Below are 46,858 nucleotides of genomic sequence, written 5' to 3'. Positions count from 1 at the left end.
GAGCATTTCGAAATCATTGCAAGTGCTTTTAACCCCATGTTTTATTGAGTGTTCTATTTTTATGCACCATTATGATTCATTAATAATCACATTTACACTTAACCCTATAATATTGAAGCAAAAATATTAATTTAATATTTCTGCTTCTTTTTTTAATCACTATTTCGCTTTTGAAGGTTTTATATTCACACTTAAAATTTTAATAGGATTTTTTGGCACATCTTGATGCATACCAAATCTACCAGTAGGCACTTTTGCAATTTTATCGACAACATCCATTCCTTTAGTTACCTGACCAAACACAGCATAACCAGGATTCATTGGCGCTTTATTTAGAAAATCATTATCCGCAATATTGATAAAAAATTGGCTTGTTGCTGAATCAGGCTGGTTTGTACGTGCCATGGCTAAAGTGCCACGGTTATTCTTTAAGCCATTATAAGACTCGTTCTTGATTGGAGGTCGATTCGCTTTTTCTTTCATCGATACATCTAATCCTCCACCTTGGATCATGAACCCTGGAATAACCCGATGGAAGATTGTGCCGTTATAAAAATTAGCTTTCGCATAAGTTTCAAAGTTCTTTACTGAAATCGGAGCTTTATCATTAAACAACTCGATTTCGATATCTCCTACTGATGTTTTGATTTGCATATGCGTATTTGCTGCCAAAGACAAAGTACTCATCGCCGCAACAGAAGCACCTAACATCATTTTTTTTAACATACGCTATCCTCTTATTGATGCTTTATCTTATCTATTATTCACAAATCAATCGCCAGAAAAGATTCAATTTTTTGTTAAGCATCAAAGTATTTTTATTCGATTACTGTATATAAAGAAAAAATCCTGAGTTTCGTTTGAATCTCAGGATTTGAAAGTAAGCATCTATTAACTATTTTTATCCCAAAATCTTCTAAACTCTTTACTCATTTCAATCAACAATTTTTTAGAACGCCCTGATACTAGCGTTAGATTAATAAATCCGTGTGTTTGATCTTCAAAATCTTGATACAACACTTTAGTGCCATTTTGACGTAATTTGTGGGCGTAAATTTTGCCTTCATCATGCAATACATCATGTCCCGCTGTAACAACATAGGCTGGTGCCAATTTTTTTAGATTACCGTATGTTGGGGAGATTAGTGGATTATCCAAAGCAACTTTATGTCTTGTCGCGTAGTATTCTGTCACATAGTCAATATCGCTGTTGGTTAATACTAAACCATCTTTATACGCAAAGAATGATGGATGACGACTTTTGAAATCTACCGCAGGATATATTAAAAATTGAGCTTGAGGCGCATAACTGGCATTTAATGCACGTTGAGCAACGACAGCACTAATATTACCGCCAGCACTATCTCCTGCTACAGCAATACGGTTTTTTAAGATTTTAAAGTGACGGCGATTTTGATATACCCATGCCAATGCATCTTCACATGATTGAATCAATGATTGTGGAGAAACTTCTGGTGCTAAAGGATAATCAATACTGATTACTTGTGCTTTTGCATAATTCGCAATGATTCGGCACGCTTCATCATGTGTATTCACACTTCCGACAACAAACCCACCACCATGATAAAATACAATCATTGGTAGTTTTTTATTCGGAGCAGGATGATAATGTCTGGCAAATACAGTACCACTTTGTAAAGGAAGACGAATATCTTCTACATATTGAACATGAGATGATTTATGTGTGATGGATTGGATTTGATTTTCAAATTCTTTTCTTGATTTATCAATATCAGCGCCAATAAAGCCTGATTTTCCTTGTTTCAACTGTGCAGCCATCAAGCATTTTGTAAAACTATCGAGTTGAGGATAGTCATAGGGATAGCCAAGTAACTTCACTAGAGATTCTTGAACGATCTTTGGGAGTCGATCTAATGCACGTCCTGCAGAACCCTGACCATTTTCAAGTAATTGTTGTATTTTTTGATTCACGATTCCGATCCTTTTAAAAATCCGTATTCTTCATATTTTCTACACGATCAGCCATTTCATGACTATTTTGTTAACTAAGTCTACTGATCAATATACAAACTTCAATCCCATTTACGCTAATCTGACTATAGCAGTCTTGTCATTGACTATTTAATCCAACATCAGGAATTTTTTGGTTGTCCTGATTCAACATATAAAGGTGAAAGCTATGGCAATAAAAGTAATGATAATGTCATTGGCCACAGCAGTTCTTGCAGTCGGTTGTGTGGCCTTCCCTGACGATGGCCCTTATTATAATGGTAATTATGACCATCGTTATGATCGTGATTATGATCGCAACTATGACCGTCAACGTTGGGAGAGAGAACGCGCACAACGTTTACATCAACAGCGCCTTGAACAAGAAAAGCGCAAACGTGAATATGAACGTCAACGCCAACAACGTGAATTAGCAGATCGACGTAATAAAGAACGTGCTGAGCATGATCGTCGTAAACAGATTGAACAACGTCAAAAGGAAATTCTAAAACAACGTCAAGCTGAACGTAATCGTTGGAATCAAGATAATCGTAAAAAAGCGATTGAAGAACAACGTAAGCGCTTAGAACAGGATCGCAAGAAGCGAGAACAGGAACGTCAACATGATCGCCGAGATCGTTAAGCTTTCTTGGACTCAAGACAATTGATTTAAAGTTACCTCACAAACCTAACATTCACATTTGAATGTTAGGTTTTTTTAAGTGCTGTGATTCTAAAAATAGACAGTAAAGGCATCCTATTTACTCTCTATTCTCTGCTTTTTCATAAAATTTAATCCATTATAAGCAGTTTAAATGAATTAAATTTCATTGCATTTTACTCAACAACTTGAGGGGCTTCTGCACCTTCAGCTGGGACAGCTTGAATCGGTTCAACAGACTCTACACTTGGGTCAGCTTGTACAGCCACACCATTTTGGGTATCCATTTCAGTAGTTGCCACTTGCGCTATTGAAGCATCTGTTTGTGTGGTCGGTTGAGTCGCTTGAGCAGTTTCAGCAGATTGGTTTGAAGTACAACCTACAGTAGCAAAACCAATAGCTGCAAATGCCAGGGAAATGAGACCTAATTTTTTCATTGTTTAATTCCTTACTTGAAACATTCAAAGTCAGAGTTAACTTTGAAGGCTTATCATTCCTGACTTTTTTATTTCATGCGTCAGTTCTTGGTTCAAGTTTCGATGACTTCAGGTTGAACTTATGAAAAAAGTGTAAAGAAAATGCAATTCAACTTTTATAGTTGAATATATGTCCTAAGCCATTTATTTAATTTATTTTTTAGTGAATATGTGGTGCGATATAAACCCTTTTTGAAGGTGACTGAATCACAGTGTGGCTACACGGTATATCGGTTGCTTAACATTGTTACTCAGATCTCGACAAGCAAAAAAAAACTCATCCAAGGAGGTTGGATGAGCTATTAAAAAGCAAAAACAAAATAAATAGAAACTACAGCGTTAGTATCTGGTTAAAGATAATACAGTTTTGATTCTTTAAAAGGAAAGACTTGTTTTATCTGAATCTATATTTTTTATATATAAAATATACACTAAATCATATTTTTATAATCTTTCTTCAGCTCATCTCCTCTTCTTATTCTAGACTTTAGATTTCTCTAAATGGATCGAAAAATTTTCATTCCTTGTTGTAAAGATGAATTTAGTAGAAATAAACATCGTTTAAGCTTGAATTATTTATAGTCGCCCACATTACCTTTGTATTGATGAATTACACACGCATGGCAGTTCAGATTAACGCAGTTAACACTGATGCCAAAGGACTGTACATGTTTAAAAACCCATTTAAGCGGAGATCTTCCATGGCAAATGAGCAAAACGAACAAACTCAGGACGTTCAAACGGAACAAACTGAACAGCAAGTTGAAAATCAACAAGCTGAAGTTGAAGTTTCTGTAGAAGACCTTCAAGCGCAAATCGCAACGCTGACTGAAAACTTAAAATATGAAAAAGCAGTTGCTGCAAATGCGAAGTATGAAGCAGAAAAAACCAAAGAACGTTTAGAGCGTGAAGCGGATACTGCGAAAAAATTTGCTTTAGAGAAATTTGCAAAAGAATTATTGGATTCAGTTGACAACCTTGAACGTGCAATTGCTGCTGCAGGTGATGAAAAAACTCCTTTATCAGAAGGTGTAGAACTCACACTGAAGTCATTATTAGCAACATTAGAAAAATTTGGTGTTGTGGCAGTTGACACTGAAAATGGTTTTAATGCTGATTTGCATCAAGCAGTAGGTATTGCTCCAGATGCAAAAGCGGGTGAGATTGGTACGGTACTTCAAAAAGGTTACACCCTTTCTGGCCGTTTACTTCGTCCTGCAATGGTCATGGTAGGCCAATAAGTCAAGAAATACGGGAGTTTGTAAAAATTTTTTAAGTTTTTAACTTGAAAAATAATGAATGGCTCTCATATCGGATAACAAGTGAAAGATCACAACAAAATTTTCGAGGAACACATCAATGGCTAAAATTATTGGTATTGACTTAGGTACTACAAACTCATGTGTTGCAGTACTTGAAGGCGATAAAGTTAAAGTAATCGACAACGCTGAAGGCGCTCGTACAACTCCGTCTATTATTGCGTATAAAGATGGCGAGATCCTTGTTGGTCAATCAGCTAAACGTCAAGCTGTAACAAACCCGAAAAATACATTATTCGCGATCAAACGTTTGATCGGTCGTCGTTACGAAGATCAAGCAGTTCAAAAAGATATTGGTCTTGTACCTTACAAAATCATCAAAGCTGACAATGGCGATGCTTGGGTTGATGTAAACGACAAGAAACTAGCACCACAACAAATCTCTGCAGAAGTTCTTAAGAAAATGAAGAAAACTGCGGAAGATTACTTAGGTGAAACAGTTACTGAAGCGGTAGTTACTGTTCCTGCATACTTCAACGATGCTCAACGTCAAGCAACGAAAGATGCTGGTAAAATTGCTGGTTTAGATGTTAAACGTATCATCAACGAACCAACAGCTGCAGCGCTTGCGTTCGGTATGGACAAGAAAGAAGGCGACCGTAAAATCGCGGTTTACGACTTAGGTGGTGGTACTTTCGACGTATCAATCATTGAAATCGCTGACCTTGATGGCGACCAACAAATCGAAGTGTTGTCTACTAATGGTGACACATTCCTTGGTGGTGAAGACTTTGATAACGCGTTAATCGATTACTTGGTTGAAGAGTTTAAGAAAGAACAAAATGTGAATCTGAAAAATGATCCACTTGCGTTACAACGTTTGAAAGAAGCTGCTGAGAAAGCGAAGATTGAATTGTCTTCTTCTAATGCAACTGAAATTAACCTTCCATATATCACGGCTGATGCGACTGGTCCTAAACACTTAGTGATCAACGTAACACGTGCGAAATTAGAAGGTCTTGTTGCTGACTTAGTTGCTCGTACAATCGAGCCATGTAAGATTGCACTTAAAGATGCAGGTCTATCAACTTCTGATATCTCTGACGTGATCTTGGTTGGTGGTCAGTCTCGTATGCCACTTGTACAACAAAAAGTACAAGAGTTCTTCGGTAAAGAGCCACGTAAAGACGTGAACCCTGACGAAGCTGTGGCAATGGGTGCTGCGATCCAAGGTGCTGTACTTTCAGGTGATAAGAACGACGTTCTATTACTTGACGTAACACCGTTGACACTTGGTATTGAAACAATGGGTGGCGTGTTAACTCCAATCATCGAGAAAAACACAACAATCCCTGCGAAAAAATCACAAGTGTTCTCTACAGCTGCTGATAACCAGCCTGCAGTAGACATTTCGGTTTACCAAGGTGAACGTAAAATGGCTCAACAAAACAAATTGTTGGGTAACTTCCAATTGGGCGATATCCCACCTGCTCCACGTGGCGTGCCGCAAATTGAAGTATCGTTCGACATCAACGCTGATGGTATCTTGAAAGTATCTGCGAAAGACAAGAGCACTGGTAAAGAGCAATCAATTCAAATTAAAGCAAACTCAGGTTTGAGCGATGCTGAAATTGAAGCGATGATCAAAGATGCTGAAGCGAATGCTGAAGAAGATCGTAAGTTTGAAGAACTTGCTAAAGCACGTAACGAAGCTGATGCATTAGTTTCTTCTGCTCAAAAAGCAGTAAAAGACCTTGGTGAACAAGTGACTGCTGATGAAAAAACTGCGGTTGAAACTGCTGTTTCAGAACTTGAAGCTGCAACCAAAGAAAATGATGTTGACGCGATCAAAGCGAAAACTGAAGCACTTCAAAACATCATCATGCCGATCACTCAACGTGCTTATGAAGCTGCGCAGGGTGCTCAAGGTGGTGCGCAAGGTTTTGATCCAAATGCATTCCAAGGTGATGCTGCTGGTCAACAACAAAAAGCGGACGACGGTGTTGTAGATGCTGAGTTCACTGAAGTTAAAGATGACAAAAAATAATTTGTCACTTTAAATAAAAGACCGCGCGAAAGCGCGGTTTTTTAATTTTGGTTATTAAACTTTTGCAGAATTATTCCATTACTTATTGCTGAGGATATGAATTGAAATTCAGGGGAATTCTGCTTTGCTTCATGAATTTTTTGTTTAGAACTAAATAAATTAAAAAATGTTTTTCCAAAATTATATGTCCCTGAAAGATTAAATCCACCAAGAACTAAATCACCTGCAGCTAAACCAACTTCTAAAAGTTCTGACTTATTATGCCGAATATCACTAATTAAAGATTTCATAGAGTAATATCTAAACCTACATGAAAAGGCGTGCTCATAATCTCGAATCGCTCTTTCAAATTCTTCCAGCTCATAACATTTTGCTAAATCTCTACGTGCTAAATTCTCATGAGAACTAATCTTTTCAAATAATTTATATTTAGCAAAATGTAATCTATCTAATTCATCCAAATAATCTTCTCTAAATTTTCTTAATGTATCAATCGGAACATACGTACTTGGATAAGGTAAACATTTTGAAATTTCAACTCGAATAGAATCCTGTTCAATTAAACTTTCAGATTCAATACTATTAAATCCCTCAGCAACATTATTATAAATTATCCAATCTGCATCTTTATTTTGTCTTCTTACACTTTGACATGCTAATAATGATTCTAATGCCATTCTTTGCATTTCTGATGAATGCATTGACTGTGGGGGTGCATTAGAATAAAACTCAATGACACCATTACTTCTAAATTCTTCAATTACATCATTAGTAAAATGAAACATTGGAATTTGTGTGACTATTATATTATCCCAATAAAGCCCATAAAACATTAAATCTGCATGTGTTAAATCTTTAGCAACAAGTCCATTTTCATTCGAAACACCACCCATTCCTGAAATTATTAAACCTTTAGTAATTCTTTTCTTTTTAAATTGAATTATGTCACTCATTATAAAACTCAAAAAATTATTAATATTTTCAATATTTAATCACATAAATAAAATTATATAACTCAATATTTTATAAAAAAAGCCCAATTTTCATTGGGCTTTTTTTATTTAGAAATTATTCATTAATCTTCGAATGAACTTTCTAACTCTTCAAGTTCCATCATCAGTTCAAGCATTTTTTCTTCTGCTTGTGCTAATTTTCCTTTAAGCTCAGTTTGTTCATTCATCAATTTTAAAAGATCATCTTTCCGAGATGCATCATAAAGTGATGCATCCCCTAAAGCATCCTCAATTTGAACTAAACGTGGTTGCATCTTTGCAATCTCAGCTTCCAATTTTTCGATATTTTTACGAATTGGGCGGCTCATTTCACGGCGACGCGCAGCTTCTTTACGCTGTGCTTCTTTATCTACTTTAGAAACTACAGGCTTATCGATCACTTGAGATTTCACTGGCTCAGGTGCTTGCTGCCCTTGCTTCATCAACTCTGCACGTGCTTGACGTAACCAGTCTGCATAAGCGACCAGATCACCTTCAAACTCACGACATTTACCGTTATGCACTAGGAGTAATTCATCACAGACACTTGCAATCAATTGACGTTCATGTGACACCAGCACCACTGCCCCTTCAAAATCTTGTAGTGCCATAGTTAATGCATGACGCATATCCAAGTCTAAATGGTTGGTCGGTTCATCTAGAATTAAAACATTTGGACGCTGCCAGACAATCAAAGCCAATGCTAAACGTGCACGCTCCCCCCCAGAAAAGCTTTCACACGGTGTATCCATACGCTCACCAGAGAAGCCAAAACTTCCTAAGAATGCGCGTAAAGTCGCTTCACTGATCTTCTTATCTGCGATACGAGATAACTGCAACATTGGACTCGCATTACCATCTAATGCATCCATTTGATGTTGGGCGAAATAACCAATATTAAGTAATTCGGATGCTTTACGTTGACCTTGGATTAAAGGTAAATCACCCACCAAAGACTTAATTAATGTGGACTTACCTGCACCATTCATACCCAGCAGACCGATACGGCTGGTTGGCGTGATTTGTAGCTTCACATTGGTCACAATCAGTTTGTCGCCATAACCAATATCAGCACTATCCAGTTGTAACAACGGAGAACTCATTTTGGTCGGTTCACGGAAGCTAAAGGTAAAAGGCGTATCGACATGCGCAGCAGAAAGCTCTTGCATTCGTTCGAGCTGTTTAATACGGCTTTGTGCCTGTTTTGCTTTGGTTGCCTTAGCTTTAAAACGATCAATATATTTTTGCAGATGTGCACGTAGCTCGAGCTGTTTCTCATAGGCTTGTTGTTGCTGAGCTAAACGTTCACTTCGGGTACGTTCAAATGTTGAATAGTTGCCGGTATAAAGCGTTAGTTCTTGGTTTTCGATATGCAAAATATGGTCGGTAATGGCATCCAAGAAATCACGGTCATGCGAAATCAGTACCAATGTGCCTTCATATGCTTTTAACCAGTCTTCTAACCATAAAATAGCATCTAAATCTAAATGATTCGTCGGTTCATCAAGTAAGAGTAAATCTGAACGACTCATCAAAGTACGCGCAAGATTTAAACGCATACGCCATCCACCAGAGAAACTTTTTACGCTAAGTTCTGACTGAAGTTCAAAGAAGCCTAAACCAGCCATCAGTTGTGATGCTTTAGACGGCGCTGAATAGCCACTAATTTCATCAAAACGACCATATAAATTTGCCAAATCTTGATCAGACAATCCGTCAGGATGCTCAAGTTTGTGTTGGATATCCCAATACTCTTCATCACCTGATAGAACGAAATCAATCGCTTTCATATCCAGCGCTTTAATCTCTTGCGCCATATGCGCCACTGTCCAAACCGATGGTCGTGTCAATGAGCCACCATCTGATTCCATGCCCCCAAGTAATGCTGAAAACAACGTCGATTTTCCTGCACCATTGACACCTGTTAAACCAATCTTCCAACCAGGGTGAAGTTGCATAGACGCTTTTTCAAATAAAATGCGACCGCCGCGGCGAATGGTAAGTTGGTCTAACTGAATCATAGATATTCAAACAAATAAGTATTGGATGGCGCATTTTAATGGATTTCAACCAGAACAACCAAAAATTAATCCATCTTTCATCTTCATTTCATTCTTGACATAAAAAAGCCATCACTTGGGATGGCTTTTTAATCATGCAAAACTTAATGATTTAGTCAGTAAAAGTTACTTTAGCAATGGCCTTTTTACCTGCTTGAACAATCACTGTTTTGTTTTCGTTAATTGAGAATGATGCATCCACCACTTCCCAATCAACTTTTACGGCTCCACGTGAAACAGCATCTTTTGCTTGCGCTGCATTTTTGGTTAAACCTGCTGCACGAACAATAGAAGCAATAAACATTTCACCACCGAATTCACCACGTGAAATCGTCACTTCTGGCGTTCCTTCAGGAAGCTCACCCTCTGTGATGATATTCCCTGCACCTTTATGTGCATTCGCAGCAGCTTCGCTTCCATGGAAACGCTCCACTAACTCGAGCGCTAAGATACGTTTAATTTCTTGAGGGTTACGACCTTCGGCCATTTCTTTCAATAAGCCTTCGATCTCTTCCATTGACTTGAAGCTCAGCAGTTCGAAATATCGCTCAATTAAGCTGTCTGGCATTGAAAGTACTTTTTGGTACATCGCACCAGGTGCATCAAATACACCAATGTAGTTACCTAAAGATTTAGACATTTTGTTGACGCCATCTAAACCTTCAAGAATTGGTACAGTGATACACACTTGTGGCTCTTGATTATAACGACCTTGTAAAGTGCGCCCCATCAGTAAGTTAAAGGTCTGATCAGTACCACCTAACTCAACATCTGCCTCGAGCGCGATAGAGTCATAACCTTGCACCAATGGATATAAAAACTCGTGAATCGCAATCGGCTGTTGGTTGTTATAGCGTTTAGTAAAGTCATCACGTTCAAGCATACGTGCAACCGTTTGCTGTGAAGCCAATTGAATCAGATCAGCAGCAGTTTTTTGAGCAAACCATTCTGAGTTAAACACCACCTTAGTTTTATTTGGATCAAGAATTTTGAACACTTGTTCCTGATAGGTTTTCGCGTTTTCTAAGACTTGCTCACGTGACAATGGTGGACGAGTTGCACTTTTACCTGTTGGGTCACCAATCATCGCAGTGTAATCACCAATCAAGAAGAATACTTCATGACCTAAGTCTTGGAACACTTTAAGCTTGTTAATTAATACCGTATGACCTAAGTGTAAGTCTGGTGCTGTAGGATCAAAACCCGCCTTAATTTTCAAAGGACGATTCAATTTTAATTTCTTCAGAAGATCTTCTTCTGAAATAATTTCATGTGTGCCTCGTTGAATGAGGGCAAGTTGTTCTTCAGCAGGCAGGAAATTTGACATCACAAAACCCAAATACATCTGTTGTTCAATTTGTGCGATATACTAACACTTTTTCAGCACAATGCAGGCTTAAGAATAATCATGACCACAATCTACATTGGTGTAATGACTGGCACGAGTATGGACGGCGTCGATTTTGTAGCCGCTTCTTTTGATCCATTACAGATCCATGCAACGCTGACATTAGCCTTTGATCCAGATTTACGTGATGAACTGATGGCACTTACTTTGCCAGACGATAATGAAATTGACCGCATGGGTAAAGCTGATGTCGCTTTAGCACAGATGATCGGTCATGGAATCAATCAACTTATACAAGAAAATAATCTCGATAGAACTCAAATAAAAGCTATTGGATCTCATGGTCAAACGATTCGTCATCGTCCCGAACATGGATTTACCCTGCAAATTGGTGATCCCAATATTATTACTGAAATCACTCAAATTCCTGTGGTATCAGATTTTAGACGCCGTGATATGGCTGCTGGTGGTCAAGGTGCACCTCTAGTGCCAGCATTCCATCAAGCCTTATTTCAGCATCCGACGATACACCGTGTGATCTTAAATCTCGGTGGAATTGCCAATGTCAGTATGTTACCTGCGGGTGATCCTAAAGGCGTATATGGCTTCGATACTGGACCAGCCAATATTTTGATGGATGCTTGGTGTGAACGTTACACAGGTCAGCCTTATGATGAAAATGGCAATTGGGCTGCTTATGGTACGCCTATTCGTGCTTTGCTTGATCGTTTGCAATCACATGACTTTTTCTCGAAAGAACCGCCAAAAAGTACTGGTCGTGAAGACTTTAATTTGGAATGGTTGGATGAACAAATTGCGGATTGGCGTAGCGATGTTGAATACGATGAACTTGAAGATACGCCTGAAAATATTCAAGCAACGCTGATGAAACTCACGACACGTGCCATTAAGAAAGCCATTTATCGCTCCCCTATGGACACAGGTGAAGTTTATGTCTGTGGGGGTGGTGCATACAACTCACAATTATTAGAACAATTACGTTGGCGTTTACGTAAACATGAGTGGAGTGTTCAAACCACAGCAGATTTGGGATTAGCACCGACTTGGGTGGAGGCAACCGCTTTTGCGTGGTTGGCTATGCGATTTGTAAACCAACTTGCTGGTAATTTACCTGAAGTGACAGGAGCTCAAGGAGATCGAGTTTTAGGAACGATCACTGCGGTTTAAATGAAGAATCGATGTATCCACTATCCTGAGTTGATACATCGATTTACTTAAACAGGTGCAAAATTCAATTTTGAAAGTGGCAAGTTTACAGCAAAAATTCGATGTCTACATTCAGTAAAGCCATTTTCCCTTAAACGCTGAAGATGCATATTTAGATAATCCTCTGCATCTGCTTGGCTTTCAAATAAGTAAATTCCACCTGCTTCTTTGGACGCTTCATTTTCAGTCCAAATTTTCCAAATCAAGCCTTTCTCATTTGCTATTGAATCCGCGAGTGTTTTGAAACTTTCAAACATTTCATGACCCCAAGGTCCATCATAGGGAAAATCAATTTGTAGAATAATTGCCATTCAACTTTTCCTTATATACGCGCATCTTTGATTAAGTCATCAATAGCTTGTGTTAATTTTTCCAATGCCACATGACCAGAGCCTATGATTTTGACATTGTCTCCATGACGTATCACAAAACTTGGGAACCCTTTTATGCCCCAACTTCGGTTAAGCTTGAACTCTTCATAGGTCGCTGTTTGGGTCTCAGGTAATTCAAACAACGTTGAGAATACGTCAAAATCTAGCTCAAATGTTTCACATATACTTCGATAATATTCAAGCTCGTTCGGATCTTCACCATCCACGTAAAATTTATATTGGATTGCTGAAAAAAATGCCAAAAGTTTTTCATCATGATGATCATGGTCTTGCCAAAGTTGTCGAGCAACTTAAATAGCACGTGCTGAAGGCTCGGTATCATAATTAAAATGTGCTCTTTCTAACAATTTTTCAGTGAAAGGCTGTTGAGTCAGTCTCTGTATATTTTTCCATTCTGTGCGTAAAAAATTCTTGAAAGTATCGGTCCAAGCATCACCTCCACCAGGTCTTAAACCACCGCTAATCACTTGAAAGCCAACACCATGCTGGATTGCATATTCAAGCGCTTGTTTAATGACATTTGAACTTCCCCAACACCATGAGCACATTGGGTCACCCACATAAATCAGGCTGAGGTCAGATGCTACATTGACCACTGCATTTTGGCCTTTTTCCAATTCGGCTACTGAACAAGTACCGGTTTCTAAATCACAATTCATTGTCATTGCTATGTCCTCAATTTCCTAAATCAGATCATTTGCTACATCTGATCGATTGACTTAACTTAGCGGTTCTATAATGATGTGAATAGACAATAAAAATGAAAGGTGGTGTTCGATTTTATGAACAGCTTACCCTACTCAATCGATGACCTATATTGGTTCGTACTGATTGCAGATGCTGGAAGTTTATCCGCGGCAGCAAGACGTTATGATATTGCTAAATCCACGTTATCCAATCGACTTTCAAGACTTGAAAAATCCTTAAATATTAGATTATTAAATCGAAATACTAATTCAAGCTCACTAACTGATGCTGGTAAGATTTTCTTAAAAGAAATCTCCCCCCTATTTCATCAAATTGAATCGCTGACGAACGATCTCACACAATTAGAAATACAACCCAAAGGTCGAATTCGAATAGCTGCTTCGGGAACTTTTGGAAAATTGGTGGTATTGCCTTTAATCTCTCAATTTTTAATTGAATACCCACACATTGATATTGAAATTGATTTGAATGACAGCAAAGTTGATTTAATTTCTGGAGGATATGACTTAGCCATCAGACTTGGTGATTTAGCAGACTCTACACTCCATGCTCAAAAGGTTGGACAAGTTCGAAGAATTTTATGTGCCAGTCCGACCTATCAAATGCATTGTGGCATTCCTGAACACCCAGAGCAACTGTGTGATCATCATTTTATCTCGCATAACCGCGAGCTGTCCAAAATCACACTTTTCAAAAACGGTACGATAAAAAAATTTAAAATTTATACCCATTTGATGGTGACACCATCCGAACATGCACTTGCTGCTGTAGAAGCACATTTAGGTATTGCCGCCGTTGCAGAAATCCAAGTGGCCCATCAATTAGTCAACTCAACGTTAATTCATATTTTACCTGAATGGTCTCTAATCCCTGAAGATGTCCACTTGGTTACTCCGAGCTTAAGCTATCGGACCTTAGCTTTGAGACTTTGCTTAACGTTCTTACAAAAACAAATCCCAATACAAATACACCGTTTAATCAACCCATAATATTGTCAGACAATGAACGACCTTCTTTCACCTAGAACTGACCCGTTCAGCCCTAGTTCTATCATCCAAATTTGATAAAGATATGTAAAGGAAAGAGGGTATTGATTATGGAAAAACAACAACGAATCACTGAGTTTCAAAAAGGTAATCTTATTTTTGATGTAATAGACAGCGGTCCAATCGATGGCAGTCCAATTGTGCTATTACATGGTTTTCCTGAAACATCAAAAATTTGGCAGCATAGTGCCGAAATACTAAACCAACATGGTTTTCGCACCTATGCGTTAAACCAACGTGGATATAGCTTAAGGGCTCAACCGAAAAAACGCGCAGATTATGCCATTCAACATTTAGCAGATGATGTAAATGTTCTACTCGACTTAATTGGAGAGCCTTCATATATCGTAGGACACGACTGGGGCGCAGTCGTTGCTTGGGAAGTTGCTCTACGTTATCCTAATAAAATTAAACATTTGACCGCGATCTCCGTCCCTCACAAAGCAGCATTTATGCGGGCTTTTTACAGCAGTACACAACTTTTTAAATCCTATTATATGGGACTATTTCAGCTTCCATGGATACCTGAGTTGCTCTTTAATAAAACACCTCAAATTGGCGAGGCTTTATTAAAAAATTCTGGAATGACAGTTGAACAATTAAATGACTTTAAACAAGAAATGATTATAGAAAAACGGCTCAGCCCATCACTCAATTGGTATCGAGGTTTACCTTTTAGCTCTAATAAAACGCTATTCAATAAAGTCAAAGTTCCCACTTTATTTATTTGGGGCAAAGATGACGTTGCAATTGATGCTAAAGGTGTTCAGTTCAATCAAAATTATGTTGAAGGTCCATATACGGAAATTCATTTAGAGGCGAATCATTGGATTCCAGTTCAAAATTATCATGAGCTGACTGATTTAATTCTGAATGAACAGCAAAAATTATCATAAAAAAAGCCCGCTTAGCGGGCTTTTTTTGCTGCATATTAAATTGAGAATGAAGATCCACAACCACATGTCGTTGTCGCATTAGGATTTTGCACGATAAAGCGTGATCCTTCCAAACCTTCAACATAATCCACAACTGAACCAACGAGATATTGATAACTCAGTGAGTCAACAAGCATCTTCACATCACCATTCACAAATTCAGCATCGTCTTCATTTTGAGATTCAGCAAAATTGAATCCGTAAGAAAAACCAGAGCAACCACCACCTGTCACATATACACGTAACATCAAATCTTGATTTCCTTCGCTCTCACGAAGTTGACGAACTTTATTCGCAGCATTGTCAGTCAGCTCAAGTGCTTGGGCAGTCATGATGGATTCCTCAAAAAATTAAATAGGCTTTGAAATTAAAAGACCATATATCAAGTATAACATACTCAATATATGGTCATAACTCGAACTTTAAAGTTTATTCAGAGTAAATTTATCGGATTTAAATGTAACGTCCTATGAACTTATTTGTAGTTCTCATCCTGCAAGCTACATTCGAAGTTTGTCGGTTCATTCTTACAACGGAACTGCCAAAGTAGTTTCATCATTTGTTTGTTGTAAACACCTTGTTTAGTAAGTGCAATACGAGATTCACGCATTAATTTTTGATAACCAGGTTTATCTCCAGCTGGAACATTCATCCAATATTTAGCCGGAATATCCGCTTTCATTTTGCCTAAAATTTGATTCGCACGTGGTAATTGTGTTTTCACCCAATCACGCGATTTCTGTCCGAAACCTTCAGGGAATTTATCATGACGAATGATGATATTACCGGTCACTTGAAGAATTGGATAATTCACAATTGCACCTTTCGTTCCTAGCCCTTTATGAAGTTCTAAAGGACGGAATACCGCTGCTGGTGCACCAATAATATCAACTTGGCCATTATTGAATTTACTCCCAAAATTAGTGACATCAGAACTCACTGCTTGCGCACCAATTTGCTGTACCATAATTTTTTGTGCCTGATCATAATCAAGTACGGCGATCTTTTTACCAGCAGCTTTAGCAACCGTATTAATACTACGATCACGCACCATTAAATAAGCATCACCAACAGGAATCACACCTGCAACTTCATAGTTGCCATTTTTCATATGCTTTGCAAAGGTTGGACTTGCTAAACCTTGCATAACTTTGACAGCTAAATTGAGATTAGTAATCGCACCAATGGCATCTAAAGAGCCAGTGAAATTATTAAACTGACGACCGCGCATCCCTGTGATACTGACACCGTCACATTTACCTGCTTTGAAATCTTCAGCAATTACGCCTTCATTTTGTCCGACTTTAAGCTCAATATCAGCTCCCCACTGCTTAGCAGCAAGTTGATAATCTTTCATTAACGCATAGACATCGCCGTTTTTCCCGACGAGATCAAACACGCAGACGACTTGCTTTGCTTGTGAAGCCGTTGCAGCAGTCATTAAACCTGCTGATAATAATAATGTTTTGGTTAAATTCATTTTATTGTTTCCTATTCCTTCTTTCTTATAGTCTCGAATATCCCATATCGAACACCTTAAACTTCAGTGTCAGTGTGTTGAACTAAAATGAGATTACACGATCCAATTGTGTAGATACTGATCCTGAGATGCTGTATGTATATGGTTTTTAGATACAGATCATTTAAATACTACTTATTGTGATTAAAGCATACTTTTTTCTTATAAATGTGCATTGGCGAAAATGACATAAAATGAATAAAAAAAATCCTAGACCAGGTCTAGGATTTTTTCTTTAGAAATCAGAATTATTCACCACCAAGTGAACATTCGAAGTTGGATTTATCGACAGAGCAACGTGCTTTCTTAAGAACAGACATCATCTCTTTGTCATAAATACCTTGTTTAGTGAGATCCATACGACCATCACGAAGTAGTTTTTGATATTTCAGCTTTTCTTCAGCTGAGAATTGCATTTTGTACTTAGCAGGAATTTCACCCTCTAAACGCTTGATCATTGCGTAGCTTTTCGGCAAGTTTTTAACAAACCAATCACGTGATTTTTGACCAAACCCTTCAGGGAATTTTTCAGGCTTCATCACAAAGTTTGCTGTAATGTGTACCACAGGGAAATCAAACATTGCCCCTGTACTACCTAAACCTTTATAAATTTCAAGAGGCTTATAGGCATATGCTGGTGCACCCACCATATCCACCTGACCATTATTGAACTTCGCAACAAAGTTTGAAACATCAGATCCGACTGCTTGAGCACCGACACGTTGCACCATAATTTTTTGTGCGGGGTCATAGCTTAATACTGCGAATTTCTTACCTGCAGCTTTTTCGATTGAATCAATTTTTTTATCACGCACGAAAATATATGCTGCCCCTAGTGGTGCAATACCAGCAACTTCATATTTTTTCCCACCGAGATTTGTGACCATCTTTGCAGCATTACGTTTGTCTAAAGCAAAAGTAATCGCACGTTGTGCAATTGCATTTGATGGTGCGCCACCTAAAGAGTCAATCGAACCCACAAACTTGTTATATTGACGAGCACGCATCGCTGTTAAGAAAACAGCATCACACTTACCTGCTTTAAAATCATTATCGGCTACAGCCTCATCTTGACGTGGAATCAGATTGATATCTGCCCCCCAACCCTTTGCTGCCAATGCCCATTCCTGAGCCATTTGGAACGATTCACCAGACTTACCGAGTAAATCAAATACACACACATCAACCTTTGCTTGAGCAGTTGAAACCATACCCATGGTTGAAGCCGCCAATAAAGCCAGAGTTGTTTTTTTCATTCTTAGTTCCTTTTAAGCATTTAAATGGATTCTTTTCCATGACAAAAATTTTAATCACTCTCTATTTAAAAAAATAGAGCTATTGCTCTATTTTTTATTATCTAATTATAAATTATTGAATTTTATACTTTTAATTATTTATTAATTTCGTAAACGCTTATTTAATTATCTTTATATTTCATATAATAAATAAAATATGTGACTTAAAGCACATCATTTTATTGAAATTAATTCCAAAAAAACGACTTAAGATTTAAGATTGATACAAAAAAAAGCACTCCTAAGAGTGCTTTTTTTAACTTATAGCATTAAGCATCAATATCTGCATTCAATGCATTCTCTTCAATAAATGCACGACGTGGTTCAACATCATCACCCATGAGACAAGAGAACATGCGATCTGCTTCAATTGCATCATCAATCGTCACTTGAAGCATATTACGATTTTCAGGATCCATCGTGGTCTCCCAAAGCTGCTCTGCATTCATCTCGCCCAAGCCTTTATAGCGTTGGATCATCATGCCACGGCGTGAATCTGCCAATACTTGTTGCCATACTTGATGGAAGTTAGCAACATTGACTTTACGCTCACCTTTTTGCAAATAAGCCCCGTCTTCAAGTAACGTAAACCAACTCTTTGAGTTTTGAAGTAAACGTTTATATTCACCTGAACCCAATAAACCAGCATCTAATAAATAGTGATGAGGAAGGTTGTGTACATACACTGTTAAACGTGGCCAATAATGTGTTTCACGTGAACCATCTGCGAGTTCTTTTTCGAATGCTTCGAGCGTGAATTCAGGTCTTAAGCTTGGCTGTTGTGTTTCAATTGCTTGACGCAATTGCTCAGCCCAAGACGTCACATAAGCTTCATCTTGATTTTGATCTAATTTAAAAGCATCTAAACCAAGTAAAGCATCCAATAAAGTTGCAGGATAACGAATCGTTAATCGCTGTAAGCTTTTTTGTGATGTCTGATAATCAGCAATGACTTTTGCAAGCGCTTCACCACGAATTGCAGGTGCGTCAGCACTGATATGTAATGCCAACTCATCAATTGCATTCGAAATTAAATATGTTTCAAGCGCATCATTATCTTTAATATACTGCTCTTGCTTACCTTTCTTTAATTTATAAAGTGGTGGCTGAGCAATATAAATATGACCACGTTCCACTAATTCCGGCATTTGACGGAAGAAGAACGTTAATAACAGCGTACGAATATGTGAACCATCCACGTCCGCATCGGTCATAATAATAATTTTGTGGTAACGTAATTTGTCTGGATTATATTCTTCACGACCGATACCACAACCTAATGCTGTAATCAGTGTTCCAACTTCAGCAGAAGAAATCATCTTGTCAAATCGAGCACGTTCCACATTTAGGATTTTACCTTTAAGTGGTAAAATCGCTTGCATTTTACGATTACGACCTTGTTTCGCTGAACCACCTGCTGAATCACCCTCGACAAGATATAGTTCAGATAAAGCTGGGTCTTTTTCTTGGCAATCCGCCAATTTACCAGGAAGACCTGCTATATCAAGCGCACTCTTACGGCGAGTCATTTCACGTGCTTTACGCGCCGCATCGCGTGCACGTGCGGCATCAATAATTTTACCCGCAATTGATTTAGCTGCAGCTGGATTTTCAAGAAGATACTCTGAAAAAGCTTTATTCATTGCTTGTTCAACAGCAGGTTTTACCTCGCTCGATACCAATTTTTCTTTGGTTTGAGAAGAGAATTTTGGATCAGGAACTTTCACTGAAACAATTGCTGTTAAACCTTCACGTGCATCATCACCAGAAACTGCAACCTTCTCTTTTTTGAGTAAGTTTTCGTTTTCCATGTAGTTATTAAGGCCACGAGTTAAAGCAGCTCGGAAACCAGCTAAGTGAGTACCACCATCTTTTTGAGGAATGTTATTGGTAAAGCAACGTACGTTTTCTTGGTACGTATCATTCCATTGCAATGCAACTTCAACACCAATGCCATTATCAGCTTGCGTGGTAAAGTGAAAAATATCGTTAAGATGCGTTTTTCCTTCGTTAATGTATTTAACGAATTCTGATAAACCACCCTCATAATCAAATACATGTTCTAAACCAACACGTTCGTCACGTAGAACAATTCGGACGCCCGCATTTAAAAATGACAGTTCACGTAAACGACGAGCTAAAATATCGACATTGAAAATGGTCTGACTGAATGTTTCAGCACTTGGATAAAAACGTACACGAGTACCTGAACGATCTGTATCGCCCACCACCTTTAAAGGGTATTGAGGGTCACCATGGCGGTATTCTTGTTCATGAATTTTACCAGCACGATGAATTGTGAGTTCCAGTTTACTAGACAAAGCGTTTACAACTGAAACACCTACACCGTGTAAGCCACCAGAAACCTTATAGCTGTTGTCATCAAACTTACCACCCGCATGAAGAATCGTTAAGATGACTTCAGCAGCAGATACACCTTCTTCAGGGTGAATATCTGTGGGAATACCACGACCGTTATCTGCGACAGAAACAGATTCGTCTTCGTGAATGGTAACCAGAATTTCATCACAGTGACCAGCAAGGGCTTCATCAATCGAGTTGTCCACCACTTCAAACACCATATGGTGTAAACCAGTACCATCATCCGTATCACCAATATACATGCCTGGACGCTTACGTACTGCATCTAAACCACGTAATACCTTGATGCTAGAGGAATCATAAGCCTTTTCAATGGTTTGTTCTGTTTGAGAAGCAGCTTGATCTTCTGAACTCATGGTTACTCCCTAGTGAAAAAAAGGTCTATCCAAAGATGGAGAAAACTTCAAAAAATTATTGCACAACAACTTGAACAGAACCGTTTTCAACATTGAATAATTGATAGGAAATAGACAAATCATGTAAATGCTTTTGTACAGATTCATGGTCTAAAGTGGTAATGAAAACTTGACTACCAAGTTGGCTCAATCGCTCAATTAAACGTTGTTGTGCGGTTATATCTAATTCTGCTGTCACATCATCTAATAATACCACAGTTTCCTTATTAGACGCATGCAACATTGCGATCTGTGACAATTTTAAAGCCATGATTAATAATTTTTTTTGCCCCCGTGACAGTACGGCATCTGCATCTCCTGTTGGGGTTTTTAACTTTAAATCTGCACGGTGTGGACCATATTCTGTATAGCGTCTTTCGCAGTCTTTTTGATGATACAAAATCAAGTCTTCAGCCAAGCCATGTTCCACATGAAAGCCTGCTGCATACTCCATATGGATCTCGATATCTGGTAATAGTGTTTTAAGATCTTGCTGAAAAAATATCTGCCACTGTTCAACAATAGCCTGACGTTGTAAATGTAATATTTCACCGTACTCACTAAGCATTTTGTTCCATGCTTCTAAATCTTGCACCGTCAGATTACGTTTTGATTTTAATAAGCTATTTCGTTGTTTTAATGCTCTAGAATAAAATTGCCATGCATAGTAAAAATCTGGTTCCACGTGAAACATTAACCAATCAAGCAATTGTCGTCTTGGTTTAGCTCCGTGATCAATAATATCTGTACTCAGAGGGTCAATAAGCTGTAATGGTAAAATTTTGGCTAGCTGTCCTTGCGTGGCAATACTATCCCCATTCACTTTAATATTTTGCTCACCTGTAATGAGCTTTTGCATACCAATCTTTTCAGTAGCAGACTGTGCAAATACAATCGCATCCTGCATTTGATTTTGAATGTAATGTTTAGGAATATGTGTACGAAAAGATCGACCAGTGGCCAATAAGTGAATTGCTTCTAATATAGACGTTTTTCCTGAACCATTTTGTCCATAAAAAACATTAAACGGTTGCAACTCTTGGAGTGCAACCGCTTTTAAATTTCTCACACGCTGGATATTTAAACGCGTAATGAACATGACCAGATTAAACTAAATCAAAAACAACATTAAACACGCATCGGCATGACGACATAAGTTTGATCTTGATGAGCAGGATCTTGAACCAATACAGATTGGTTTGCCTCAGTCATTGTCATTAATACATCATCACCATCCAACACATTCAATACATCCAAAATGTATTGTGCGTTGAATGACATTTCCATAGGTGCATTATTGTATTGAATCGCAAGATCTTCAACTGCCTCATCTTGCTCAGGGTTATTGGCACGAAGTTGCAGTGAATCTGGATTGAAGTTTAAAAATACACCACGTAATTTTTCGTTACTCAGAATAGCAACTCGCTGTAATGATTGTTTGAAAATATCATGTGCAATCGTAACTGTTTTATCACCGCCACGAGGAATAACACGTCGATAATCAGGGAATTTACCATCAATTAATTTTGTAGTAATACGAACAGTAATATCACCCTGCTCTTTATCACGGCTTGGAATTGTCAAAGTAACATTCAGCAGTTCACGACCAATTAACAACGAGAGTTGATTATCTTCGATACTCAATAGACGCTGTAATTCACCGACCGCTTTACGAGGCACAATTGCTTGCACTAACTGCGAAGCATTCGAACTGGCCAATGTTTCACAAAGAGCAAGACGATGTCCATCTGTCGTCACTGCACGAAGCTGATTTTTATCAATTTCAAGTAAAGTACCTGTAAGATAAAAACGGACATCCTGAACAGCCATCGCAAAAGAGGTTTTTTCAAATAAACGTTTTAGTTCACGTTCAGTGACCTGAACTTGAGTCCCTTGACTATTTTCAGTCGTTAATAAAGGGTAATCCTCAGCAGATAATGTTCCTAATACAAAGCGGCTATTACCAGATTTCAAAATACAACGCTGGTCTTCTGTGATTTGTAAATCAATCAGTGCTGCTGTCGGTAAAGATTTACAGATATCCATCAATTTACGTGCGGGTACTGTGGTTTGACCTGCTTGTAAACATGCTCCCTCTAAAAGCGTTGTACTCGCAACAAGTTCAACTTCAAGATCGGAACCTGTAATCGTCAGTGCATCTTGAGTAACCTGAACTTTGACGTTTGAAAGAATATTTAACGTATGGCGACGTTCTACAGCACCTACAACATGAGACAAAACATTGAGTAAGCTTTCTTTCGCGATCTTCAAACGCACGATGGATTTCCTCTAAAAACAGTATATCGACGACAGACTAAAACACTTTTAATCATGTACTATGCGGCAGAATATGCCGCATTGCAAGAATAGAATTTAAACAGGTTTAGCTTTGTAATAAGCGCATTAAATTTTTGTAATCTTCATTAAAGATGGGATCTTCAGCACACAAACTTTGCACTTTTTCACAGGCATGCATGACTGTACTGTGATCACGACCACCAAATGCCATGCCAATTTCAGGAAAACTGTCGCCCGTTAATTCTCTCGCAAGCCCCATTGCTAATTGACGTGGTCGAGCATAAATACGAGTTCGTTTAGGTCCAACCAACTCTTTCAATGGGATACGAAAATATTCACTGACTACACGCTGAATATTTTCGGTGCTAATAGTACGAGCACGAATCGCAAGAACATCTTTCAGTGATTCTCGCACCACATCTAAGTCGATTGGTGTCCCTTTAAAACGAGAAATCGCGACGACTTTATTTAATGCACCCTCAAGTTCACGTACGTTTGCCACAACTTGCTGTGCAATAAAGAGCGCACAGTTACGAGGCAAATCGATACCATTACTTTCAGCTTTTTTAAGTAAAATCTCAATTCGAGTTTCAATATCAGGCGGTTCTACCCCTACCGATAATCCCCATGAAAAGCGAGATACCAAACGAGGATCTAACTCGGTCAACTCTTTAGGATAGCGATCTGAGGTCAAAATAATTTGTTTAGATTCATCTAATAAGGCATTAAACGTGTAAAAAAACTCAACTAAGCTGGCTTCTTTACCTGCAAGTAAATGGATATCATCCACTAAAAGTAAGTCCAGTGAACGGCAATTTTTTTTAAATTCTTCGACTTTACCTTGTTGAAGTGAACTCACAAAATCCTGAACAAAACTTTCAGCAGTCATGTACATCACACGAGCATTTGGTTTAGCTTGTAATAAAGCATTACCCACTGCTTGCATCAAGTGGGTCTTACCTAAACCAGTCGGACCGTATAAAAATAACGGGTTATGTTGAGGTTCGCCTAACTGAGTTAACACTTTACGGCAGGTTTCTGCCGCCATCTGATTTGAACGCCCTTCGACGAACAATGCAAAATTAAACAGCGGATTTAATAATCGTTTTTTTGATGTTTTTGTATTTTGCTGCTCATTGCATTCTTTTTTTGCTCTGACTACAGGTGCTGCTGCTGAAGACTCAAGCGCTGCAGTTGTTGTCGCAGGTTGCTCTGAAGCAGATAAAATCGCGCCTGGTCGTGAGTCGACTAAAATTTCAACTTTACAAACACGTCCTTCAGACATTTGTTCTGCAAGAATGCTAATTAATTCTAAATGATGTTCTTGAATATAGCGTGTCCAGTAAGGATTAGGTGCATAAAGCTTTAAAACACCATCTACCTCTTCGGCAACCAATGGACGTATCCACATTGCAAAGACATTATCTGAGAGCTCTTGTCGCAAGCGATTTAAGCAGTCTGTCCACAGCATGTGAAACCCCTCATTCCATTTAAATTTAAAAACAACCCCATGAGATTGGGCAGGCAATCATACCCAAGTTATCCACATATGTCATGAGTAATTTTGAACTTTAAACACAAATAATCAAATTTAAAAGTCTAAATTTAAATTTAAAACAGGGTGTGGATAAGGTTTTCCACAAACTGTGGATAAATAAAAGCAATAACTTATCCACAATATATAAAAAATATGAAAACATAGTTATCAACAATCTAAGTACTTATATTTAAAAAAAAATAATGCCTTATCCATAGAAAATTACAACCCTAATAATAATAAATTTAAATTTATAAATTTGAATTTATTTAATAAGATTCGGTTTTCTGTGGATAATCATTCCTTGTGTTTAAATTTAAATTCAAATTTAAAAATCAGCCATAATTAAATTTCATCTTGTGCATAAGTTTATGGATATTTCTGTGGTTAACTTAAATACTATAATAAAAACATATATTTATTTTGTGTATAAATAGATTGTTTAACAAATTTGTATCTTTCTCAGACTCAAGCAACTTTCATCAAAAGTGTTACACAATACTGTTTAATATTGACAGAACAAACAATGCACAATACAATCGCGAACCTTTATAGAACACCAACTTTGGAGTTTCGATATGAAACGTACTTTCCAACCATCTGAATTAAAGCGTAAACGCGTTCATGGTTTCCGTGCTCGTATGGCGACTAAAGCTGGCCGTCAAGTATTAGCTCGTCGTCGTGCAAAAGGTCGTCACAGCTTAACTGTTTAATACCAGTTTAGTTTATCGACGATTTGGGTGTTATGACACTTTATAGTTTCAGTCCAGAGGTGAGAATCCGCTGTGCTGCAGATTACAAAGGTGTATTTGATGGTGCGCTTTTTAAAGTGCATCAACCCCATTTCTTATTTTTGGCTACACCAACTAAACAGCCTAAAAGCCGTTTAGGTATTGTTGTTGCTAAAAAGAAAGTGCGCCGTGCACATGAAAGAAATCGAATAAAACGTATTGCTCGCGAAAGTTTTCGCTTAAATCAGCAAGATATAGATTTGTTGGATATTGTGGTCATGCCTAAGGTAGGTATTGAGTCGATTCCGAATGCTGAATTGCATAAGCAATTACAATTTGCATGGCAGAAGCTACAGCGTCTTGTAAAAAAACATCATAAAATATCAGTTCCCTCTCCTCAAAGTTAGAGGTGGCCAATGGTCCGTATATTGCATTGGTTGATTCGTTTCTATCAAATTGCGATTAGTCCGCTCCTTGGACCTCGTTGCCGTTATTTCCCAACTTGTTCTCAATACTCGTTAGAAGCTATTCATATACATGGCCCGATTAAAGGTGTCTGGTATGCAACGCGACGGATTTGTCGTTGCCATCCGTGGGGTGGAAGTGGATATGATCCTGTTCCCAAAAAAGCAATTCGTTTTATTTCATTTCAGCAAATAGATTCTCAAATGACTCACGTTACTGTACCCTTGCGTGAGCGTTTATTGAACCAAAAATCACTCTAACCAATTGGGGTAATCGATATGCAACAATGGGCCAGGTTTGCAATTCTCGGGGCCATGTTTGTCACCGCATATTTGCTTATTCTTGCTTGGCAAAAAGACTATGGTCAAACTGAAACAACTGCTGCGACAGCACCTGCTGCCGTCGTTGCCCAAGATGTTTCTGCTGATCTGCCAACGAGCCAAACGACAGCGGGTTTAACTGATATACCGCAAGCAAATATTGCAGCTGAACAACAAGACACAACTACACCTGCAACAGCAAATCAACAATTAGTTGCTGTTCAAACTGATTTATATCATCTTTGGATTAACCCTAAAGGTGGGGACATTGTCCGTGTTGAACTACTCAATCATGATAAAAGTAAAAATAGTGAACAACCGTTCGTTATGCTTGAAAATGATGAGAAACGTACTTATGTCGCTCAATCAGGTTTAATTGGTTTAAATGGACCTGACAGTAGCCGTAGTGGACGTCCAACATTTGAGTTTGAAAAGTCGACTTATACTTTAGCTGATGCTCAAGCAACCACCAATAAAGATGGTGAAGCTGAGAAAGTGTTAAAAGTACCAATGGTATTAAAAACGGCTGATGGTGTTGAAATCATCAAAACGTTCACTTTCCAAGAAGGTGCATATCCAGTTAACGTAAGTTATCAAGTGATTAACCGTAGTCAGCAAAACTGGCAAGGTCAAATGTTTGGTCAGATCAAACGTGACAACTCTGAAGATCCAGGTAAAACTGATCAAGGAATCTTTACGCTGGGCACTTATTTAGGTGGTGCTTGGGGTACACCTGATGAGCACTATAACAAATTAAAATTTGATAATTTTAATGAAGAAAAGTTAAGTGTTGAGGCTCAAGGTGGTTGGGTTGCAATGGTTCAGCATTACTTTGTAAGTGCTTGGGTGCCTGGTAACTTCGGTAACCAGCCGTATTCTGCAAAAATGGAGTCACGTAAATCTGCTGATGGTATGAATATCATTGGCTTTACTTCGCCTACCATTAATGTACCAGCTGGCAAAACAATGACTGTTGATGCAACATTCTACTCAGGTCCAAAAATTCAATCTGAATTAAAAGACTTGGCAACTGGTTTAAATCAAACGGTTGATTATGGTTGGTTATGGCCAATTGCGAAATTGCTATTCTTAGGTTTGCAATTCTTCCACGGCATTGTTGGAAACTGGGGTTGGTCAATTATTCTGTTGACAATTCTTGTGAAACTTATTCTTTGGCCTCTTTCATCTAAGAGCTATCGCTCTATGGCGAAAATGCGTGTGATTGCACCAGAAATGCAACGCATGAAAGAAGAGTTTGGCGAAGACCGTATGCGTTTCTCACAAGAAATGATGGCACTTTATAAGCGTGAACAAGTCAATCCATTATCTGGCTGTTTACCTTTACTTCTTCAAATGCCAATTTTCTTGGCTTTGTATTGGGTGCTCATGGAGTCTGTTGAGTTACGCCACGCTCCTTGGTTAGGTTGGATTCAAGATTTATCTGCAATGGACCCATGGTTTATCCTACCATTGTTGATGGGGGTGACGATGTATGTTCAACAAATGTTGAACCCACAGCCGACAGATCCAATGCAAGCAAAAGTCTTTAAGTTTATGCCGATTATTTTCACGGTGTTCTTATTGTTCTTCCCTGCTGGTCTTGTGCTTTACTGGATTGTCAACAACTTGATCACGATTCTTCAGCAAGGTCTGATCAATAAGAGTGTTGAGAAAGCTCGCTTAGCAAAAGAAGATACAGCATCTACGAACTAAGTTTTGTTAGTAGCTGAATCGATCCGCTTAAGGTGATATCCTTAGGCGGATTTTTTTTGCCTAGCTTTGAGATCAATTCAATGACGAACCTACAACATCAAACCACTATTGCTGCGATTGCAACACCGCCAGGTCGTGGAGGTGTAGGTGTAATTCGACTGTCTGGTCCTAAGGCATATGCCATAGCAGAGGCTTTAACTGGTAAGGCACTCGGTCCTGCTCGTTATGCTGCATTTCGTCAATTTCTTGATGCGAATGGGCAAGTCATGGATGAAGGGTTGGTCATTTGTTTTCCAAATCCGAATTCATTTACGGGTGAAGATGTAGTTGAGTTACAAGGTCATGGTGGACCAGTGATTCAAAATACATTATTGGGCCGACTGTTAGAGCTAGGTGCAATTGCAGCAAAAGCGGGTGAGTTTTCAATGCGCGCTTTTGAAAATGGAAAAATGGATTTAGTCCAAGCTGAAGCAATTGCTGATTTAATTGATGCTACTTCACAAGCAGCTGCTCGTTCTGCAGTACGTTCATTGCAAGGCGCATTTTCGGCCAAAGTAAATACAGTATTAGAAAAACTGATTCATTTGCGATTGCATGTTGAGGCGGCGATTGATTTTCCGGAAGAGGAAATTGATTTTCTTGCAGATGGAAAAATTTTAGCGTTATTGGAAGATGTGCAAGCATCAGTGGGTGCAGTACAACAATCAGCACGCCAAGGTCAACTTCTGCGTGAAGGTTTACAAGTGGTGATTGCAGGGAAACCCAATGCAGGTAAATCGAGCTTATTGAATGCATTGGCTGGTGTTGAACGCGCGATTGTAACGGACATAGCAGGTACTACACGTGATGTACTACATGAGAAAATAAGCCTAAATGGTTTGCCAATTACCCTGACGGATACAGCAGGTCTGCGTGAAACGGGAGATATTGTTGAGAAGGAAGGTATTCGTCGAGCGATTAAAGAAATAGAAAATGCTGATCTCCTACTCTTGGTTTACGATTTGAGTCAAGGTGAAGATCCGATGTATTTGGCAGATACTTACTTTGCTAATTATATCGATCCTAAACGCTTAATTTTAATCGCTAACAAATGTGATTTAGTAGATAGTGAAGCTAAAGTTGCTGATCTCCAAGGCTTTAGACACATTACGGTCTCAGCCAAGCAAGAAATGGGTGTTCAATCGCTTGTAGATGCGATTACAGCACATGCAGGCTTTCAGCCTGAAGAAGATACCTTTATCGCAAGAACACGCCACCTAGACGCAATGAAGCGCACTCAATCTTATCTTGCGGAAGCTCGTGAACAACTTGTTGTTTACCATGCAGGAGAGCTTGTCGCAGAATCGTTACGTCTCGCACAGAATGCATTAGGTGAAATTACTGGTGATTTTAGTGCGGATGATTTACTCGGAAAAATCTTTGGCTCTTTCTGTATCGGGAAGTAAACGAGTTTTTATCTGTGGTTTAAAAAGCCCAGTAATGGGCTTTTTGGTTAATTGGCTAAAGGTAACTTGCTTGACTTAACCCTCATCTGCTTTATGAATAAAACAATCAATAAAATTGAAATTGCAATACAGAACCAAATCACTGCATTTGTAAGCCCAAAATGGTCAGCTAAATATCCTACTGCTAGGATGGGTAGAATTGTTCCGAGATAGCCGATAAAGAGATAAGTAGACATGACGGCGGCTCGATTGTGAGGTGTGGTCATGTGATGAATAAGCCCGAAAGCCCCAAGTAAAGCTAAGCCATGTCCAATCCCAAACAGACCATCGCTTAGGAAGAATAACCAGCTGATTTTAAACTCCATACAGAGGAATAAAGCGATCACGCTCATGAAGCAAGTCATGATACCGAGTAATAGGCTGGATTGCGGTTTGATTGATCTTGAAAAAAATTGTGTCGCAGCTGAAATCAGTAAAATGACAGTAATGGCAGAACCACTAATCAGTGGACCGTGCCAAGGCAAAATGTCTTTAACAAATGAAGGAGATAGTGAGGCGTATAAACTAAATCCTGCAAAAACAGCAAATGCAGTCAAGCTCAGTATAAAAAATTGAGTGCGATCATGTGATTGTGGTGTTAATAATTTGGGAGCAAAATTAAATTTTTGCACATCAAAAGGTATAGGTTTGAGTGTAATTAGACTAAAGAAGCAAAATATTGAACCTATCACAATGGGTACATAAGGTATTACCAAAGGATATGCAAAAAATTCAGCAAAAAATCCCCCAAATAAAGGACCTAAACCAAATCCAACAGCAGTAATGATTGAGCTTAATTGTGGTGCAATTTGTTTATGGGAAATTGGAACAGTTTGAATAAGCCCAATAAGAGCAGATGTTGTCATCAATCCAGATGCGATACCAATGATAAATCTTCCCCATGAGAGAGACATGACATCGCTCGCAAAGATAGACATTAACAAGCCAATGGTGATAAAAATGAGCCCAAGTTGCATAGTTTTTACATAACCAATGGTATTACTGGTTCTGCCCAAAAACAGTAAGGTGGTCAGGCACCCTAGCATGTAGGAAACGAAAATAAAGGTGATATCGCTCGGGTTTAACCCCCATAATTCTTGGTAAATTGGATAAAGTGGGCTAGCAAGCGCTGTTCCAATGGTGCCGATACAGAGTGCGATACTTACGAGAATAAAATCTCGCCACGATTGGTTTTCATTCATTATTTGTCTTATAGAACAGCAGTGCTGATACGAAGATTCATTAGTCTATGTCGACTGTTAAGCATGAGTCAATTATCTTCAATCAGTTAAAATTCAACAGTCATATTTGGTTTCACGTGAAACAATTTATGAGGTTTAAAATTACATAAAAACTGATCTTTGTAGAAAGTAGAAGATTAGAATAAGCAATAATATCCATCAAACATATGCTCAACTTATGTATAAAAAAATTTTAATCAGTGCTTTACTTGCACTGTCTACAAGTTCTAGTTTTGCGAATATTGAATTGCTTCAGCAAAAAATTAAAACGCAGCACCCAAAATTGAATATTCAAAATTTACAAAAAACTGAGATGAAAGGTCTCTATAGCGGATCTTTAGACAATCAGATTATTTATATTGATGAAGAAGCTAAGCATTTATTCTTTGGATCAATGATTCGTATCGAAGATCAAAAAAATCTAACACGTGATTTGGTGCTGAAACATAATTCAGTCGACTTTAAACAACTTCCACTTCAATATGCCATTAAGACTGTAAGGGGGAATGGTAAGCGTCAGCTCGCGATCTTTTCTGACCCAAATTGTCCATATTGTAAGACGCTTGAAAATAATTTAAGCCAGTTAAAAGATGTGACAATTTATACGTTTATGTATCCAATTAAATCTCAATCGATCCAGCCCTCTAAACAAGTTTGGTGCTCCGCAAACCGTGAGTTTGCATGGAATGCTCTTTTACAAAAGAATCAACAACCAACAGCCCAAGCTGATTGTTCAAACCCTATTGAACGAAATTTGGAACTTGGACGTCGTCTAGGTGTTCAAGGAACGCCAGCAATTATTTTTGAAAATGGATTTAAGGTAACAGGCGCTTATCCAGCTTCAGAAATTGAAAAAATTTGGAAAGAGCTGAACTTATAAAATCTAGTTCATAGAAATGAAAAAAAGCACCTTAACAAGGTGCTTTTTTGATTAAGATTTTTTGGTAACGAGGTTATAAATAAACAGAACGATAATTGCGCCTATGACTGAAGCAATAAAACCTGCCGATGAACCTTCGGGATAAATATTAAGAAGGCGTCCACCATATGTAGCAAGTAATGAACCAGCAATACCTAATAACGTCGTGACAATGAAACCTGCTTTATCGTCACCAGGATGAATTGCGCGAGCAATTAAACCTGCTAAAAAACCGATAAGAATAGCTCCAATAAGTGAAAACATACTTGTTCTCCTTTTTATCATGAATTTTTATTGTGTCGCTCAAATATAGTTGATTATGTATTGATGTTTGAAAAGAAGAATCACGCTACATGTTGTTGTTATTTTGTTGTTTATAAAGAAAGTGGCATATGCCACTTTCTTGAAAAACATTACAGACCGATTTCACCAATGAATGGAATATGACGGTATTTTTGATCGTAATCTAGTCCATAACCTACGATAAATTTATCTTCAACTTCAAATCCTAGAAACTCTACTTCCAAGTCGATTTCTCTTCGAGAAGGCTTACTGATCAGCGTGCAAAGTTTGATAGAGTTTGGCTCACGAGTTTCAAGGATTTCTACCACTTTACTCAGCGTATTGCCTGAATCGATGATGTCCTCTACGACAAGAACATCTTTACCACGAATTTCACCATCAAGGTCTTTTAGAATTTTAACATCACGACTAGAAGTCGTTCCACTGCCGTAACTTGAAACTGTCATAAAGTCGAGTTCGTGTGGTTTTTCAATGGTGCGGCATAGGTCTGCCATGAAAATCACTGAACCGCGAAGTAAGCCTACAAGAACCAATTCTCGATCACTATTTGCATAGTGAGCATTAATTTGATTACCAAGTTCATTAACTTTCGCTTGAATTTCTTCAGCGGAAATCAACACTTTCATGTCAATGGTCATGGGTAGATACCTAAAACAACAATTCTAAAATTAAAAAAGGTGTTGACCTGCAACACCTGAAATATGCTTCGATTTTAAAACATATCCCAGAATGTTGCACCCTTTTTAAAAAAACGAAATGTAAACTAATGGTTTATTAATGCGCATCGCGTTTTAGTACGACAGCACAAACTAAGAATACAGCACCAATTAACACATATTTTTTAATTGGGTGTTGTGGTTGAGTCTGAGCATTAGGATGCTGATTGTTGATATGCTTTTTGTCCATAAATATAAGTCGCCTCAATATTTCGATCATCACCCATGGTAAACAATGCGAAAAGTGCATCTTCAATATTTTTAGCGCGTTGTTGTCTTAATGTTTGTAATGCAGTGGCATTCAAATTTAATACAACAAAATCCGCTTCTTTTCCAATATTAAAGTTACCAAGTTTATCCTCGAGCGCTAATGCTTTTGCTCCACCTAGGGTCGCATGATAAAGCGATTCAAATGCAGATAATTTGTCGCCTTGGAGTTGTTGAACTTTATAGGCTTCATTCAACGTCTGAAGCTGATTAAATGAAGTCCCCGCACCGATGTCTGTGCCAAGACCGACTTTAACTTGTTTATCCCAGGTTTTTTTCAATGGAAACAATCCACTTCCTAGAAAGAGGTTTGAAGTCGGGCAGAAGGCGATTGCAGAGTTTGTTTGATGCATACAATCCCATTCATGCTCTTCTAAATGAACACAGTGAGCGAAAACAGATTTATTGCCTGTTAATCCATAGTGGTGATACACATCTAAATAGCCATTTTGCTCAGGAAAAAGCTCTTTCACCCAAGCGATTTCATTGGTGTTTTCACTCAAATGAGTATGAATATATACATCAGGATATTCAGTTTTTAACTGCCCTGCTCTTTTTAATTGTTCTGGTGTAGAGGTAGGCGCAAAGCGAGGCGTAATGGCATAAAGGTTTCGACCTTTACCATGCCATTTCTCAATCAATTCTTTGCTATCTGTATAAGCATTTTCAGCGGTGTCTGTCAGTGCTTCAGGTGCATGACGATCCATCAATACTTTGCCTGCAATCAAACGCATCTGGTATTGTTCTGCCGCTTCAAATAGTGCATCAACAGATTCTTTATGAACTGTACAAAAAACCAATGCAGTCGTTGTGCCATTTTTCAGCAGCTCATTGACAAAAAAGTGTGCAATTTGGTCTGCATAAGCTTTGTCTTGAAATTGGATTTCTGTAGGAAAGGTATAAGTGTTCAGCCATTCGAGTAATTGTTCGCCATACGCACCTACCATTTCAGTTTGAGGAAAGTGAATATGCGTATCGATAAAACCAGGAACAATCAATTGATCTGGGTAATGCTCAACTTGAATAGAGGATTCAAGCTGACGGAGCTGTTGTTGCCCATCTTCCCAACGACCAAACCATTGAATTTTACCCGCTTGAGTAATCAATAAACCATCTTCTACGTAACGCACTTGGTCGTGAATTTCACGCGCTTGGGCAACTGTATTCTGAATATCTAGGAAGCGACCGCGAATCGCCGTCGATGCAACTACAGAAGACATTTAAAACCTACACTTTTAATTTTTTCGGTTGATTGTAACTGATCTATCTTAATTAAACTGTATATCGTTTGCTGAGCCCCCACTCTGCGAGAATACGACGATAAGTAGTCGAAGATCGATCAGCCTCAAAATGCGCTTCCATCATTAAATCAAGTGGTAATTCTTCAGGTTTTTGCGATTCTACGATGTCTTGGTCTTCGGCAAAAATTTGGGCATTAAAATCATAGACTGCTTGTAAATCTCCAGTCTGATCAAAATTACGCGTCAAAGGAACAAATAATCTGGTTTGATTGACCGATACAGGACAACACGCATTCAAGATTTTTAAAATCCCATTGTCTGGAAAATCTACAGTTAATATCGCTGAAAATGGTGGGTAAATATCAAAGGTCCTTTTCCATTCAAAACCTTTTGGTTCCAGGTGTTTCAAAGCATGCGGGTAATTACTGACACCACTAATATAAATTGTTTTTAAACCATAGTCTGTTCTCTCAGTATGGTATTTCGGTACAACTGGATTGTTTCGATCTGCAAAAGCTTCGTGATGCACCCATGCAAAGTGAGCAACATCAATAAATCCTTCGAGTTGACGACCTGCTGAACCTGCAATATCAACATATGGAGGTAAAATAGACTGATGATCAGGATGATCCCAAGTGTTAAGTTGAGGAATATTATTGTGTTGAAAATCACGTCCATGCAAGCTGGTCCAGACCAGTCCATATCTCAAAATTACTGGAAATTGGGTTAAGCTAAAACGGTCAGATATCTTAGTTAAATCAGGTTGAGCAGGAATTTTCGTACATTTCCCTGCAAGGTCGAATCTTAGACCGTGATATCGGCAAATAATTTCTTCACCCTCTACCCATCCTTTACTTAGAGGTACACCTCGATGAGGGCAGATATCACGCACTAATCGAATTTCTCCCTTGTCAGTTTGGTAAATCGCCATTTTTACATCAAGTAAAGTGACCTGATGTGGTGTGGTTGAAACATCTTGAATACGAGCCACTGGATACCAATATTGCGCGAGAATTTCCCAATCTTGTAAGTCGAAACTACATTGGCAAGGTGCACTGAGTGGATTTAATGCGGGAATCATATTCATCGTCATTTCCTAGAAAAAGAGCTCCGAAGAGCTGCGCTAAATTTACTGAGCTTTTTTCTTTGGAGATGATGCAAGATCTTTGCCAACCCTCTCTTAACATTTAAAATTGGAGAGCTGAGTGGAAATATTAAATTCTAATCAAAATATATAAAGTGAATTCACCCATGGACTTATATGAGAAGTTAAGCCATTTAATACGATCTAATGCAGATATCTATGAACTTTTACAGTGTTTACGGCAGATTGATAGTGCGGCCTATTTTAGTGCGGGCTTGATTCGAAATTGGATCTGGTCTTATTTACATAATCAAAATTATTCCATTTTTGAAACTGAAATTGATGTCATTTATTTTGATCCTTCAGAAAAAATGGATGAGAGACGAAATTATTTAAAGGGTGCACTTCAACATAGATATCCTAATATTCATTGGGACATTACAAATCAAGCTCTGGTACATCATTGGTACAGAACTGATGAAGGTGCTCAAATTGATCCATATACTTCAGTACATCATGCTATGAGTTTTTGGCCAGAAACGGCAACCGCAATCGCTATCAAATTAATGGAGAATAATCATATTGAAATCCTCGCCCCTTTGGGGCTTGAAGATTTATTTACTTTAAAATTAAGGTGGAATAATCGTTTGGTTTCACGTGGAGTCTTTGAACATAGGGTTAAGTCAAAATGTTTTTTGGAACGATGGCCTAAGTTAAGCATTGTGAATTAGATGCCTCATCTAATGATATAAATAAAGCCTTCAGATGAAGGCTTTATTGAATCCAACAAAGTTTGACCTTATAAGGTCGTTTGATGATGTTTTTTACTATAACGAATTGAAAGCCATGCTGTAATTGAAAGGGCAATCACGATAAAACTTAATGAGATCCAAATTGGCATATGGAATACGTCAAGCATAAGCATTTTGAAACCGATAAAAATTAAAATAGCCCCAAGTCCATAAGGCAAATAATGCATTTTTGAAGCGGCTCCAGACAGTAAGAAAAACATAGCCCGTAGACCGAGGATAGCCATCAAGTTAGCTGTAAGGACGATAAAAGGATCAGTGGTGACCGCAAAAATCGCTGGAATAGAATCGACTGCAAAAATAACATCAGATGCCTCGACTAAAATTAGCACTAAAAATAATGGGGTTGCCCATAGAACGCCATTTTGCCTTACGAAAAACTTATTTCCTTCCAACTGTGGAGTAATTCGCATGTGTTTACGTAGCCATTTCAGAATGGCCATATCTTCAATATTTGGATCATCCTCTTGTCCTTTAAGGAATTTAAATCCAGTGTATACAAGGAAAGCACCGAAGATATAGAGGATCCACGAAAATTCCTGAACGAACCACGCACCGATAAAAATAAAAATTGTTCTGAGAATAATAGCGCCCAATACACCATAAAGGAGTAATTGACGTTGAAGTGCAGGAGGTATAGCGAATGCAGCAAAAATCATTAGCCACACAAAGACGTTATCAATTGCGAGTGACTTTTCCAGTAAATAGCCGGCAAAATATTCCATAACTTTCGTATTGGCTACGTTTATACCAGCAGTATTTTCTAGATATAGCCATAGTCCACCACCAAAAAGTGTTGCGACAGTGACCCATGCAATACTCCAATAAGCAGCAGTTTTAACTTTAACTTCTTGACCTTCTTTTTGTTTAAAACCTAGAAAGTCAATTAAGAGCATAATCGTGACGATGCCAAAAAAAATGACATAAAGCCAAATATTGCCTATGGTTTCCATAGTGATCTCCAATACTGGCAATTGATTTTGGCATAAAAAAACCTCGACCAGTTGCCAGATAATAATTCTGAAACAACATGATCAAGGTCTTGCCTACACCATTTTGATTATGCATTTTAGATAATCGAAATGATGCTCAGATACCGACTTCTTTCAAAGTGTAATGACGATATTCTGACACAGTATTTAAGTACTGTTGGAGGAGGCTACTCCCCTTGTTCAAATTTGATAATAAATTACGTTGAAATCGTTTCATTTGATTTCGAGTGCACAAAGGATGACACACTTATAAGTTGTGTGCAAATTATTTAAATGGGTTATTAAATTTTTCTTTAAAAATTGAAATTAATAAGATTATTGCAATGATGATCAATACTACAATTGATATTAGATAGATATCCATTTCATTTACTCATTAATGTTTTAACAATAATAATACATTTATATATTAAAAAAATAACATTTAATGATTATGACTGACAATATATATTTTTGTTTTTTATAATATTTCTTTTTTTAAAATAAATTAAAGTTTTGAATTTGTAATTGATAGACAAGTTTGTCCCATTTTTTCATAGTGTTATGTAAATATGTCGTTCTAATCTATATTTAATAACGAATGATAGGATAATGATAATGTTAGAAATTAAACATCAAGAAAATGGATCAAAAGGTGAGTTTTTTATTGGTGAAGATGGCCATCATTTAGCTGAAATGACTTATTCATGGGCAGGTGAAGATAAATTTATTATTGATCATACTTGGGTTGATGATTCATTAAGAGGGCAAAACGTGGGACGTCAACTTGTTGACCGTGCGGTTGAATTAGCTCGTCAAAAGAATGTTAAAATCCTACCGCTTTGTCCATTTGCTAAATCTGTTTTCAACAAAGATGAAGCAATCCATGATGTTCTGTTTAAATAAAATCATACAGTGAGCGGTCATATGCAGTTTGAACATATCGATAGTGTGAAAGGCGGTGAGTTTTATCTCACGGACGCAGATCAATCAAGAATTGCAGAAATCAGCTATCGTTACCAAACTCCACAGATCATTATAGCTGATCATACTTGGGTCGATGATCGTTTACGTGGACAAGGAACTGCAAAGTTATTGTTAGATCGACTTGTAGAATTTGCTCGTACAGAAAAATTAAAAATTGTTCCAACTTGCTCTTATGTGGTTGTCATGTTTAAGCGTTTTCATAATGAATATCATGACGTTATCGCTTAAATATAAAAAAGCCCGCAGAGCGGGCTTTTTTATTTATTCTTTTGCTTTGAGTGCTTGAATGAGTTTTTGATGCAAACCACCAAATCCACCGTTTGACATGATCACAACGGCATCCCCCTCGCCTGCTTCATTCACGACATTTCGGATGATCTCTTCTAAAGTACGCGCTACCACAGCTTTATTCGGAGCAGCTTCAACAACAGGTTGTAGATCCCAATCTAAACCCTCAGGTTGATACCAAATCACTTCATCTGCCAATCGAGCAGAATATGCTAAACCATCTTTGTGGCTTCCCATTCGCATCGTATTTGAGCGCGGCTCAATAATCGCCCATAGTTTACGTTCGCCTAGTCGTTTACGAGCACCATCCAGTGTTGTGTCAATTGCTGTTGGGTGATGAGCAAAATCATCGAAAACTTCAATACCTCGAATGGTATCGAGGAGCTCCATACGGCGTTTTACACCACCAAAATTCGATAATGCTTCGCATGCAGTTTCAATGGAAACACCTACATGCTCTGCAGCTGCAATGGTTGCTAAAGCATTTGCAACGGAGTGTTGACCTGTCATCGACCATTGGACTGTACCTTTTACTTCGCCGTCTTTTAAGACTTGGAAATGAGTACCATCTGCAGAAAGTTGGTTTGCAGAGATAGTTGCTTGATCATGAGATTCAAGCGATGTACGGACGATCGGTGTCCAACAGCCTTGTGCCAAAACTTCATCAATATTTGATTCAGTGATTGGTGCGATGATACGGCCTTCACTTGGAATAGTACGAACCAAATGATGAAATTGTTTTTGAATGGCAGCGAGATCATCAAAGATATCTGCATGATCAAATTCAAGATTATTCAGAATAGCTGTCTTTGGATGGTAATGAACAAATTTAGATCGTTTATCAAAGAAGGCAGAGTCGTATTCATCTGCTTCTACACAGAAATATTGACCTCCGCCTAGACGAGCACTTTCTTTAAATCCAAGTGGTACACCACCAATTAAAAAGCCCGGTTCCAAGCCCGCTTGATCTAATACCCAAGCTAACATCGTGGTAGTGGTTGTTTTTCCGTGTGTACCAGCAACCCCTAATACATGTTTACCTTGTAGCACATGGTCGGCAAGGAACTGTGGTCCAGAGATATAGGGTAAACCCTGATTTAGCATGTATTCAACGGCGTCAATTCCACGTTTCATGGCATTACCAACGATCACTAAATCTGGGTGTGGTTGCAAATGACTACGGTCATAACCTTGCATTAAGGTAATACCCGCATTTTCAAGTTGTGTCGACATAGGTGGATACACATTTTGGTCCGAGCCTGTCACTGTGTGCCCTAGGTCTCGAGCTAACAGTGCTAACGATCCCATAAAGGTGCCACAGATTCCCAAAATATGCAGATGCATGATGATTTACTCCACTACTCTTTTCGACACAAACATCTTTTTGGTGCTGTTGTCATGTGTTATTTGATTTGATGTCAACGATAACAAGGGTCTTGGTGAAAAGATAGTGATTATTAGAAGCCATTCCGTAAAATTTTGCAGAAATAAATTTTTAAACTTATGAGCTAAAATATATGAATATTTTTAATCTAGTATGATGAAACGAAATGATTTAATCGTAGAATAACGCGGACGATTTAACTTGAGATTTAAATGATTTATTTACCTTTATTGCTTCTGATTTTAGCAAATTGCTTTATGACTTTGGCGTGGTATGGTCATTTAAAATTTTTGCCGCATGATGCCCCTTTATGGCAAGCCATTCTATTTAGTTGGATCATTGCATTATTCGAATACAGCTTAATGATTCCTGCAACCAAGATGCTGGCTCAAAATGGCTGGGCTGTGGGACAAATGAAAATCACTCAGGAAGTCGTTACGCTATTGGTATTTGTTCCTTTCATGATTTTCATGTTTAAACAGCCTTTCAAATTAGATTATGTATGGGCTGCACTTTGCTTATGTGGTTGTGTCTATTTTGTATTTAGAACACCATGATTCAAAAGGATGAAGATTAACTAAAGTTATTTTCATATTCCCGAACTAATCTTTGACGATCAGGTTCAAAATCAAAATGTTTTAAGCAGCGTGCCAAGATTTCATGTGCCATTTCATGAGCAGCTTCCCGTAGTTCCGGTTCAGATACATTTTTTTCAATCATGGATAAGCATTTAATTATTCTTTGATTTAATTCGATATTACTTATACAGTCCCGTGCCATCGGTGCAAAGCTACTGCTAATAAACTCACGAATATCAAAAATATCGACACTGATATTCGAGAAATTAAAAGTTTTCTGTTCTGGATCTGGCTGACTATCAATAATAATCCGCGTTAAGGCATTGATCGCACTAATTGCTGAACCCACATCATTAATTGCAGCTGACATCGCTTTTTGTCCAACCTCGCTCATGACCAATAAACCAAATCTTGGGTCTTGTAAAAAGCTACGGTTCGTTTCGATAATTACGTATTCATGAATTTGTTGTTCTAAATTTTTTAATTCTTCATCATCTATTAGATTTTCTGCAAAGACTTCAATCAGAACCAGTGATGGGTCTACAAATTTCCCAGGAAGAAAAGCAAGATGAATATGTGCATTGTGAGTTTGAGCAAGAAGATTTAAGGACTCAATATCAAAATGAGTAAAATAACCTGTCTGTTTTGGGTGTATTTTGAGTTGGCTTTCGCCCAATGGTTTTTGTCCAGAAGCGCCAAAGTTGGGGTGTGTACGGAATGTACTTAAAGCTTGAGATGCTGCTGTTTCAATTTTAGAAATAGCATTGGTTAATGTGCCAAGCTGAGACAATGTTTGTACCCAACGAATCAGTGTCACAATCAAATAAATGAGAACCAAAATGGTACTTACAAATAAGACAAAACGACCCGAAACGCCATAATATTGTAAACCCAAAGCGATTTTTGCGATGACGGCATAGATAAATGCCGAAATAAAACTGGTAATTGCGAGACGAGTATTATCATCATTCATCATCAGCTTATAAGCACGTGGCGTACCACTTGAGGAAGCTGAAGCAAATGCGGCGACCATAATCGAAAGTGAAAATGTAGTGACCGCCAGCATACTCGAAGCAATGATATCCAGTAGGCTACTTAGTGTTTCAATACTGATATTTGGAACCGCGTGTGATGGAATAAAATAACGACTTGCGGTTGCAAATAGAGAGAAAAAAATCGCTAATAAAGCCCCAAGTGCTGGTGTAAACCATAAATTTTCTGCAGGGTTATTCCACCATAGTTTCAGTTTAAACCACATGCTATATTCTCCTTTTTATTTTTTAATTTGAATGACTTAGTTCAGTTTAATCCAAATTCAATTTCAATTTGTCTTGAATGAGCCAGATGTTTAAGGTGGATGAGGCAGAACAATGACCAATCATAAAAATCTTTTTTATGTCTATTAACAAGTATATATTTTTAATCCTTATTTTATCAGCTTAACTTTAGACCTATTCATTTTCAGTCTATAATAGTGAGTTCTTATTAAAGCTTGGCTCTCGTCGAGATTTATCTCTCTTACTTTAATCTCTGGAAACATTGCAATGAATGCGGCCGCTTCACAAGACACTCCTCTCGTTGGAATTATCATGGGCTCTCAGTCAGACTGGGCGACACTCGAACACACTGCCAATATGTTGAATCAGCTTGGTGTACCTTTTGAAGCGGAAGTTGTGTCAGCACACCGTACGCCAGATCGTTTGTTTGAATATGCTGAGCAAGCTCGTGATCGTGGTATCCAAGTGATTATTGCGGGTGCTGGTGGTGCAGCGCATTTACCGGGTATGTGCGCAGCGAAGACTGATCTTCCTGTTCTAGGTGTACCGGTTAAATCTTCGATCTTGAATGGTGTTGATTCATTGCTTTCAATTGTACAAATGCCAGCAGGTATTGCTGTCGGTACATTGGCAATTGGTCCTGCAGGTGCGACCAATGCTGCGATTATGGCGGCACAAATTTTAGGTTTAACTCGCCCAGATATTGCAAAGAATGTAGCCGATTTTCGTTTAGCGCAAACTGAGAAAGTTGCGAGTAAAAATATTCCTGGTCAAGCTTAATTCGAGAGAAATCTTATGGATAAAACCATCGGTATTTTTGGTGGCGGTCAATTGGGTCGAATGATGGCGCAGGCGGCACTTCCATTAAATATTCAATGTACTTTTTTTGAAGCAAGTACAGACTGCCCTTCTGCTGCTTTGGGTCCAGTGATCTCAACTCAAGCTAAAAATGGCTTACAGGATTTCATTAATAGTGCAGAAGTCTTTTCTTTAGAATTTGAAAATACGCCATTGTCAGATGTAGATGTATTAACTGAAACCAAGCAACTGCATCCCCCGCGTCAGGCTTTAGCGATTGCTCAGCATCGCTTGTCTGAAAAAGCGTTATTTGATGAGTTAGATATTCCAGTAGCACCTTACAAAGCGGTGACATCACTAGCGAGTTTACAAAACGCGGTCGCTGGACTTGGTCTTCCAATCGTACTAAAAACTTCACGTGGTGGTTATGATGGTAAAGGTCAGTTTGTCTTACGCACTGAGGATCAAATTGATCAAGCATGGGCGGAACTTGGTCCTGCGGGTGAATTGATTGCTGAAAGTTTTGTGACTTTCTCGCGTGAAGTGTCAATCATTGCAGTACGTGGTCAGAATGGTGATGTGAAAACATGGCCATTGGCTGAGAACCACCATCACAATGGTATCTTATCGCACTCGATTGTCCCTGCACCGAACAGTGTAGATCTACAACCTGTAGCACAAGATTACATCACTCGCTTGCTTAACCATTTGAACTATGTCGGTGTGCTGACGCTTGAGCTATTTGTGACGGACAAAGGCTTATATGCTAATGAGATGGCGCCACGTGTACATAACTCAGGTCATTGGTCGATTGAAGGTGCTGTGTGCTCTCAGTTTGAAAACCATATCCGTGCTGTTGCAGGCTTACCTTTGGGTTCAACTGAGATGATTCGTCCAACGGTATTGGTGAACATTATTGGTCAGCATCCAAAGACTGAAGATGTGTTGGCTTTAGAGGGTGCACATTTGCACCTTTATAACAAGTCAGAACGTGAAGGTCGTAAAATTGGTCATATTACCTTAATGCCAATCGATAGCTCAGAATTGACTACACTCTGTCGCCAATTGTCGAAAATTTTACCAAACCCATTAGCATTAAGTGAAGATATGACCATCTAGACTTTAAGTTGCTGATAAAAAAAGCGATCACACGAGTGGTCGCTTTTTTATTTATCTTGTTTAAGGCATGATTGCGCCTCTTTAAAAATCACTTGCCATTGGTCGGATGAAATTTTAAAAAAATTGCATAATAATTATACTATTAGTTCTGATTAGAATACATATTTTGAACTGTGTATAAGTTTGATTATGGCTTATGTGAGCCATCTTAACTTTGAATTCAAAGTGGGTTTAAATTCAAAATAATAGGCTTGCAGGATATTTTGAATTCAAAGTTACTATTGAGGTTTGAATTCAAAAATGTATTTAAAGATTTATATCTAAATTCTTATCTATTGAGTAAATTAAATTATTTTAATATTTATAATTTTCAATGATTTAGGTTGATTTTTAGTATTGGGTGGCTGTGGATAAGTTTTTTGAATTTAAATGTTGTGTGGCGGTTTAAATTTAAATTCAATAACAAATGAATTTAAAACTAGGTTGTGGATAAGTTATTAAATTTAAATTTTCAAAATAAATTTAAAAAAGTAGAAAGTATGAATTTAAATTTACGATTCGATGCTTTAATTTTTAGAGTGAGCTGTTAAGGTAAAGACATAATTCCAACATTTTAGAATTACAGGGTCTTATGCAACGGCTTGCACTCACGATAGGTTCATTTTTTTTAGCGATATCTCAAACTCATGCTGAGTTGATTATTAATGGTCAGTCTGTGACAGCCTCGCCATTCATGACGCCAACTGTGTCATCCGCTCCTAATTTTCAGCAATGCATCTCGAATTTAAAATCACAAGCGATCACTAGAGGGGTTAGTTCGGCGACGTATGATCGTTACACGCAGAATTTAACTCCTGACTATTCTGTGATTGAACGTTTAAATTATCAGCCTGAATTTTCGACGCCAATTTGGGATTATTTGTCAGGTTTAGTTGATGATGAACGTGTTCAATTGGGGCAACAGAAACTTCGACAGCATCGAGAAACACTTGACCGTGTAAGTGTGGCTTATGGCATTCCAGCTGAAATGGTGGTTGCAGTTTGGGGAGTTGAGAGTAACTATGGTGATATTTCTGGACGCTATCCATTACTTCAAGCTTTGGGAACTTTAAGCTGTGAGGGGCGCCGTCAATCGTATTTTAGAGGTGAATTTTTTACCACCATGAAACTTTTACAGCGTGGTGATGTTCGGGAAGAACAATTGAGAGGATCGTGGGCAGGGGCTTTTGGTCATACTCAGTTTATGCCTTCAACCTATGATGAGCTTGCTGTAGATTTTGATGGTGATGGACGACGTGATCTAGTCTCGAGTATTCCAGATGCTTTGGCTTCAACAGCAAATTTTTTGAAGAAAAGAGGATGGCAAACTGGTCAACCTTGGGGATTTGAAGTGCAGATTCCTGCAGGAATGTCAGTTGTAGGTGAGGGGCGACGTAATAAGAAAGCATTGTCTTATTGGGTCAATCAAGGATTGAATAGAGTGGATGGCTCCCCTTTAATTCAGGGTAATCTTTCTGCATCTTCTCAAGCTGGGTTGCTTGCGCCTGCTGGCAGTGCTGGGCCGGTCTTTCTAGTATTTAAAAATTTTGATGCTATATATAGTTATAACGCAGCAGAAAGTTATGCGTTGGCAATCGCACATTTATCAGATCGATTGCAAGGAAAAGCTAAAATTGCAAAAGCTTGGCCGACTGATGATCCTGGTACATCAAGAGCAGAACGCCGAGAAATTCAACGCTATTTAATCCGGCGCGGTTACGATATTGGTGCGATTGATGGTTTAATTGGGGATAAAACTCGACAGGCAATTCGTCAAGAGCAAACCCGATTGGGCTTAAATCCTACAGGTCGAGCGGGACAGCAGATATTGAGTGCATTTAGAAATGAGCAGGCTCAGCTGATGATGCAATAAATAGGTTCTCGGATTAAAAAAGGTCAACATAGGTTGACCTTTTTTTGTGATGATGTTTCTAAATAATAGAGCGATCGATTTTAACAGCATCGAGTAAGTCAAAAATGACTAAGGTTACATCTTGACTTAATTCTCGATCGTTAAAAATTTCATAAGCTGTAATGGTGACATCTGTATCGCTTGGAAGCTGGCGTTGTTCCTCTTCAATTAAATCTTGAATAGGTAATAATGTTTGCTTAATTTGAATATGTAAGACGTCTTCGAATTTAATGTTCTCATCATCGAGTTCGATGAGTTGTTTATTGAAATATGGCAGTAAAATTGAGTAGAGATAAGGTTGAAGCTCGACAATATCAAATATTTCAATATCACGAGTTTCCTCGATCGTGCTGATATGATCATTTACCTCAAGAATAATATGATAATAACTCACGTCTCTCTCCTCTGATTAATTTTAAAATACCTTAACACGAATTCAAAACTATTCAATTAAATCCGTAATTTAATTATGGGATTGAGCTGTGGCGCTGATTTTATCGACTTTTTAGCAGTTCGAGGTCGGCAGTAGTCAATTTAAAATTGGAGAAATTCTGCTTTTCTAGAATTGGATACATTAAGGCATTGGGGTCATTAGTATGCTGAAGACCTAATGCATGACCAAATTCGTGAGCTAATGTGATTCGAAGCTCATCTATAGATTGAAATTCATAAATATTGATTTCACGACCATTAAACTCGCCTTTGTGGAACATTTTGGCTTGAAAAACTTGGTTAAACTCATTAATAGCTTTACGTTGTTGGTGTTGGGATTGGTTGAATTTTTCAACTTTATCGTTGAGTTCTGTTCGTAAGATGTTAAATCGTTCAATATTGCTTTCAATCCCAAGCTTCTGCTGTGTGAGCCGTGTCTTAGAGTTATTGATCTGCTGAAGTTGTGAATCTGTAATAGATGTGTTTAAGCCATTAATGTGGTGGACGAAATTATTATGTTGATCTAGATCATTACTATAGTTGTGTTGCTGCTGTTCAATTTGCTGTTTTAAAAATTCAAGTTGTTGTGATTCTTGCTCTAGCTGTAATCTCATTTGGTCGGCTAATGATTTGCTATTTTCAAATTGCTTTAGCGTATGCTTTCTATAATTGGATTCATTTTGACGTTCATCAAAAATGAGATTAATTGTAAGACGAGCATTGGGGTCGTAAACGAAATACTTTTGTTGAGTTTGATTTTCCCAGATATTCGCTGCCTCTTGAGTTATTTGGCGTAATGCCTCTGTATCAAGTTGAAATCTTGGGTCAATAAACCCAATACGATATCTTAGGCGTTGATCAATGGGGTGTTGAAGCCGATCTAAAGTTGAATTGTGATTTAATTGAGGATGAATAAAACGTTGTACAGCAAAATATGCAACGCATAAAAAGGAAAAGATCAGAATAATGGAGCGCATCATGCGAGCAATTCAACTTAATTTTTATTCAATGTAGCCTAAAAAAACATTTTGGAAAATAAAACATCAAAATATATGAGCTCCAGTGTGTATAAAAATGAAAATTATTCGTAAAATTTAAATGAATGATGAAAATAAATATGAATAATGATTAAAAAACGAGTGAAAATTCATGTTTTTCATCTTTTTAGTCGAAAAAAGCAACACCCGTTGAAAATAAGTGAAATAAGGGGTTGCAAGGGAGGAAAAAATCTA

At 38.1% G+C, this 46,858-nt stretch carries 45 protein-coding genes and 1 pseudogene; 19 read left to right on the top strand and 27 right to left on the bottom strand.

The genetic code is table 11. The features are described from left to right. Positions 1-159: 159 nt before the first annotated feature. On the bottom strand, positions 160-726 hold the full coding sequence (locus tag AC1M9M_RS14380; protein WP_481596667.1) for a peptidylprolyl isomerase: 567 nt from the start codon (positions 724-726) through the stop codon (positions 160-162). 165 nt (positions 727-891) lie between these two features. Continuing rightward, positions 892-1,962 (bottom strand): alpha/beta hydrolase, encoded by a 1,071-nt coding sequence (locus AC1M9M_RS14375; protein WP_035269477.1) that lies wholly within the window; start codon positions 1,960-1,962, stop codon positions 892-894. A 199-nt stretch (positions 1,963-2,161) separates the two neighbouring features. Here AC1M9M_RS14375 and AC1M9M_RS14370 point away from each other — a divergent pair, with 199 nt between their 5' ends. Further along, the gene (locus tag AC1M9M_RS14370; protein WP_092768671.1) at positions 2,162-2,614 is read left to right on the top strand and encodes a cell envelope integrity TolA family protein; all 453 of its coding nucleotides are present in this window, start codon (positions 2,162-2,164) and stop codon (positions 2,612-2,614) included. Between the two features lie 194 nt (positions 2,615-2,808). Here AC1M9M_RS14370 and AC1M9M_RS14365 read toward each other — a convergent pair whose 3' ends face one another. Then, positions 2,809-3,069: a molybdenum ABC transporter substrate-binding protein gene (locus AC1M9M_RS14365; RefSeq protein ID WP_481596666.1), complete on the bottom strand. Its 261-nt coding sequence runs from the start codon at positions 3,067-3,069 to the stop codon at positions 2,809-2,811. Between the two features lie 707 nt (positions 3,070-3,776). Between AC1M9M_RS14365 and grpE the strand changes: the two genes are divergently transcribed. Both grpE and dnaK read left to right on the top strand, forming a co-directional pair. Beyond that, positions 3,777-4,349: a nucleotide exchange factor GrpE gene (grpE, locus tag AC1M9M_RS14360; RefSeq protein ID WP_257219952.1), complete on the top strand. Its 573-nt coding sequence runs from the start codon at positions 3,777-3,779 to the stop codon at positions 4,347-4,349. Between the two features lie 118 nt (positions 4,350-4,467). Continuing rightward, positions 4,468-6,414, top strand: a complete 1,947-nt coding sequence (dnaK, locus tag AC1M9M_RS14355; RefSeq protein WP_481592405.1) for a molecular chaperone DnaK — start codon at positions 4,468-4,470, stop codon at positions 6,412-6,414. Positions 6,415-6,455: 41 nt separating this feature from the next. Here dnaK and AC1M9M_RS14350 read toward each other — a convergent pair whose 3' ends face one another. The 3 genes from AC1M9M_RS14350 to tyrS form a co-directional block, all read right to left on the bottom strand. Continuing rightward, entirely contained in the window at positions 6,456-7,367 is a 912-nt protein-coding gene (locus tag AC1M9M_RS14350; RefSeq protein ID WP_481596665.1) for a DUF6236 family protein, read from the bottom strand. Positions 7,368-7,489: 122 nt separating this feature from the next. Continuing rightward, complete coding sequence (locus AC1M9M_RS14345; protein ID WP_481596664.1) at positions 7,490-9,427, bottom strand: ATP-binding cassette domain-containing protein; 1,938 nt, start codon at positions 9,425-9,427, stop codon at positions 7,490-7,492. A 151-nt stretch (positions 9,428-9,578) separates the two neighbouring features. Next, on the bottom strand, positions 9,579-10,811 hold the full coding sequence (gene tyrS, locus AC1M9M_RS14340; protein ID WP_171076798.1) for a tyrosine--tRNA ligase: 1,233 nt from the start codon (positions 10,809-10,811) through the stop codon (positions 9,579-9,581). 63 nt (positions 10,812-10,874) lie between these two features. Between tyrS and AC1M9M_RS14335 the strand changes: the two genes are divergently transcribed. Further along, complete coding sequence (locus AC1M9M_RS14335; RefSeq protein ID WP_180000075.1) at positions 10,875-12,002, top strand: anhydro-N-acetylmuramic acid kinase; 1,128 nt, start codon at positions 10,875-10,877, stop codon at positions 12,000-12,002. Between the two features lie 47 nt (positions 12,003-12,049). Here the strand turns inward: AC1M9M_RS14335 and AC1M9M_RS14330 are convergent, their stop codons facing one another. From AC1M9M_RS14330 to AC1M9M_RS14320, 3 genes are read right to left on the bottom strand one after another with little or no spacing between them, the layout of a single operon-like run. After that, on the bottom strand, positions 12,050-12,352 hold the full coding sequence (locus tag AC1M9M_RS14330; protein ID WP_481596663.1) for a monooxygenase: 303 nt from the start codon (positions 12,350-12,352) through the stop codon (positions 12,050-12,052). Between the two features lie 11 nt (positions 12,353-12,363). Beyond that, positions 12,364-12,675: a hypothetical protein gene (locus AC1M9M_RS14325; RefSeq protein WP_481596662.1), complete on the bottom strand. Its 312-nt coding sequence runs from the start codon at positions 12,673-12,675 to the stop codon at positions 12,364-12,366. Positions 12,676-12,723: 48 nt separating this feature from the next. Continuing rightward, positions 12,724-13,098 carry a hypothetical protein gene (locus AC1M9M_RS14320; protein ID WP_481596661.1) on the bottom strand — a complete coding sequence of 125 codons (375 nt, stop codon included), beginning with the start codon at positions 13,096-13,098 and terminating at the stop codon, positions 12,724-12,726. Positions 13,099-13,215: 117 nt separating this feature from the next. Here AC1M9M_RS14320 and AC1M9M_RS14315 point away from each other — a divergent pair, with 117 nt between their 5' ends. Beyond that, positions 13,216-14,130 carry a LysR family transcriptional regulator gene (locus AC1M9M_RS14315; protein ID WP_481596660.1) on the top strand — a complete coding sequence of 305 codons (915 nt, stop codon included), beginning with the start codon at positions 13,216-13,218 and terminating at the stop codon, positions 14,128-14,130. A 107-nt stretch (positions 14,131-14,237) separates the two neighbouring features. Further along, complete coding sequence (locus AC1M9M_RS14310) at positions 14,238-15,083, top strand: alpha/beta fold hydrolase (protein ID WP_481596659.1); 846 nt, start codon at positions 14,238-14,240, stop codon at positions 15,081-15,083. A gap of 35 nt (positions 15,084-15,118) precedes the next feature. On the opposite strand, the gene erpA is transcribed toward AC1M9M_RS14310, so the two are convergent. The 7 genes from erpA to dnaA all read right to left on the bottom strand — a co-directional run bounded on the left by erpA (position 15,119) and on the right by dnaA (position 24,482). Further along, positions 15,119-15,454, bottom strand: coding sequence for an iron-sulfur cluster insertion protein ErpA (gene erpA, locus AC1M9M_RS14305; RefSeq protein ID WP_035268624.1), 336 nt, complete (start codon positions 15,452-15,454; stop codon positions 15,119-15,121). Between the two features lie 143 nt (positions 15,455-15,597). Continuing rightward, on the bottom strand, positions 15,598-16,602 hold the full coding sequence (locus tag AC1M9M_RS14300) for a putative solute-binding protein (RefSeq protein ID WP_035268621.1): 1,005 nt from the start codon (positions 16,600-16,602) through the stop codon (positions 15,598-15,600). A gap of 287 nt (positions 16,603-16,889) precedes the next feature. Next, positions 16,890-17,897 (bottom strand): putative solute-binding protein, encoded by a 1,008-nt coding sequence (locus AC1M9M_RS14295; protein ID WP_481589590.1) that lies wholly within the window; start codon positions 17,895-17,897, stop codon positions 16,890-16,892. 308 nt (positions 17,898-18,205) lie between these two features. Beyond that, positions 18,206-20,674, bottom strand: a complete 2,469-nt coding sequence (gyrB, locus tag AC1M9M_RS14290) for a DNA topoisomerase (ATP-hydrolyzing) subunit B (protein WP_035268615.1) — start codon at positions 20,672-20,674, stop codon at positions 18,206-18,208. A 55-nt stretch (positions 20,675-20,729) separates the two neighbouring features. Beyond that, positions 20,730-21,812: a DNA replication/repair protein RecF gene (gene recF, locus AC1M9M_RS14285; protein ID WP_035268612.1), complete on the bottom strand. Its 1,083-nt coding sequence runs from the start codon at positions 21,810-21,812 to the stop codon at positions 20,730-20,732. Between the two features lie 29 nt (positions 21,813-21,841). Further along, complete coding sequence (gene dnaN, locus AC1M9M_RS14280; protein WP_035268609.1) at positions 21,842-22,990, bottom strand: DNA polymerase III subunit beta; 1,149 nt, start codon at positions 22,988-22,990, stop codon at positions 21,842-21,844. 106 nt (positions 22,991-23,096) lie between these two features. Next, positions 23,097-24,482 carry a chromosomal replication initiator protein DnaA gene (dnaA, locus tag AC1M9M_RS14275; RefSeq protein ID WP_481596658.1) on the bottom strand — a complete coding sequence of 462 codons (1,386 nt, stop codon included), beginning with the start codon at positions 24,480-24,482 and terminating at the stop codon, positions 23,097-23,099. 644 nt (positions 24,483-25,126) lie between these two features. Between dnaA and rpmH the strand changes: the two genes are divergently transcribed. From rpmH to mnmE, 5 genes and pseudogenes are all read left to right on the top strand, one after another. Beyond that, positions 25,127-25,261, top strand: a complete 135-nt coding sequence (rpmH, locus tag AC1M9M_RS14270; RefSeq protein ID WP_000831329.1) for a 50S ribosomal protein L34 — start codon at positions 25,127-25,129, stop codon at positions 25,259-25,261. Between the two features lie 32 nt (positions 25,262-25,293). Further along, positions 25,294-25,686: a ribonuclease P protein component gene (gene rnpA, locus AC1M9M_RS14265; RefSeq protein ID WP_035268604.1), complete on the top strand. Its 393-nt coding sequence runs from the start codon at positions 25,294-25,296 to the stop codon at positions 25,684-25,686. 9 nt (positions 25,687-25,695) lie between these two features. After that, positions 25,696-26,017: pseudogene (gene yidD, locus AC1M9M_RS14260) on the top strand (membrane protein insertion efficiency factor YidD). Between the two features lie 5 nt (positions 26,018-26,022). After that, positions 26,023-27,777 (top strand): membrane protein insertase YidC, encoded by a 1,755-nt coding sequence (yidC, locus tag AC1M9M_RS14255; protein WP_035268599.1) that lies wholly within the window; start codon positions 26,023-26,025, stop codon positions 27,775-27,777. A gap of 80 nt (positions 27,778-27,857) precedes the next feature. Then, positions 27,858-29,222, top strand: coding sequence for a tRNA uridine-5-carboxymethylaminomethyl(34) synthesis GTPase MnmE (mnmE, locus tag AC1M9M_RS14250; RefSeq protein ID WP_481596657.1), 1,365 nt, complete (start codon positions 27,858-27,860; stop codon positions 29,220-29,222). 47 nt (positions 29,223-29,269) lie between these two features. Here mnmE and AC1M9M_RS14245 read toward each other — a convergent pair whose 3' ends face one another. Then, positions 29,270-30,463, bottom strand: a complete 1,194-nt coding sequence (locus AC1M9M_RS14245) for an MFS transporter (protein ID WP_481596656.1) — start codon at positions 30,461-30,463, stop codon at positions 29,270-29,272. A gap of 217 nt (positions 30,464-30,680) precedes the next feature. Here AC1M9M_RS14245 and AC1M9M_RS14240 point away from each other — a divergent pair, with 217 nt between their 5' ends. Further along, entirely contained in the window at positions 30,681-31,382 is a 702-nt protein-coding gene (locus AC1M9M_RS14240) for a DsbC family protein (RefSeq protein WP_481596655.1), read from the top strand. A 51-nt stretch (positions 31,383-31,433) separates the two neighbouring features. Here the strand turns inward: AC1M9M_RS14240 and AC1M9M_RS14235 are convergent, their stop codons facing one another. The 5 genes from AC1M9M_RS14235 to AC1M9M_RS14215 form a co-directional block, all read right to left on the bottom strand. Next, a complete protein-coding gene (locus tag AC1M9M_RS14235; RefSeq protein ID WP_481596654.1) occupies positions 31,434-31,685 on the bottom strand; it encodes a GlsB/YeaQ/YmgE family stress response membrane protein in 252 nt (83 codons plus the stop codon). Between the two features lie 149 nt (positions 31,686-31,834). After that, entirely contained in the window at positions 31,835-32,362 is a 528-nt protein-coding gene (gene hpt / locus AC1M9M_RS14230; RefSeq protein ID WP_035268589.1) for a hypoxanthine phosphoribosyltransferase, read from the bottom strand. Positions 32,363-32,498: 136 nt separating this feature from the next. After that, complete coding sequence (locus AC1M9M_RS14225) at positions 32,499-32,630, bottom strand: hypothetical protein (RefSeq protein ID WP_257219949.1); 132 nt, start codon at positions 32,628-32,630, stop codon at positions 32,499-32,501. Then, complete coding sequence (guaD, locus tag AC1M9M_RS14220) at positions 32,596-33,927, bottom strand: guanine deaminase (protein WP_092768725.1); 1,332 nt, start codon at positions 33,925-33,927, stop codon at positions 32,596-32,598. The genes AC1M9M_RS14225 and guaD overlap by 35 nt, the downstream gene beginning before the upstream one ends. A 52-nt stretch (positions 33,928-33,979) precedes the next feature. Then, complete coding sequence (locus AC1M9M_RS14215) at positions 33,980-35,035, bottom strand: Rieske 2Fe-2S domain-containing protein (RefSeq protein WP_481596653.1); 1,056 nt, start codon at positions 35,033-35,035, stop codon at positions 33,980-33,982. 164 nt (positions 35,036-35,199) lie between these two features. Between AC1M9M_RS14215 and AC1M9M_RS14210 the strand changes: the two genes are divergently transcribed. Continuing rightward, positions 35,200-35,763: a nucleotidyltransferase family protein gene (locus AC1M9M_RS14210; protein ID WP_180028803.1), complete on the top strand. Its 564-nt coding sequence runs from the start codon at positions 35,200-35,202 to the stop codon at positions 35,761-35,763. Between the two features lie 68 nt (positions 35,764-35,831). Here the strand turns inward: AC1M9M_RS14210 and AC1M9M_RS14205 are convergent, their stop codons facing one another. Next, entirely contained in the window at positions 35,832-36,794 is a 963-nt protein-coding gene (locus AC1M9M_RS14205; RefSeq protein WP_481588063.1) for a TerC family protein, read from the bottom strand. A 636-nt stretch (positions 36,795-37,430) separates the two neighbouring features. On the opposite strand from AC1M9M_RS14205, the gene AC1M9M_RS14200 reads away from it, so the two are divergent. After that, the gene (locus AC1M9M_RS14200; protein ID WP_035268578.1) at positions 37,431-37,718 is read left to right on the top strand and encodes a GNAT family N-acetyltransferase; all 288 of its coding nucleotides are present in this window, start codon (positions 37,431-37,433) and stop codon (positions 37,716-37,718) included. 21 nt (positions 37,719-37,739) lie between these two features. Next, positions 37,740-38,027 (top strand): GNAT family N-acetyltransferase, encoded by a 288-nt coding sequence (locus AC1M9M_RS14195; protein ID WP_035268576.1) that lies wholly within the window; start codon positions 37,740-37,742, stop codon positions 38,025-38,027. A 33-nt stretch (positions 38,028-38,060) separates the two neighbouring features. Here the strand turns inward: AC1M9M_RS14195 and mpl are convergent, their stop codons facing one another. Beyond that, positions 38,061-39,431, bottom strand: coding sequence for a UDP-N-acetylmuramate:L-alanyl-gamma-D-glutamyl-meso-diaminopimelate ligase (mpl, locus tag AC1M9M_RS14190; RefSeq protein WP_481596652.1), 1,371 nt, complete (start codon positions 39,429-39,431; stop codon positions 38,061-38,063). Positions 39,432-39,683: 252 nt separating this feature from the next. On the opposite strand from mpl, the gene AC1M9M_RS14185 reads away from it, so the two are divergent. Continuing rightward, positions 39,684-40,028, top strand: coding sequence for a DMT family protein (locus AC1M9M_RS14185; RefSeq protein WP_035270328.1), 345 nt, complete (start codon positions 39,684-39,686; stop codon positions 40,026-40,028). A gap of 16 nt (positions 40,029-40,044) precedes the next feature. Here AC1M9M_RS14185 and AC1M9M_RS14180 read toward each other — a convergent pair whose 3' ends face one another. Then, on the bottom strand, positions 40,045-41,307 hold the full coding sequence (locus AC1M9M_RS14180) for a DUF2254 domain-containing protein (RefSeq protein WP_481596651.1): 1,263 nt from the start codon (positions 41,305-41,307) through the stop codon (positions 40,045-40,047). A gap of 286 nt (positions 41,308-41,593) precedes the next feature. Between AC1M9M_RS14180 and purE the strand changes: the two genes are divergently transcribed. The 3 genes from purE (at position 41,594) to AC1M9M_RS14165 (ending at position 45,155) form a co-directional block, all read left to right on the top strand. Continuing rightward, positions 41,594-42,106: a 5-(carboxyamino)imidazole ribonucleotide mutase gene (gene purE, locus AC1M9M_RS14175; RefSeq protein ID WP_035270333.1), complete on the top strand. Its 513-nt coding sequence runs from the start codon at positions 41,594-41,596 to the stop codon at positions 42,104-42,106. Positions 42,107-42,121: 15 nt separating this feature from the next. Further along, the gene (locus AC1M9M_RS14170) at positions 42,122-43,243 is read left to right on the top strand and encodes a 5-(carboxyamino)imidazole ribonucleotide synthase (protein WP_481596650.1); all 1,122 of its coding nucleotides are present in this window, start codon (positions 42,122-42,124) and stop codon (positions 43,241-43,243) included. A 631-nt stretch (positions 43,244-43,874) separates the two neighbouring features. Continuing rightward, positions 43,875-45,155, top strand: a complete 1,281-nt coding sequence (locus tag AC1M9M_RS14165) for a lytic murein transglycosylase (protein WP_481596649.1) — start codon at positions 43,875-43,877, stop codon at positions 45,153-45,155. Positions 45,156-45,213: 58 nt separating this feature from the next. On the opposite strand, the gene AC1M9M_RS14160 is transcribed toward AC1M9M_RS14165, so the two are convergent. Further along, positions 45,214-45,588 (bottom strand): hypothetical protein, encoded by a 375-nt coding sequence (locus AC1M9M_RS14160; protein ID WP_035270344.1) that lies wholly within the window; start codon positions 45,586-45,588, stop codon positions 45,214-45,216. Between the two features lie 100 nt (positions 45,589-45,688). Further along, on the bottom strand, positions 45,689-46,606 hold the full coding sequence (locus tag AC1M9M_RS14155) for a matrixin family metalloprotease (RefSeq protein WP_481596648.1): 918 nt from the start codon (positions 46,604-46,606) through the stop codon (positions 45,689-45,691). Positions 46,607-46,858: the final 252 nt, after the last annotated feature.

The organism is Acinetobacter sp. ANC_7503 (assembly GCF_056780035.1).
Note: the sequence above shows the minus strand (reverse complement) of the source record. Positions and strands in the feature narration are given on the sequence as shown.

Bases quoted from the DNA above. Each gene is read 5' to 3' on its own strand.
- dnaK (WP_481592405.1), top strand. From the start codon at position 4,468: ATGGCTAAAATTATTGGTATTGACTTAGGTACTACAAACTCATGTGTT.
- AC1M9M_RS14155 (WP_481596648.1), bottom strand. From the start codon at position 46,606: ATGATGCGCTCCATTATTCTGATCTTTTCCTTTTTATGCGTTGCATAT.
- AC1M9M_RS14245 (WP_481596656.1), bottom strand. From the start codon at position 30,463: ATGAATGAAAACCAATCGTGGCGAGATTTTATTCTCGTAAGTATCGCA.
- AC1M9M_RS14330 (WP_481596663.1), bottom strand. From the start codon at position 12,352: ATGGCAATTATTCTACAAATTGATTTTCCCTATGATGGACCTTGGGGT.
- AC1M9M_RS14195 (WP_035268576.1), top strand. From the start codon at position 37,740: ATGCAGTTTGAACATATCGATAGTGTGAAAGGCGGTGAGTTTTATCTC.
- AC1M9M_RS14225 (WP_257219949.1), bottom strand. From the start codon at position 32,630: ATGGACAAAAAGCATATCAACAATCAGCATCCTAATGCTCAGACTCAA.
- recF (WP_035268612.1), bottom strand. From the start codon at position 21,812: ATGTTCATTACGCGTTTAAATATCCAGCGTGTGAGAAATTTAAAAGCG.
- AC1M9M_RS14350 (WP_481596665.1), bottom strand. From the start codon at position 7,367: ATGAGTGACATAATTCAATTTAAAAAGAAAAGAATTACTAAAGGTTTA.
- AC1M9M_RS14240 (WP_481596655.1), top strand. From the start codon at position 30,681: ATGTATAAAAAAATTTTAATCAGTGCTTTACTTGCACTGTCTACAAGT.
- AC1M9M_RS14320 (WP_481596661.1), bottom strand. From the start codon at position 13,098: ATGACAATGAATTGTGATTTAGAAACCGGTACTTGTTCAGTAGCCGAA.
- AC1M9M_RS14300 (WP_035268621.1), bottom strand. From the start codon at position 16,602: ATGAATTTAACCAAAACATTATTATTATCAGCAGGTTTAATGACTGCT.
- grpE (WP_257219952.1), top strand. From the start codon at position 3,777: ATGTTTAAAAACCCATTTAAGCGGAGATCTTCCATGGCAAATGAGCAA.
- AC1M9M_RS14315 (WP_481596660.1), top strand. From the start codon at position 13,216: ATGAACAGCTTACCCTACTCAATCGATGACCTATATTGGTTCGTACTG.
- hpt (WP_035268589.1), bottom strand. From the start codon at position 32,362: ATGACCATTGACATGAAAGTGTTGATTTCCGCTGAAGAAATTCAAGCG.
- mnmE (WP_481596657.1), top strand. From the start codon at position 27,858: ATGACGAACCTACAACATCAAACCACTATTGCTGCGATTGCAACACCG.
- AC1M9M_RS14335 (WP_180000075.1), top strand. From the start codon at position 10,875: ATGACCACAATCTACATTGGTGTAATGACTGGCACGAGTATGGACGGC.
- AC1M9M_RS14215 (WP_481596653.1), bottom strand. From the start codon at position 35,035: ATGAATATGATTCCCGCATTAAATCCACTCAGTGCACCTTGCCAATGT.
- yidC (WP_035268599.1), top strand. From the start codon at position 26,023: ATGCAACAATGGGCCAGGTTTGCAATTCTCGGGGCCATGTTTGTCACC.
- AC1M9M_RS14165 (WP_481596649.1), top strand. From the start codon at position 43,875: ATGCAACGGCTTGCACTCACGATAGGTTCATTTTTTTTAGCGATATCT.
- AC1M9M_RS14380 (WP_481596667.1), bottom strand. From the start codon at position 726: ATGTTAAAAAAAATGATGTTAGGTGCTTCTGTTGCGGCGATGAGTACT.
- dnaA (WP_481596658.1), bottom strand. From the start codon at position 24,482: ATGCTGTGGACAGACTGCTTAAATCGCTTGCGACAAGAGCTCTCAGAT.
- AC1M9M_RS14170 (WP_481596650.1), top strand. From the start codon at position 42,122: ATGGATAAAACCATCGGTATTTTTGGTGGCGGTCAATTGGGTCGAATG.
- gyrB (WP_035268615.1), bottom strand. From the start codon at position 20,674: ATGAGTTCAGAAGATCAAGCTGCTTCTCAAACAGAACAAACCATTGAA.
- AC1M9M_RS14345 (WP_481596664.1), bottom strand. From the start codon at position 9,427: ATGATTCAGTTAGACCAACTTACCATTCGCCGCGGCGGTCGCATTTTA.
- guaD (WP_092768725.1), bottom strand. From the start codon at position 33,927: ATGTCTTCTGTAGTTGCATCGACGGCGATTCGCGGTCGCTTCCTAGAT.
- erpA (WP_035268624.1), bottom strand. From the start codon at position 15,454: ATGACTGCCCAAGCACTTGAGCTGACTGACAATGCTGCGAATAAAGTT.
- AC1M9M_RS14365 (WP_481596666.1), bottom strand. From the start codon at position 3,069: ATGAAAAAATTAGGTCTCATTTCCCTGGCATTTGCAGCTATTGGTTTT.
- tyrS (WP_171076798.1), bottom strand. From the start codon at position 10,811: ATGTATTTGGGTTTTGTGATGTCAAATTTCCTGCCTGCTGAAGAACAA.
- rnpA (WP_035268604.1), top strand. From the start codon at position 25,294: ATGACACTTTATAGTTTCAGTCCAGAGGTGAGAATCCGCTGTGCTGCA.
- purE (WP_035270333.1), top strand. From the start codon at position 41,594: ATGAATGCGGCCGCTTCACAAGACACTCCTCTCGTTGGAATTATCATG.
- AC1M9M_RS14310 (WP_481596659.1), top strand. From the start codon at position 14,238: ATGGAAAAACAACAACGAATCACTGAGTTTCAAAAAGGTAATCTTATT.
- AC1M9M_RS14235 (WP_481596654.1), bottom strand. From the start codon at position 31,685: ATGTTTTCACTTATTGGAGCTATTCTTATCGGTTTTTTAGCAGGTTTA.
- AC1M9M_RS14185 (WP_035270328.1), top strand. From the start codon at position 39,684: ATGATTTATTTACCTTTATTGCTTCTGATTTTAGCAAATTGCTTTATG.
- AC1M9M_RS14200 (WP_035268578.1), top strand. From the start codon at position 37,431: ATGTTAGAAATTAAACATCAAGAAAATGGATCAAAAGGTGAGTTTTTT.
- AC1M9M_RS14180 (WP_481596651.1), bottom strand. From the start codon at position 41,307: ATGTGGTTTAAACTGAAACTATGGTGGAATAACCCTGCAGAAAATTTA.
- rpmH (WP_000831329.1), top strand. From the start codon at position 25,127: ATGAAACGTACTTTCCAACCATCTGAATTAAAGCGTAAACGCGTTCAT.
- mpl (WP_481596652.1), bottom strand. From the start codon at position 39,431: ATGCATCTGCATATTTTGGGAATCTGTGGCACCTTTATGGGATCGTTA.
- AC1M9M_RS14210 (WP_180028803.1), top strand. From the start codon at position 35,200: ATGGACTTATATGAGAAGTTAAGCCATTTAATACGATCTAATGCAGAT.
- AC1M9M_RS14205 (WP_481588063.1), bottom strand. From the start codon at position 36,794: ATGGAAACCATAGGCAATATTTGGCTTTATGTCATTTTTTTTGGCATC.
- AC1M9M_RS14295 (WP_481589590.1), bottom strand. From the start codon at position 17,897: ATGAAAAAAACAACTCTGGCTTTATTGGCGGCTTCAACCATGGGTATG.
- AC1M9M_RS14370 (WP_092768671.1), top strand. From the start codon at position 2,162: ATGGCAATAAAAGTAATGATAATGTCATTGGCCACAGCAGTTCTTGCA.